Genomic DNA, 57,671 nt, shown 5'->3' with positions numbered 1-57,671 from the left:
TACGCGGTCCTGCAGGCACTTGATGTAGTGACGGTCGATCGATCCCCAGCGTTCGCGGGTCGTCGCGATCGGCGTCGCGAACGGGGCGGCGGGCACGTCGCACGTCAGCAGGTTGGCGGCCGCTTCGAAGTCCGCCTCGCTCACGTCGTCGTAGAGCGCGCGCTTCATGCTCGCCCGGTAGTCCGGATCGCCGCTGCGCGGATCCATCCGCAGCGCGCCCGCCGCGCGAGGGCTCGCCAGCATCAGCGGCGCGAGCATTTCACCCTTGTTTTCCGGCGCGCGGACGTACTCGAGCCCCGCGACGCCCGATCCCGGCATGAAGGCGGCGAGGTAGACGAGCTTCGCGACCTTCTCGGGCGCGCGCTCTGCCGCCGCCGTGATCGCGATGCCGCCCATGCTGTGCCCGACCAGCACGACCTTGTCGTGGCCCAGCGCGCGCATCTGGTCGATCGTGTGCAGCACGTGCTCCGCGTAGGCGTCGAGCGTGGTGTCCGCGACCGGCGACGGTTCGCTCGCGAAGGCGGCCGCGTCGAGCGGGCGCGTCAGGAACGACGCCGGAAAGCGCGCGTTGACGCCGTGCGCGGGCAGGTCGCGGGCGATCGACGCATGGCCTCGGGCGGCCAGGGCGGGCAGCACGCGCTCGTAGCACCACGCGCCGTGCCAGGCGCCGTGCACGAGCACGAAAGGCAGGGCGGGCGTCGCGGCGTCGCCGCGGCCGGCAGAGGAGGTCTCGCGCGGTTCGATGGGCAAATCGTGTCTCCGTGGGTCGGTGGATGGTCGGGATGAGCCTGCGCCATCTTAGAGAGGAAACGGCCCGGCCCCAAGCGCGGGGTGCGAGGCCCGGGTCGAGCGCCCCGCGATTACGACGGCGCGCCGCGCGGCGAACGGATATGCCGCGTTCACGGCAAGGTGCGGTCCGCGAGAGAAAATGGAACCGGATCCATCGAGGTGTATCGTGCAAGCGACAGCTCGAACGGGTCCGATTCTATTTATCGCTCGCTCAAGGTAACTTGTTGCTTTCGCCCTCGATCGCGCCCCATGAACCTCGACTATCTGTTCTATCTGCGCCCCGCGAAACCCGGCCCCTATACGCTCGACGATCTGGGCGAGGTGCCCGAGCCGATCGGCGCGAGCGATGCCGTTCGCGAGCGGATCGGCCGGCTCTTTTCGCGGATCGACTGGCACGAATCCGATAGCGTGCCGGGCGCGTGGTTCGGCTCCGGCGGCCCGAATCCGGTGTTCCAGTTCACGGTCGACGCGGACGGCCAGGTGTCGAGCTTCATGGGCTCCCGCCTGGAGCGGCGGCAGATGCTGCAACTGGCCCGCGCGATGTCCCTCATCGCGCTCGAACTGCAGGGCGACGTGGTGTTCGCCTGACGCGCCGCGGCCCGGCCCGGCGGGCGAATCCGGCGGCAACGGGTCATAAAGATTGCTATACTTTCGGCCAATTCCGGCTTCCCGCCGGTAATTTGTGCCTGTCTGCGGCTATCGTTCGCATATCTCGCACGCATTTACCATCCCCAGCCGGGCATGGCTTCTTCAATCGCCCGTGAGGGCGCCCTAACGGAGCTCGTCTTGGCCGTCTCACATCCCGTCGTGGACGATACTGAAACCGACGCCGCTGCCGTCACATCGGGCAGCTCTTTCTATCTCGCGATGCGCATCCTGCCGGCTGCGCAGCGCGACGCGATGTACCAGGTCTACGCGTTTTGCCGCGCGGTCGACGACATCGCCGACGAAGGCGGGCCGCGCGTCGAGCGCGCTGCCGGCCTCGAGCGCTGGCGCGCCGACATCGACGCCTGCTTCGACGGTTCGCCGCGCGCGTCGCTCGCGGCGCTGACGCGCGAGATCCGCACCTTCAATCTGCAGCGCGACGATTTCCACGCGATGATCGACGGCATGGCGATGGACGCCGCCGAAGACATCTGCGCGCCGGACGAAGCAACCCTCGATCTGTACTGCGACCGGGTCGCCAGTTCGGCGGGCCGTCTGTCGGTGAGGATATTCGGGATGCAGGAGGCGGCGGGCCGCGAACTCGCGCACCATCTCGGCCGCGCGCTGCAACTGACCAACATCCTGCGCGACATCGACGACGATGCGGCGATCCATCGCTGCTATCTGCCGCGCGAACTGCTCGAACGCGAAGGCATCGCGATCGCCGATCCGCTGACGATCGCGCGCGATCCGGCGCTGCCGCGCGTTTGCGCGACGCTCGCCGAGCGGGCGCTGCAGCACTTCGCGCAAGCCGACGCGGTGATGGACGGCGCCCCGCGCGCGCAGGTCCGTGCACCGCGCATCATGTCGGGCGCCTACCGATGCATCCTCGAAGCGGCGCTCGCGCGCGGCTTCGCCCCGCCGCGCGCGAAGCTGCGCAAGCCGCGTGCGAAGCTGCTGCTGATCGTCGCGCGCTACGCGCTGTTCTGATCCGATGCCGAAAACCGTTCACGTGATCGGCGCGGGGCTCGCGGGCCTCGCGTCCGCCGTCCATCTGCAGCGACGCGGGTTTCGCGTGGTGCTGCATGAAGCCGCCGCGCAGGCGGGGGGACGGTGCCGTTCGTATTTCGACCGGGCGCTCAATGCGACGGTCGACAGCGGCAATCACCTGGTCTGGTCGGGGCAGCGCGCGACGCTCCATTACCTCCGCACGATCGGCGCGGCCGATCAACTGGTCGGCCCGGCGCTGCCCGAATGCCATTTCGCCGATCTCGCATCGCAGGAGCGCTGGCTGCTGCGTCTCAGCTCCGGCCCGGTGCCCACCTGGATCTTCGATGCAGGGCAGCGCGTGCCGGGCACGGCGGCGTCCGATTACCTGTCGCTCGTGCCGCTGCTGTTCGCGCGCACGGGCCGCACGATGGCGCAGACGATGCGCTGCGACGGCGTGCTGTGGGAACGCTTCCTGCGGCTGTTCTTCCTCACCGCGCTGAATGTCGAGCCGCGCCACGCGAGCGCCGAGCTGGCCGCCGCCGTTGCGCGCGACACGCTGTTCGCGGGCGGTCAGGCTTGCCGGCCGCTCGTGGCGCGCAACGGGCTCGGCAGCGCATTCGTCGATCCGGCGCTGCGGCTGCTGCAGCATGACGGCGCGACGATCCGGCTCGGCGCCGAGGTGCGCGAGCTGGCGTTCGACGGCAGCGGCGCGCGCCTCGACGCGCTGGTGTTCGACGGCGAACGCGTCGCGCTGGAAGCGGGCGACGCGGTAGTGCTCGCCGTGCCGCCGCGCGCGGCGCGCGCGCTGCTGCCGGGGCTCGTCGCGCCCGATGCGTTCGGCGCGACGCTCACCGCGCAGTTCGCGGTCGAGCGCCCCGCAGGCCTTGCGCCCGTCACGGCGCTGGTCGGCGGCGTCGCCGACTGGCTGTTCGCGTTCGACGGGCGGCTGTCCGTCTCGGTGCGCGATGCCGGGCATCTGCTCGATACGCCGCACGACACGCTGGCCGAGACGCTGTGGCGGGACGCCGCGCGCGCCGCCGGGCTGCCGGCGCAACGGCTGCCCGCGTGGCAGCTGTCGGCCGAGCGGGAGGCGGGTTTCGCCGCGGTGCCCGAGCAGGAAATGAAACGATCCGGCACGCGGACGCGCTGGCCGAACCTTGTGCTCGCGGGCGACTGGATTGCCACCGGCCGGCCCGCGACCATCGAGGGCGCGATCCGCTCCGGCCAGCAGGCCGCCGATGCGCTCCACACACAATAAGAGAGGGACCGATGAACGATCTCAGCGATATGCAAACGCTCCATGCCGCCGATGCGGCACACGCTCCCGCCGCGCTCGAAGCCGCGGTGACCCGCGCGACCGACGCGCTGCTTGCCGCGCAGAACGCGGACGGCCACTGGGTCTACGAACTCGAGGCGGATTCGACGATTCCCGCCGAATACGTGCTGCTGGTCCATTACCTCGGCGAGACGCCGAATCTCGACCTGGAACAGAAGATCGCGCGCTATCTGCGCCGGATCCAGCAGGCGGACGGCGGCTGGCCGCTGTTCACCGACGGCGCGCCGAACATCAGCGCGAGCGTGAAGGCGTACTTCGCGCTGAAGGTGATCGGCGACGACGAGAACGCCGAGCACATGCAGCGCGCGCGCCGCGCGATCCACGCGATGGGCGGCGCGGAGATGTCGAACGTGTTCACGCGGATCCAGCTGGCGCTGTACGGCGTGGTGCCGTGGCACGCGGTGCCGATGATGCCGGTCGAAATCATGCTGCTGCCGCAGTGGTTCCCGTTCCATTTGTCGAAGGTGTCGTACTGGGCGCGCACCGTGATCGTGCCGCTGCTCGTGCTCAACGCGAAGCGGCCGGTCGCGAAGAATCCGCGCGGGGTGCGGATCGACGAGCTGTTCAGAAGCGCGCCGGTGAACACCGGTCTGCTGCCGAAGCAGCCGCACCAGCACGCGGGCTGGTTCGCATTCTTCCGCGCGGTCGACGGCGTGCTGCGCATGACCGACGGCCTGTTCCCGCATTACACGCGCGAGCGGGCGATCAACCGCGCGGTGGCGTTCGTCGACGAGCGCCTGAACGGCGAGGACGGCCTCGGCGCGATCTATCCGGCGATGGCGAACTCGGTGATGATGTACGCGGCGCTCGGCTATCCGGAAAGCCACCCGAACCGCGCGACCGCGCGCCGTTCGATCGAGAAGCTGCTGGTGGTCGGCGAGGACGAGGCGTATTGCCAGCCGTGCCTGTCGCCCGTCTGGGACACGTCGCTGGCCGCGCATGCGCTGCTCGAGACGGCCGATCCGCGCGCGGAGGAAGCGGCGATTCGCGGGCTGCGCTGGCTGCGTCCGCTGCAGATCCTCGACGTGCGCGGCGACTGGATCTCGCGCCGGCCGAACGTGCGTCCCGGCGGCTGGGCGTTCCAGTACGCGAACCCGCATTACCCGGACGTCGACGACACCGCCGTGGTCGCGATGGCGATGGACCGCGCGGCGAAGCTCACGCAATCGAACGACGACAGCGAGGCGATTGCCCGGGCGCGCGAATGGGTGGTCGGCATGCAGAGCAGCGACGGCGGCTGGGGCGCGTTCGAGCCCGAAAACACTCAGTACTACCTGAACAACATTCCGTTCTCCGATCACGGCGCGCTGCTCGATCCGCCGACGGCCGACGTATCGGGCCGCTGCCTGTCGATGCTCGCGCAACTGGGCGAGACGCCCGCGACGAGCGAGCCCGCCCGCCGCGCGCTCGACTACATGCTGAAGGAACAGGAGCCGGACGGCAGCTGGTACGGCCGCTGGGGGATGAACTACGTGTACGGCACCTGGACCGCGCTCTGCTCGCTCAACGCGGCGGGGCTGGGTCACGACGATCCGCGCGTGAAGCGCGGCGCGCAGTGGCTGCTGTCGATCCAGAACCAGGACGGCGGCTGGGGCGAGGACGGCGACAGCTACAAGCTCGACTATCGCGGCTACGAGCAGGCGCCGAGCACGGCGTCGCAGACCGCATGGGCGCTGCTCGGCCTGATGGCGGCGGGCGAGGTCGACCATCCCGCGGTCGCGCGCGGCGTCGAGTACCTGATCGCGCGGCAGAACGACGAAGGCCTGTGGGACGAGACCCGCTTCACCGCGACGGGTTTCCCGCGCGTGTTCTACCTGCGCTACCACGGCTATCGCAAGTTTTTCCCGCTGTGGGCGATCGCGCGCTACCGCAACCTGAAGCGGGCGAACACGAAACACGTGACGGTCGGGATCTGAGCGCGCCATGACCCAGGGTGCCGCAGCGCCGGTGATCGCCGTCACCGGCATGGCTTTCGAGGCGCGGATCGCGCGCGGCAAGGGCGTCGAAGCCGTTTTCGCGGCGCGGGCCGACCGGCTCGAACGCGCGTTGAGCGCCGCGCTCGCGCGCGGCTGCTCGGGCATCGTCAGCTTCGGCACGGCGGGCGGCCTCGCGCCGGATCTGGCGCCCGGCACGCTGGTGATCGCCGATGCGATCGACGGGCCGTTCGGCATCGTGGCGACCGACCCGGCGTGGAGCGGGCGGCTCGTCGCCTCGCTGGCCGATACGCCGGTGCTGGCCCGCACCCGCCGCGGCACGCTGGCGGCGGTCGGCGCCGCCGTGGTCGGCGCGCAGGAGAAGGCGTCGCTGCACCAGGCCAAGGCGGCGCTTGCGGTCGACATGGAGTCGCATATCGCGGGCGCCTTCGCGGCGGCGCGCGGCGTGCCGTTCGCGGTGTGCCGGGCGATCGTCGACCCGGCGTGGCGCACGCTGCCGCGCGCGGCGATGGCCGGCCTGCGCGACGACGGCAGCACGGCGATCCTGCCGATTCTGCGCGAATTGCTGAAGGAGCCGGGCCAGCTCGGCCCGCTGCTGCAGGTGGCCGCCGACGCGCGGGCGGCGCGCGCGACGCTCGTTCAGGCACGGCACGCGTTCGAACGGTCGGGCGCGCTGCGGGTGGTCTGAGCTTTCGCTGGCCGCCGGTGCGGCCGCCATCCGAGGGCCGCGTCAGACGGTTTTCGCGCGCGGCGTCCGCAGCGGCTGCTCGCCCGGCGTATCGAGCACGAGGCGGCCGAATTCCTGCACGGCCAGCGTCTTTTCTCCTTTTCCCCAGAGCAGCCTGAATTCCGCATCCGGCAGCGGCGGCAGGCCGTACCGCCCGTCGACGACCGTGATGCCGGGCTCCAGATCGTCGCTGGTCAGCGGCGTGATCGCGAGCCCCGTCATGACCGCCGCGCGAATGCCCGACTGGCTCGATGCCGTGTACGCGACGTGCCAGTCGATGGGCAGCCCGTCGAGCGCGCTGATCGCCACGCGCCGGTTGACGCAAGGCGCGGGAAAGAACGCGAGCGGCAGCGACGTGCCGTCGCGCAGCTCGAACGTGTCGGCGGCGGCCCAGACGAAGCGGGTCCGCCGCAGCACGACCCCGTCTCCCGGCGCGGTGCGCCGGGCATCCGGGCACGGGCACAGCACGACGGCCAGATCCAGCTCTTGCGCATCGACCATCGCCTGCGAATCGAGGCTCATCCCGACGCTCACGTCGAGCCGCACGTTCGGATACGCGCGCGCGAATTGCGTGAGCAGCACCGGCAGCCGCTCGCCCATGAAGATGTCCGGCGCGCCGAAGCGCACGCTGCCCTTGACGGGCGACGAACGAAAGCGCCGCGTGACCGCGTTCATCGCATCCAGGATCTGCTGCGCGTAGCGCAGGAACTCCTCGCCGTCCTCGGTCAGCGTCAGGCTGCGCGTGGTCCGGTAGAGCAGCGGCCGGCCGATGTCCTCCTCGAGCCGGCGGATCTGGTGGCTGATGGCCGACTGGGTCAGGTTCAGCCGCCGGGCCGCTTTCGTGAAGCCGCCGGCTTCCGTGACGGCGACGAAGGCGCGCAGCAGGGCAGGATCGAGGTTCATGGCTGAAATGATGATGGACGTTAATGGGTGACACAAAATTAAATCATTTCCGTCATGAAAGCGAGGCGCCGAAAATGATCCGCACGCCCTTCACCGGTCACTCGCGATGGACTCCTCGCCCCATGCTTCGCATCAATTCGCCGTCACGCTGCTGTTGAGCGCGGTGATCGCCGCTACCTACGGATTCGGCGTCTATCTGTTTCCCGTCCTGCTGCCGCAGATGCGGCACGATATCGGCTTCGACTACACGCAGGCCGGCTTCGTCACGGCCGCGCGGCAAGCGGCCAATGTCGCGGTGGCGCTGCTGTCGGGATTCGCGGCCGCGCGCTTCGGCGCGGCGCGCGTCGTGTTCATTGCGCTGATGCTGTCCGCCGCCGGACTCGGCGCGCTGGCGTTCGTGGAACGGACGTGGCTGATGGGCGGCGTGCTGATCGCGCTCAACGCATGCGCGGCCGCGACCTGGGTGCCGATGATGGTGCTGATCGCGCCGCTGATCGACGCGCGGCATCAGGCGAAGGCAATTGGCGTCATCGGGAGCGGCACCAATTACGGCGTGCTGGTGAACGGGCTGATGGTGCCCGCGTTGCTCGCCGCGTGGGGCTGGCGTTCGGTCTGGCTGGCGAGTGCGATGCTGACCGCGGCGCTGGGCGTCGTGCTCGCCGCGGCGTTCGCGCGCGTCGCCCGCTCGCGGGGCGGTGACGAGCCGCCGCGCCGCACGGCGCATGCGAGCCGACGCGTGACGCGGCGCCAGGTCGTCGCGCGACGTTATCTGCTGACGTACGCGATCGCGTTGCTGAGCGGGTTCGCCGGCGTGCCGTTCGTGACCTACCTGTCCGCCTATGCGCACGACGATCTACGGCTCGGCCTCGACGCGACCGCGCACGCCTGGGCACTGATGGGGGTGGCGGGCGCGGCGAGCGGTTTCGTGCTCGGCGTGATCGGCGATTTTCGCGGCGCGAGCGGCGGCCGCGGCGAGGGCGCCGCACCGCGCGACGGGATGCGTGCCGCGCTGGTGAGCGCGGGCGTGCTGTTGCTCGGGGCGTCCGTCATCGCGGCGGCGCATCCGGGCGCCGCCGCGTTGGGCATCGCCGCGTTCGCGTTCGGTTTTTCGTTCTTTCCGATCTACGGCCTGTTGCATGCGTATGTCGGCAAGCGCAGCGGCGCGGCGCTCGCCGCGGTCGTGTGCGGAATGTGCGAAGCGGCGTTCGGCGTGGGCGGCGTGGCCGGCAATCTGCTCGGCGGGTGGTGCAGAACCGTGGCCGGGACGTTTCAGCCGGTCTACTGGCTGGCCGCCGCGGTGTCGGTCGTGCTCGTCGGGCTGATGTGCGCGATGCCGAATGCGCACCGCGGCGAGGCGGCGGATTGCCGGGGGGGGGCGGCGGACTGCCGGTAATACGAGAGATTGGCGGCTGGCCGGAAGCGGCGGCGCGCAGCGCGCTCGCCTTCAGGACGGAGGCATGGCCGATAAGCGATGCCCGTTTGCTCTCGTTCGGGGCATGCGGGCAGACGCGATCGGCTCGCGCGGGCCGCCGCGTTGCCTGTGGCCGTTCGATCCGCGGGCGTAGATAAAACCGCCTGCTGCGCGATCCGCGCGCGCATGTCCGGCGCAGAGCGCCATCCATCCGCTGTCGCCTGGGTTCGCGCGCTACGCTTCCCGTCGCTCTCGCCGATCGCCATTCGATCGTCCCGCGCCCTCCGTCTCAGGGTTTGTCGCGACGCGATTTTCCGGTGCGGGCATTTTTGATGTCATAGTATCCGCCTGACAACACATGTTGCGTATAATTTAATTTATACATCGTGTGTTGATAATCGGCGGGATATTCGCCGACCTCCCCGGTTCCGCCGGGGAAATCGCCAACCACCGCGGAGAAGCAACCATGGGACGCCGTTCCTTCCTCAAGTCCATTGCCGTCGTCGCGCTGCTGGGCGCAAGTCTCGCGCATGCGCAGGACAAGACGCTCATCGTCGGCACCGACACCTCGTTCATGCCGTTCGAATTCAAGCAGGGCGACAAGTACGTCGGCTTCGATCTCGACCTGTGGGCGGAGATCGCCAAGAGCCAGGGCTGGAAATACCAGCTCCAGCCGATGGATTTCAGCGGCCTGATTCCGGCGCTGCAGACCCGCAACATCGACGTCGCGCTGTCGGGCATGACCATCCGGGAAGAACGCAGGAAGGCGATCGACTTCTCCGATCCGTACTACGACAGCGGTCTTGCCGCGATGGTCCAGGTCGGCAATACGAGCATCAAGTCGATCAACGATCTCAACGGCAAGGTGATCGCCGCGAAAACCGGCACGGCAACCGTCGACTGGATCAAGGCGCACCTGAAGCCGAAGGAGATCCGCCAGTTCCCGAACATCGACCAGGCCTATCTCGCGCTCGAAGCCGGGCGCGTCGACGCCGCGATGCACGACACGCCGAACGTGCTGTTCTTCGCGAACAACGAAGGCAAGGGCAAGGTCAAGGTCGCGGGCGATCCGGTGAGCGGCGACAAATACGGCATCGGCTTCCCGAAGGGCAGCCCGCTTCTGCCGAAGGTCAACCAGGAGCTGGCGAAGATGAAGGCCGACGGCCGCTACGCGAAGCTCTACCGGAAATGGTTCGGCGCGGAGCCGCCGAAGTCCTGACCCCCGACGCATGAGCCCGGCGACGCGGCGGTGCGTCGCGTCGCATCGACACTGATCGGCGGCGATCGGGAATCAATCAGGAGCAGGATGTGCAATTCGACTGGTCAGCAATCTGGACGGCCTTGCCGGACCTGATGGATGGCGTCAGGCTAACCATCTTCATCGCATTTTTCGGACTCGCGGGCGGCTTTCTCGTCGGCATGGTCGCGGGCATGTTTCGCGCTTACGGTCCGCCCTACATGAACGTGCTCGCGCAGGTCTACATCGAGCTGATTCGCGGTACGCCGATCGTCGTGCAGGTGATGTTTCTCTACTTCGCGCTGCCGCTGCTCGCCCACATCCGCATCGACGGCCTGACGGCCGCGATCATCGCGATCACGCTGAATTCCGGCGCGTATCTCGCGGAGGTGGTGCGCGGCGCGCTGCTGTCGATCCCGAAGGGGCTGACGGAGGCGGGGCTCGCGATGGGCTTGTCGATGCCGCGCGTGCTGCTGAAGATCGTCGGGCCGCTCGCGTTCCGGCGCCTGATCCCGCCGCTCGGCAATCAATGCATCGTGAGCCTGAAGGACACGTCGCTGTTCATCGTCATCGGCGTGGGCGAGCTGACGCGCAAGGGCCAGGAAATCATCGCCGGCAATTTCCAGGCGGTCGAGATCTGGAGCGCCGTGGCGGTGATCTACCTGGTGCTGACCGGCGCGATGACGCTCGCGCTGCGCTTCATCGAAAAAAGGATGCGGATTCTATGAGCATGATCGAATTCCGGAACGTGTCGAAGAGCTTCGGGGCGCTGCCGGTGCTGAAGGACATCAGCCTCGATATCGACGCGGGCGAGGTGGTGGTCGTGGTCGGTCCGTCGGGTTCGGGCAAGTCGACGATGCTCCGCTGCATCAACGCGCTCGAAAAGATCACGTCCGGCGAGCTGCGGGTCGACGGGCAGAGCGTGAAAGGCAACGCCGCGACCATTCGCGGCATCCGGCTCGAAGCGGGCATGGTGTTCCAGCAGTTCAATCTGTTCCCGCAAATGACCGCGCTTGAGAACGTGATGTTCGGGCCGCGCGAAGTGCGCGGCGCCTCGCGCCCCGACGCCCGCGAGCAGGCGCTCGCGCTGCTCGACAAGGTCGGGCTGGCGGCGCGCGCGAACCACTATCCGGCCGAGCTGTCGGGCGGCCAGCAGCAGCGGGTCGCGATTGCCCGCGCGCTCGCGATCCGGCCCAGGCTGATGCTGTTCGACGAACCGACGTCGGCGCTCGATCCCGAGCTGCGCCACGAGGTGCTGAAAGTGATGCAGGATCTGGCGGGTGAAGGGATGACGATGGTGGTCGTGACGCACGAGATCGGTTTCGCGAAGCGGGTGGGCACGCGGCTGCTGTTCATGGATCAGGGCGAGATCGCCGAGGATGGCGCGCCCGCCGAGCTGATCGATCGTCCGCCGACGCAGCGCCTGAAGGATTTTCTCCAACACGTTTCTTGAGCAGGACAAGCGATGAAGGATCCGACGCCCGTGGTGATCGCGGGCTCGCCGCGCGAGATCGGCCGGCGTCTGGGCGAACTCGCGCGGCCCGAGGTGGACGCGTATCTCGCGCAAAGCAATGCATGGCATGCCGTGAGCCGCTGGCGCGGCCACCCGTTCGTCGGCGCGCTGCGGGATGCCGCGCGGGCGGCGTTCCCGGCGCTGGCCGACGAGCTCGACGGACTCGCGGCCGGGCTGCAACGCGCGCCCGAGGACGTGTTCCTGTGGAATTGCCGGGGCGAGCTGATCCACAACGCGCCCGACGGCTGCACGACGCTCGCGGCGCACGGCCGCGCCGCGCGCTACATCGCGCACAACGAGGACGGCGATCCCTATCTGCGCGAGCGCTGCCGGCTGGTCGACGTGCGGCCGGACGGCCGGCCCGGCTTCATCAGCTTCTATTACCCCGGTTCGCTGCCGGGCCATACGTTCGCGGTGAACCGGGCCGGTCTCGTCCAGACGATCAACAACCTGCGGATCGCGCGGCCGGCGGTCGGCGTGCCGCGCATGGTGCTGGCGCGCGCGGTGCTCGACTGCGGCTCGCTCGACGACGCGCTCCGCGTGCTGCGCGCGCACCGGAACGCGAGCGGCTTTCACCATATGCTCGGCTGCGCGGGCGATACGCGTCTGCTGAGCGTCGAAGCCAGCGCCGCGCGCGTGTCGGCCGTGCCGGTCGAACGGCTCGCCGGACACGCGAATCACATGATCCACCCGGGCTGCGAAGGGGAAGCGCAGATCGTGACGGCCTCGTCGCGCGACCGGCAGGCGCGGCTCGATGTGCTGCTGCCCGGCATCGCGGAGATCGGCGAGGCGGCGCTCCGGGACGTTCTGGCCGATCGCGCGCCCGCGGGTTTGCCGATTTACCGCGACGATCCGCACGATCCCGATGAAGAAAACACGCTCGCGACCGCGTTGTGCGCGATCGCGAACGACGGCGTGGAATTCGAGGTGCGCCAGCGGGGACAGCGGCGTTTCCGGCAATTCATCGCATCCGACACCTGCCGCCCGGCGGCATCCTGAACAGCGAGACATACCAGATGACTACCGTATTTCATCGCGCGCCGCGCGTATCGTTGCCGGTCGCGGTGGCCGGCGACGGCATCGAGATCGTCGACTCGACCGGCAAGCGCTATATCGACGCGTGCGGCGGCGCGGCCGTCTCGTGCCTCGGGCACAGCCACCCGCGCGTGATCGACGCGATCGAGCGCCAGGTGCGGCAGCTGCCCTACGCGCATTCGTCGTTCTTCACGACGCAGGCGGCCGAGGCGCTGGCCGACCACCTGATCGACGCGGCGCCCGAGGGGCTGGGCCATGTGTATTTCGTGTCGGGCGGCTCCGAAGCGATCGAGGCCGCGCTGAAGCTGGCGCGCCAGTATTTCGTGGAAAAGGGGCAGCCGGCGCGCCGGCATTTCATCGCGCGTCGCCAGAGTTATCACGGCAATACGCTCGGCGCGCTGGCGATCGGCGGCAACGCGTGGCGGCGCGAGCCGTTCCTGCCGCTGCTGATCGAGGCGCACCACGTGAGCCCGTGCTATGCGTATCGCGAGCAGCGCGCGGACGAAACCGAGGAGGCGTTCGCGCAGCGTCTCGCCGACGAGCTGGAAGCCAGGATTCTCGCGCTCGGCCCGGATACGGTCGCCGCGTTCGTTGCCGAGACGGTCGTCGGCGCGACGGTGGGCGCCGCGCCCCCCGTGCGCGAGTATTTCCGCAAGATCCGCGCGGTCTGCGACAAATACGGCGTGCTGCTGATCCTCGATGAAATCATGTCCGGGATGGGCCGCACCGGTTACCTGTTCGCCTGCGACGAAGACGGCGTGGCGCCGGACATCCTGACGATCGCGAAGGGGCTGGGCGCCGGCTACCAGCCGATCGGCGCGACGCTCGTCAGCAACGAGATCTACGACACGATCGTCGCCGGGTCCGGGTTCTTCCAGCACGGACACACCTACATCGGGCACGCGACCGCGTGCGCGGCGGCGCTCGAAGTGCAGCGCGTGATCGCCGAGGACCGGCTGCTCGACAACGTGAAGGCGCGCGGCGAACAACTGCGCGCCGCGCTGCGCGGCCGGTTCGCCGGGCATGCGCATGTGGGCGACGTGCGCGGCCGGGGGCTGTTCGTCGGCGTCGAACTCGTGCGCGAGCGCGACACGAAGATACCGTTCGATCCGGCGCATCGGCTCCACGCCGTGATCAAGCGCGAGGCGATGCAGCGCGGGCTGATGGTCTATCCGATGGGCGGCACGGTCGACGGCCTGCATGGCGATCACGTGCTGCTCGCGCCGCCGTTCATCTGCACCGCGCAGCAGATCGATACGATCGCCGAGCGGCTGAGCGCCGCGATCGAGGCGGCGCTCGACGCGGTACGCGCTTGAGCTGCCGGCGCGGCCCCGCATCGTGGCCACGATACTTCCCGGGTCCGGTCCGGCGCCGCGCGCGCCGCGGCTGACCGCAATCCCGCCGATCCGGCCGGCGGCGTTCAGCCGCCGCGCGGATTCGCTTCAGCTTCGTTTGCGATGACACAAAGACTTCCCGACTTCCATTCCGAGACCGCGACCGCCGAGCAGCGCGCGGTGCTGGACGAGATCCTGAGCGGCCCGCGCGGCAACCTGAACGGCCCGTTCCTCGGCTGGATCTTCAGCCCCGAACTGGCGCAGCACGCACAGCGGCTCGGCGCGTTCTGCCGTTACCGGACCGGTCTGCCGCTGCGCCTGTCCGAGCTGGCGATCCTCGTCACGGCGGCGCGCTGGCGCTCGCAGGCGGAGTGGCACATCCACCATCCGATCGCGCTCGACGCGGGCCTGTCCGCCGCGACGGCGGAAGCGATCCGGGTGGGCGAAACGCCGGCGTTCGCCGATGCGGACGAGGCATTGATCCATCGCTTCGCGACCGAACTGTACGAAACGAAACGGGTGTCGGAGCCGGCCTACCGCGCAGCGGTCGAGCGCTTCGGGCATCCGGTCGTCGTGAATCTGGTGGGGCTGCTCGGCTACTACGCGCTCGTCGCGATGACGCTCAACGTATTCGGCATGCGGGCCGAAGGGCAAACGGCGCTGCCGTTCGCGGAGCAAGGGTGACGCAGGGCGGGTGACGGGCGCCGCCTGTCGCGGCGCCCTTGAGGAGCGGTGCGTCCGTTAGTCGGCGGCGGGTGCGCTGGCCGGCGTATCCGCGGGCGCCGAGGCGGGCGACCCGGCAGCGGGATTCGCCGGCGTGTCGCCCGGGTCCTGGTACTGCGGCAGGCCGCCCGGTTCGCCGCGCTTGCCGTCAGGCGCCGCGCCGTGCTCGGGGTCGCCCGGATCGCCGTAGTCGGGCAGCGCGTTCTGATCGCCCTGGCCGCTCTTGTACGTCATCGAGCGCCGCTGCTGCGTATACGCATCGCGCACGAACGAATACTTGTCGAGCGCCGCCTGCTGCAACAGGTCGGTCGCGCCGAGCAGGTCCGAGCGCGCGCTGATGAACTGCGCGATGTACATCGGGTTGCGCGCGGCGGGTTCGATGTAGTTCAGCAGGTTGAAGCGCACATCCACCGCGCGGCCGACGCCGTCGCGCAACGAGCTCGGCCCGAATACCGGCAGCACCAGGTACGGGCCGGCGGGCACGCCCCAGCGCGCCATCGTCAGGCCGAAATCCTGGTGATGCTTCGGCAGGCCCGCCGGCGTGGCGATGTCGATCAGGCCGGCGACGCCGAACACCGTATTCATCGCGACCCGCATCAGATCTTCCGTCGCGTCGGTGACGCGCAGCTGCAGCAGGTTGTTCGCGATATTGCCGAGGTCGCCGAGGTTCGAGAAGAAATTGCTGACCGCCGTGCGCACCGGCGACGGCGTCACTTTCTGGTAACCCTTCGCGATCGGCACGGCGATGGTCTGGTCGACCGCGTCGTTGAACTTGAAGATCGCGCGGTTCATCGGCTCGAGCGGGTCGCCCGGATGACGTTCGGGACCCGTTGCGCAGCCGCCCAGGAACGCGCTGGCGGCCAGCGCCGCCGTCATGATTCGCACCTTATTCATCGATTCCTTGCGGTTGATTCGTCGCGCGCGGCGCGCGCGGTTTGCCCATCAGCACGGGCTGGAACACCACGGCGCCGATCAGCGTGCAGGACAGCGCCAGCGCGAGCAGCTTGCCCATGCTCGCCGTCCCCGGATGATGCGACAGCCACAGGCTGCCGAATGCGGTGGCCGTCGTCGCGGCGCTGAACAGCACCGCGTGCGTCAGGCTCGACTGCAAGAGGCCGGTCTGGCCCGCGCGCCATGCCATCACGAAATACACCTTGAACGCGACCCCCACGCCGAGCATCAGCGGCAGCGCGATGATGTTCGCGAAGTTCAGCGAGATGCCGAGCAGCACGCACAGCTCGAGCGTCACGACGCCGGACACGAGCAGCGGCACGAGCGTGCGCAGCACGTCGCCGAAGCGGCGCAGCGTGATCCACAGCAGGATCGTGATCGACAGCACCGACAGCGCGCCGGCCTGCAGGAACGCCTTGATGATGGTGTCCGCTGAATGCAGGATCGAGATCGGCCCGCCGATCGCGCCCGGTTCGGCCGCCTTCACGGCCTGCGCGAAGCGACGCAGCACGGCGTCGTCGCCCGGGTCGGCGCCCGCGGGGATTTTCGGCGAGATCTGCACCAGCGCGCGGCCGTCCGGCGCGACCCAGTCGCGCACGAGCTGCGGCGGCAGCGTGTCGCGCGTGATCGTGGCCGGCTGCAGCAGCGCCGCGAGCTGACCGAGCGCGATCCGCAGCGACGTCGAAAATGCGGTTTCCGCGCGGTCGCGCGTCGCGCTGTCGGCGGCGGCGAGCTTCGCGAGCGATTCGGACAGGTGCTTCGCGGCGGCGGCGCCCGGCCCCGGATAATCCTCGGCCGCGTATCCGAGCAGGGTCGACGCGCGCTTGAGCGCGGCGACGCGCTGCGCGTCGGGTACCGGCGCGGCGGGCTGCTGGGTGAGCGCGGGCAGCAGCCCGGCCGCCACCGGCGCGATCAGCGCGAGCTTCTTCGGCTGGTCGGCGGGGATGAAGGTGGTGAGCGTCGTGGTGCGGCCGACTTCCGGCAGCGCGTCGAGGCGCTGCGCGGTCGCATCGGCGGCGGCGAGCGACGGGGCGAGCAGCGCGACGTCGTTGACCGAGGCCTCGGGCGAATCCTTCAGCGCGAGCAGCGTCGCCATCGATTCGCTCTTCGGATCCTTCAGGTGCAGCGGATTGAAATCGAAGTGCAGGAAGTACAGCAGCGGCAGCGCGCCGATCACGACGGCCAGCGTGCCGATCAGGATCGGCTTGCGGTGCCGGTCGAGATAGTCGTCGACCGGCGCGAGGCGCGGGAATCCGGGGGGCTTGCGTTCGCCCGGCGGCGCGAACAGCTTGAGCAGCGCGGGCAGCAGCGTGAGCGTCGTGAGGAACGCGACGAACATGCCGACGCCCGCGATCAGGCCCAGCTCCGACACGCCGCGATAGGCGGTGGGCAGAAACGAGAAGAAGCTGGCCGCGACGGCGGCCGCCGCGAGCGTGAGCGGCATCCCCATCGCATGGGCGGCGCCGATCAGCGCATGGTCGATGCGCGGCTCGCGGTAGCGTTCCTCGCGGTACTTCACGCCGTACTGGATCGCGAAATCGACGCCGAGGCCGACGAACAGCACCATGAAGGCGACCGAGATCATGTTGAACGAGCCGACCATCAGCAGGCCGAGCGCGGCCGTCGCGACGAGGCCGACCGCGAGCGTCACGAGCACCGAGCCGATCATCCGCTTCGAGCGCAGCGCGAGCCACAGGATCACGAGCACCACGACGAGCGTGCCGATGCCGTTGACGGCGGCGCCGTCCTCGACGGACGCGAATTCCTCGTCGGCGAGCGGCTGCTCGCCCGTCAGGCGCACGACCGCGCCGAAGCGCTGCTTGAGGTCGAGCGCGGTCGCGGTCGCGCGGATGGTTTGCGAGGCGGCCTCGCCGGCCTTCAGCGCGCCGTAGTTGACCACCGGCTGCACCGTCACGAACGCGCGGGCGGGCTGGCGGGCCGCGCTGGAATCGACCAGCGCGCGCCACGAGAACGCGGCGGGCTTGCCGGCCAGCACGTCGTCCACCGTCGCGGCGCTGCGCGACAGCAGCTTGGCCATGCCGGACAGCTTCACCTGGCCCGATTGCAGCGGCAGGCCGAGCGTCGTCGACAGGGTGGTGGCGAGGCCGGTGATGCTCGGGTCTTTCGCGAGCACGTTGATCAGCGGCCGGGCGCTCGCGAGCTGAGCGGTGGTGTCGGCCACCTCCTGGGTGGACAGGAACAGCAGCCCGTTGTGCTCGAACAGCGGGCCGCCCGCCGGCTCCGATACCTGGCCGATCCGGCCGGCGGCCGTCTCCTTCGCGAGGGCGGCCGTCAGCGCATTGGCCGCGGCGCTCGCGAACTCGGGCGCGGGCGCCTCGACGACCGCGAGAATGGTCTGGCCCCGTTGTGGGAACGCCTGATCCATCGCGTTGCTGAGCGCGGACCACTCGGCATCCGTTTCGACCAGTTTGCTGACGTCGGTGTTGATCTTGAAATGGTGCGCGACATACACGCTGCTCAGGGCGGCGATGACGAGCGACAGCACGATCACCCAGATCGGGCGGCGGACTGAAAGGGCGACGAGTCGGACGAGCAGGGAGGTCAGCATGAGACGGCTGGCGGGGGCAGCGTAATAGGCAAAGTGGCTAAGTATACCGGGGCGCGGCCTTCGGAGTCGGCAAGCTTGGAGCGGCTGCGCGCCGCGCCGGGCAGGCCGCGCGGAGGGAAAAGCGCCCGGGTGCGTCGGCCCGGATCGCGGGTCGGCACGGGGCGGCGTCGCGGCCGGCCGGCGTTGCCCGAATTTGGGGCGCGGTGGGATCGATACCGGGGCATGATCGCCGCGCCGGGGCTATCCGGCCCTTCTATTCGTTCCCAATGGTCCGTCAATCGTTGCTGCGGCGCGGGAATATACATTCCTGTCCGTTAATTCATGTATTTTGTCGGCCGCCTGTCTCATAAATGACTTAGACACGCGTTCTATTTTGTCGGCCTGATAGTTCGATATAGGGCGTCAACATGGGCGGATAGTTAAATTAAAACTCTCAAAGGAAATGTGATTTACCGAACATAGCGTCGGGAAACCATATGTTAAATTGTGTATGTGATTTACTACATTTAATGCGTGCAATTTACTGGATTTAGGTTGGCCGACGCCGAAACGACCGGCGGGGTTATCGAATAAATGCAGGGGAGCGCAGCGGGTATGTATTGGATGGGGCGGCGTCGGGCGGGTTGGGCGCCGGTGGCAAGCAAGGGCAATCTCATGATCCAAGTTGCGTTTCTATTTCCCGGCCAGGGCGCTTTCCATGCGGGCGCGACCCGGGCGTTGAGCTGGACCTATCCCGACGTGCAGCGCGCGATGCAGGCCATCGATGCGGTGGCCGAGCGGCGGCTGGGCCGTTCGTTGCTGCGCACGCTCTGGAACGAAGCCCATGGCATCGATCATTTCCTGAGGGAGGCGCCGGACCTGCTGCAGCTGGCGATCTACGCAGCGTCGGTGTCGCGCTTCGAGGCGCTGCGCGCGCGGGGTATCGTGCCGGACGTGCTGATGGGCCATAGCTTCGGCGAGATCGCCGCGCTCGTGTGCGGCGGCGCCTTTTCCATCGGCCAGGGCGCCGAAATCGTCTGCGACCGGATCGAATCGCTGCGCGCGGCTGCGCCGCCCGACGGCATGATGGCGGCGGTGGCCGCGGCCCCGGAAGCCGTGCACGGCCTGCTGGCGGCGTGCTTCCCCGGGTTGTCGGCCGCTCGGCCGGGCAGCGTGCGGATCGCGGTCGAAAACCACGCGTCGCAGACCGTCGTGTCAGGGTCCGCTGAAACCGTTCAGGAATTCATTTCCTATTGCGCCGGGAAAAATATATCCGCGCAACGCCTCAATTCCCCCTATGCGTTTCATCACGTCGATCTCGAAAAATCGCGAATCGAATTTGAAAGGCGTTTGCGGGTTTATAAAAAGCAGCCAATCAATTGCAAGATTTATTCGCCGATATTAAATCGGTTTTACGCCGACGCCGACGATCTGGCCGAATGCCTTGCCCGGCATTTCGTGATGCCGGTGCGTTTTCGCGATGGCGTGATGCGTCTGAAATCGGCGGGCGCGGACGTGTTTGTCGAATGCGGGGCGCTGAATGCGCTGAGCAGGATCGTGGTACGGGTGGCGGGGCCCGGCGTCGTCAAGACTTTCCCGGGCGCGGCGGATGCGCGCGAGGAGTTGAGCGGTGTTGAGCAGATTTTCAAACATTTGGAAGGGGGTAGGGTCATGAACGACGATATTCGCGCAAGCAACCTGAATCTGGATTTCGACGAGTTCTGGCGCAACAGCGGCCCGGGGATCGTGGACAAGATCAAGGACGAGCTGCAGCGCTTTTTCACCGCGCGCAGCCTGACGGCTTCGCCGGCGCCGCACGTGCCGGGCGCGGATTTCGCGTCGCAGCCGAAGGCGCCCGCCGCGCCCGCGCCCGCGCCGGTGGCCGCCGAGCCCGCTCGCGTGCCGCGCGACCGGCTGTTCGCGGAGCTGGTCGCGATCTACGCGGAGGCGATGGAGTATCCGGTCGAGGTGTTCACCGAATCGGTCGAACTGGAAGCCGAGCTGGGCATCGATTCCGTCAAGCAGACCGAGATCATCCAGCGGATCAGCGCGCGCTACGGCCTGCCGCCCCTCCCGGCGAACTTCCGCACCGGCGATTTCAAGGCAATGGGCCAGATCGTCGATTTCGTCTACGAGCATCAGGGCAAGGCGGTGCTGGTTGCGGGATAAGCGGCTGCCCGCGATACGCGCCGCATAACGAGAAAGATGAATCGCGCATTCAGCCTTTTTTGAATGGTTTGTAATCCTCATGGTCTGCGAGTTATGTCGAACTCCTATTTGAAGGGAAAGCTGGTTCTGGTGACGGGTGGCGCGAAGAATGTCGGCAAGGCGATTTGCCGGCGCTTCGCGGAAGAAGGCGCACACGTCATTGTCAATTTCTTTCACTCTCTGGATGCGTCCAAGCAGACCGTGGAGGAACTGCGCGCGCTGGGCGCGACCGTCGACGTGATGCGCGCGTCGGTTGCCCAGCCCGCGCAGGTCGATCGGATGTTTGACGAAATCGAAACAAAGTACGGACGACTCGACATTCTCGTCAACAATGCGGCGTCCGGCGCGCTGCTGGGTGTCGACGACATCGAATCGGCGCATTTCGATCGCGCGCTGGATACCAACCTGAAGGGCGCGTTCTGGTGCGCCCGGCGCGCGGCGAAGCTGATGGCGCGCTCGGGCGGCGGGGCGATCGTCAACGTGTCGTCGGTCGGCGCGACGCTCGTGCCGGCCAACTACCTGGTGGTCGGTACCGCGAAGGCCGCGCTCGAATCGCTGACCCGCTATCTCGCCGTCGAGTATGCGGACCAGGGCATTCGCGTGAACGGCGCGTCGTCGACGCTGATCGACGGCGACGTCGCCGCGCAATTCCCCGATCCCGCCAACACCAAGCGGTCGAGCATCGCGGCCACGCCGCTCAAGCGGCTCGCGACGGCCGACGATCTGGCGGAGGTGGTGCTGTTCCTCGCGTCGGATGCGGCACGCTGGATCACCGGCCAGGTGGTGGTGGCGGACGGCGGGCTGTCGTTGTGCAGCGAAGGACTTTCGCCGCGCCGGGAATGGGCCGCGACGCCCGACACGGGTGCGGCGGCGGGCGTTCCGGCCGCCGCCGTGGCCGCCGCCAACCCGAGCACACCGCCGGCCGCCGGCTTCGCGGAACCCGCCGCGCCGGCCGTCATGACCCGGGCGGCAGACACCCCGGCCGCGACCGCGGCTGCCCGTGCCGCCGCGCCGTCCGGCGCCGGCATCCCGTCGGCCGCCGGCGCCGCGACGTCACCGGCTACCGCCGGCGCCACCCCGGCCGCCCCTTCCGGCGACGACGAAGGCGACGAGATCGCGGTGGTCGGCATGGGGCTCGCGCTGCCCGGCGCGAACGACCCGCAAGCCTTCTGGCGCGCACTGCTCGACGGCCCCGAGCTGTTCGGCAACGTCCCGCCCGACCGCTGGGACTACCGGTCGTTCTATTCGCCGGACACGTCGGCGGAGGACAAGAGCTACCAGTCGCGCTCGGTGTTCATCGAGCGCTTCGCGCCGGAAGCCGGCTTGCAGGCGGAGATCGACGCGGATGCCGCGCCGCGCGAACTGACGACGCTGTGGCTGCGCCACTCGCTGCGCCAGGCGCTCGCGGGCGTGCGGGTCCGCCCCGGCGACCGCACGTCGTTCCTGGTCGGCTACACCGCCGACGGCAGCCAGCACCTCGAAGAGGGCATGGTGCTGGCGGCGGCGCGCGCCCGTCTGCACGCGGTGCTCGACGACGCCGGCGCGACCCCGGAACAGCGCGAGCGCACCGCCGCGCGGATCGAGTCGGTGCTGCAGGCCCGCTACGCGCGCGGCACGGGCGAACTGGCCGATTTCTTCCCGCACCGGGTCGGCTTCAACGCGATGAAGGGCGTGCTGCCCGACGACGCGGAATACATGATGGTCGACACCGCGTGTTCGTCGTCGCTCTATTCGGTCGACCTCGGCATCAAGGGCCTGCTGCTCGGCAAGCATGACGTGGTCGCGTGCGGCGGCGCGTTCGCGCTGGCGCCGCGCGGGTCGATCCTGTTCTCGAAGCTGCACGGCCTGTCGCGCAGCGGCGAGGTGCGGCCGCTCGACCGGGCCTGCGACGGCGTGCTGTTCGCCGACGGCGCGGGCGTCGTGATCCTCAAGCGGCTCAAGCGCGCGCTCGCCGACGGCGACCGCGTGCTGGGCGTGCTGAAGGCGTTCGGTTCGTCGTCGGACGGCAAGGGCAAGGCGATCTACGCGCCGAATTCCGCCGGGCAGAGCATCGCGATCCGCCGCGCGTATCAGCAGACCGACATGCCGCAGGAGGCGATCGACTGGGTGGTCGCGCACGCGACCGGCACGCCGGCGGGCGATCTCGCCGAGTTCCAGAGCCTGAAGAGCATGATCAAGCGCGACCGGCCGGTACAGGTCACGTCGAACAAATCGCTGGTCGGGCACACCGGCTGGGCGGCGGGCGTCGTGTCGCTGATCCAGGTGCTGCTCGCGCTCGAACACGATCGCATCCCGCCGCAGCATCGCTTTGCCGCGCCGCCGGACGAATTCGAATTGGCGACGAGCGGCTTCGCCATTCCGCAGCGGCCGGTCGACTGGCCGCCGCGACGCGACGGGCCGCGCGCCGCCGCCGTATCCGGCTTCGGGTTCGGCGGCACCAACGGTCACCTGGTCGTCAGCGAATACCGGGCGGACCTGCCCGCGGCCGCGCCGGCCGCGCGCTTCAGCCGCGAGCCGCTCGCGATCGTCAGCTGGTCGGCGAAATTCCCCGGCCTCGGCGACGCGGCGGCGGTCGCGGGCTGGCTGAGCGGACAAGGCGCGGCGCCGGAGGCGAGCTTCGGCCCGACTTATCCGCTGCCGAGCTTCGACCGGGTGCGGATGCCGCCCGCCGTGCTGCGCGCGCTCGACCGCTGCCAGCTGATGGCGCTCGACGCCGCGCACGACATGCGCGAACAGTTGCGGAGCTACTGGCGCGACCATGCCGACACGATCGGCATCGTGATGGGCCACATGGGGCCGACCCGCAACGCCGCGCTGTATGCGAGCCGCTGCTATCTGGACGACCTCTCGACCGCGCTGCGGGCCGCGCCCGACACGGCGTCGCTGCCGCAGCTGGACGACCTGCTGGCGCGCTTCGCCGCGAGGACGAAGTGCCTGGTGCCGCCGACCACCGAGAATGCGTTCCCCGGCATGATGCCGAACGTGATCCCGGCTCGCGTCGCGAACTACTATGACCTGCATGGGATGAACATGACGGTCGACGCCGGACACGCGTCGACGCTGGCCGCGTTCGAGGTGGCCGCGCGCTACCTGCGCAGCGGCGAGCTGGATATGGTGCTGGTCGGCGGGATCAACGGCAATTCGGCCGAAGAGGTGCAGCCGGCCTTCGGCCAGTCGCTCGCGGAAGGCGTGGTGCTGTTCGCCGTCACGACCCGGACCCAGGCCGAGGCGGCGGGCCTGCCGGTGCTGGCGTGGGTCGACAGCGGCCGCGAATTCGCGGCGCCGGCCGTGCGTCCGATGCTGCGCGATCGCGCGGGCCGCGACGTCACGTATGCGGGCGCGGATGCGGCGCTGTCGGTGCTGCAGGCGCTGGTCGGCGACGCGCCGGCCGCGTCGGTGTCGTTCGGCAACGATGGCGATCGCGCGCGCTTCGGTCTGCGGCTCGACCGGACGGCGCCGCCGGCGCGGGCCGGCAGCGCCTCGCCCGGCACGGCGGCCGTGGGTCGCCCGGACGCCGCGCCGGCGTCGCATGGCGCGCACCCGGTGGCCGCGCCCGCCCGATCGCCGCTGCCGACCACGCTCGCCGCGACCGACGTCGCCGCCGACGGCGAACCGCTGGGCGTGACCCGTTACCGGATCGATCTGCTGGAAACCGCCTGGGAGGCCGGGCGCGGATCGATCGCCTATCTGCCGCCCGCTTGCGTGATCGTCACGGACACGCCGGCACTGCTCGACGGGATCGACGCACCGCCCGATCTCGTCGTGTTGTCCACCCGGCCCGCCGCGCCCGGCGGCATCCGGGTACATGTCGTCGATACGCTCGACGAGGCGGCGCTGCAGGACAGGATTCCCGCCGGTACGCGCCATGTCCGCCTGCTGACGACGCTGCGCGCCAGCCTGCTGCCGGCGGGCCAACTGGCCGCGCCGTCGCCGGACCGGCTGAAGCTGCACGATCTGGCGTTCCTCGCCCTCAAGCGGTGCTACGACGACGTCGCGCAGCACGGCTCGTTCATCGCGCTGCTGCTGGACGCGACGGTTCGCGGCGTGCTGCATCCGGACGCCGGGATGTTCTCCGGGCTCGTCAAGGCGCTGGCGATCGAATTGCCGCACGCGCAATCGCTCGCGGTGTTCACCGATCGCACCGACCCGCGCGGCGCGATCGCGCAGGCCGAGCGCGAAAGCGGCGCGCGGCATCTGCTGCCGGTCGTGGCGCTCGACGGCGCACGGCGGCTGACGCCGCGCGTGACGGAGGAGGCGGGCACGTTGCCGTCCGACGGGCTCGCGCGGCTCGGGCCGGATTCGGTCGTCGTCGCTTTCGGCGGCGCGCGCGGGATCACGGCGGAGCTGATGAAGGCGGTCGCCGAGCATTTCCATCCGACCATCTACCTGGTCGGCAGCAGCGCGCTCGACGCGTACGGTCCCGAGGTGTTCGCGGGCAGCGACGAGGAATTCGCCCGCCGCCGCCCCGACTACATCCGCGAGCAGAAGGCGCTGCATCCGGCCATGCCGCTGCCCGTCATCATCAAGGCGTTCGAGCGCCAGGTGGAGGCGCGCGCGGCGCGGCGCAACATCGACGTGATGAAGTCGTACTGCGGCCCGAACAAGGTCCGCTATCTGCGCGCCGACGTGCTCGACGCGGAAAGCGTGCGCGCGGCCGTGCAGCGGATTCTCGCGGCCGGACAGCCGGTCGATCTCGTCGTCAACGCGGCGGGGCTCAACCGGTCTGCGTCGGTGCAGGTCAAGGCGTTCGACGATTTCGTCGCCGTGCGCGACATCAAGATCCGCGGCTACTGGAACCTGCGGCAGGCCTTCGGCGCGGCGCAGCCGCGCGCGTGGTGCAACTTCGGCTCGTTCATCGGCCTGACCGGACAGGCGGGCGAAACGGACTACGCGGCGGGCAACGATTTCCTGAACACGCACGCGACCTACAACAGCGCGCTGCTGAACCAGGACGAGTTCACGATCGGCTGGACGCTGTGGCGCTCGGTCGGGCTGGGCTCGAACCCGGTGACGCGCGCATTCCTCGAGAAGAGCGGGCTGTTCACCAGCATGCGGACCAAGGAAGGCATCCACCACTTCCTGCGCGAAATCAACCTGACGGCGCGCGCGCCCAGCTCCGTGCATCTCGGCGCGGCCGAGCGGCGGGCGATCGAGGCGCATCTGCCGGCGTTCTTCGATGCGCCGGCCGGGCCCGGCGCGCAACCCGGCCGGCACGATTTCTACCTCGGCCGCGAAGTGAGCCGCGGCGCCGACAGCGTGGTCTTCGAGCGGGTCTTCGATCTGGATACCGACGCGTACCTCCAGCACCACGTCGTCAACCGGTTCGCGACGCTGCCCGGCACCTTCGTGCCCGAACTGGCCGCCGAGGCCGCGCTGCAGCTGGTGCCGGGGCTGCGCGTGGTCGGCTTCCGCGACGCCGCGTTCCGGCATTTCCTGCGGGTCTACGATGCGCAGCGGCCGAGCACGAAGCGCATCCACGCGCAGCTCGCCGGCCGCGACGGCGATGCGACCGTCGTGCAGGTGCGGATCACGGGCGACGTGCTCGCGCCGAACGGCCAGGTGCTGGTGCGCGACAAGCTGCATTTCGAGATCAAGGCGCTGCTGGCGCCGAACTACGCGCAGGCGCCGTTGTGGCCGCAGCGGCCGGACGACGCGTATACGCCGATCGCCGATCCCTATCACTTCGACACCGCGCCGGTGCGATTGAGCGGGATGTTCGTGTCGACCACCGACACGGGCATGCGTCCCTCCGGCAAGACCGCGCGCTATCGGCTGAACGTCGCGTCCGACGATCCGGTGTTCTCGCGCTTCGCGGTGCCGAGCATCATGCTCGACGGACTCGCGCGCGTCGCGGTGCTGAACTACGTCGCGGACGACTACATTCCGCTCGCCGCGCCGGTGTCGATCGGCCGGATCGATCTCTACGAAAGCGGCAACGACTGCGAGCTGGCGCAGCGATACGACCGGATCGACCTGTCGGCGACGCCGGGCGAATTCGCGCTGGAGGGCGGCCACGGCGGCAACCGCTTCGTCGCGTCGCGGCCGGACGGCCGGATGCTGATGCAGATGCAGGACGTCACGGGCGTCGTGATCGGCTACGTGCATCGCGCGACAGGCGCCTTCGCGACCAAGGCCGAGGTCGACGCGCTGATCGCCGGCCGCGCAGCAGAGCGGGTCGTGGCATGAGTACGCACCGATTGGCACCCGGCCCGCGCGGCAGCCTGATGATGGGCAACCTCGCCGAATACAAGCGCAATCCGATCACGATGCTGCTGCGCCTGCAGCAGCAGTACGGCGACGTCGCGCGCAACCGGCTCGGGCCGTTCCTCACGCATGCGCTGGCGCATCCCGATCACGTCCAGTACGTGCTGCAGGAGAACCATCGCAACTACGTGCGCGGCCGCTTCTACGACAACTTCAAGATCTTCTTCGGCGACGGCCTGCTGACCACCGACGGCGAGTTCTGGCGCCGCCACCGCCGCGCCGTGCAGCCGCTGTTCCACCGCAAGCAGGTGGAGATGCACACGGCCGCGGTCGGCGATGCGGCGCTCGCGCTCGCGAATCGCTGGAGCGCGCTGCCGCCGGGCGAAGCGGTCGACGTCGTCGAGGACATGATGCATCTGAGCCTGCGCATGCTCGGCCTGATGGTGTTCAACACCGACATCTCGACGCACGCGGAGGAGGTCGGCCCGGCGGTGCGGTTCGGGATCCAGGCGATGATGCCGCAGGGCAACCTGAACGATTTCGTGCCGCGCTGGGCGCCGACGCCGTTCAATCGGCGGATCGCGAAGGCGCGCCGCAGCATCGATTCGATCATCGCGCGGATCATCGCGGATCACCGCGAGGAACGCTGCGAGCCGAGCGACGTGATCTCGATGCTGCTGAACGCGCGCGATCCCGACACCGATGCGCCGATGACGCAGCAGGAAGTGCACGACGAAGTGATGACGGTGTTCCTCGCCGGACACGAGACGACCGGCAGCGGGCTCGCATGGGCGCTGTATGCGCTCGCGCAGCATCCGGGCGTGCTGCGCCAGCTGCGCGAGGAACTCGACGCGCGGCTCGGCGGGCGCGCGCCGAGCCTGCAGGATTTCGAGCACCTGCCTTATCTGTCGCAGGTCGTCGACGAGGTGCTGCGCGTCTATCCGCCGATCTGGGGCTTTACGCGCGATCTGGTGGACGACGACGAGATCGGCGGCTTCCATATCCCCGCGCGTTCGTCGGTCTTCATGTCGCCGTACGTCACGCACCGTCACCCGGCGTTCTGGACCAACCCGGATGCGTTCGATCCGGAAAACTTCGCGAGCCACGCGCCCAGCCGCCACAAGTACGTGTACTTCCCGTTCGGCGGCGGGATGCGCAAATGCATCGGCTTCCAGACCGCGCTGCTGCAGATGCGGGTGCTGACCGCCGTGGTCGCGCAGCACTTCGACCTGAACGTGCTGCCCGGCCACCCGATCGAACTCGGCGCGCTGATCTCGCTGCGGCCGCTGAACGGCATCCGCCTGATCATCAAGCCGCGCGAGCGTCAGCACAGCAGTCTCGAACACGTGCGGGACCAGGCGCGCTCGCGTCCGCTGCGCCCGCTCGGCGATACGGCGCCCGACGGTGAGCCTTTGCGGGAGCCCGCTGCGAATGCGTCGCCGGCCGCCGCGCCGCATCGGCCGGCCGCCGCGAGCGAGCCGGCGCCGCGCCGCGCCGCGGTGCCCGCGTGGCGCTACGTCTGGCAGCCGGTGCCGATCGAACCGGTCCCCGACACGCCCTCGCCGCACTTGAGCGGCAAGCGGATCGCGATCGTCAACGGACGCGCCAGCACCGTGGAGCGGGTGGCGGCCGCACTGGCCCGAACCTGCGCGAAGGTGGTGGTGTTCGCGCCGGCCGCGAACGCCGATCCGGCGGCGGCCGCGAAGGCGCTACTCGGCGACGCCGGACCGATCGACGGGATCATCGATCTCGGGCTCGAGGCGCCGTTCTCGCTGCAGGCGGCCGACCGCTGGGAGGCGCCGATGCGGCGCACCGTCGGGCTGCTGCAGGCCTGCTACGGCGATTGGGCGGCGGAGGAAAGCACGGCGCGGCTGTTCTATCTGGCCGTGACGTGGATCGACGGGCTGATGGGCTACGGCGATGCCGACGCGCAGCCGCTCGGCGGTCTGTGGGCCGGCCTCGCGAAAACCTTGCCGCAGGAGCTGCCGAACTGCAACGTGCGCGTGCTCGACGTGTCGGCGGACGAGACGCGCCGCGTCGATCAGCTGATCGTCAACGAGCTGTACCGCTGGGGGCTGTTCGAAGTCGGCTATCTGCAGGGCCGGCGCTACACGCTGCAGGCGCAGCGCCGGGAGTTGCCGCCGCTCGCGGTCGACGCGTGGCTGGAGCTGTCGCCGGGCGACACGGTGCTGTTCTCCGGCGGCGCGCGCGGGATCGGCCTGCTGTGCGCCCGCGCGCTGGCCGAGCAGCACGGCTGCACGGTGATCGTCACGGGACGCGAGGCGCCGCCCGACGGCAGCGAGCCGTGGATGGCGCTCGACGATACCGGCTTCAAGCGCTATTGCCACGAGCAGCTGAAGCTCGCGACGCCGGAACGCTCGCCGAAGATGATTCGCGACATGCTGCAGGGCCTGAAGCGCCGCCGCGAGCTGAAGGCGGCGCTCGACGAAATCGCCGCGCTCGGCCTGCCGGTGCGATACCGGGTGTGCGACGTCACGGATCCGGTCGCCGTGCGGGTGCTGTGCGACGAGCTGGGCGATGCGCTGCGGATGGTGATCCATAACGCGGGCGTCGACCAGCCGGTCCGGCTCGTGCAGAAGAGCGCGGACAGTTTCGTCGGCACGGTGCGCACCAAGGTGCTCGGTTTCGCGAATCTGTGCGCGGCGGTCCGGCATCGCCCGCGGCTCGTGCAGTTCTGCAACGTCGGCTCGCTGACGGGCCGCTGGGGCGGCATGACCGGCGAAACCGACTACGCGGCCGCGAACGAGGCGCTCGCGCGGCTCGGGCTGTGGGCGCACCGGCATGTGCTGCCGCCGTCGTGCAGCGTGAAGACGCTGGTGTGGCCGACCTGGGAAGGCGTCGGGATGATCACCAATTTCGCGGTCACGCAACGCTACATCACGCCGATGGACGTCGATGAAGGCGTGCGCCACTGGCTGCGCGAACTCGCGGCGCCCGACAGCGGCGAGGTGATGTTCATGGGCGCGGTCGGCCGCGCGCCGACGCCGGTGCAGATCAAGGGATTCCGGCCGATTCGCGAGCTGCCGAACCTCGGCGATCTCGTCACGCGCCATCACCATGCCGGCGATCCGGTGCGGTTCCGTCCGTTCAAGCGTTTCGAAACCCGCTACACGCTCGATCCGTCCGTCACGCCGTATGCGCACGCGTTCCGCTTCGGCGGCCGCGCCGCCTTGCCCGCGTCGCTGCTGCTCGAACATGCGTGCGCGGTCGGCGACTGGGTGATGCCGCCGACCGGCGAAGCGCGTTTTCTGAGCGAACTGGTCAACGTGACGCTGCATCTCGACACGCTGCCGCTCGCGGCCGGACTGGGGCAGCCCGTGACGCTCAGCAGCGAGGCGGTGGGCTATCTGATCGGCGACGTGTGGCGCGTCGACGTGCGCTGCAGCGACGCCGATACGCAGGCGGAGCGGCTGAACCTGACGCTCGTCTACCGGCTGCAGCCGGAGCCGGTCGGCGCGGTGCTCGCGCGGCCGCTCGGCTCCGTGCCGCAGCCGCCGCGAACGGCGGGCGCGCCGTTCGCGGCGTGGAACGGGGAACTGCTGCCGGCCGGCGTGTGGCATGCGTCCGACGACGACGCGACGGGCATCGCGCGGATCGGCCGCGTGCCGGCCGCGGACCCGCATGCGCTGTGGGCCGTGCCGGTGCCGCCGGAATTGCGTCTGCCCGTCAACCACATCGAGAACGTGCTGCGCGTGCTGCTGGCGGGCTGGCAGGCACGGGCGGAAGCGCTGCCGGCGATCTGGCGGATCGGCAGCGTGAAGCTCGCGCAGTTGCCCGCCGCGTCGGCCGATACCGTGGTCGAGTATGCGACGGGCCGCTTCGCGGTTCTCGATGCGCGCGGCTACGTGGTGCTCAGGATGGACGACGTTCGCGTCGCGCCCGCCGAGGCGGAGACCGGGACAACGCAGGCGGACGGCGAGATCGCCGCGCCGCTGACCGCATGACCGCCTGAGAGAACGGGCCAGGGAGCGAAAAAACATGACAAACCGCGACTACAGCAAGCGTTACTGCATCATCGGCGGCGGCGCCGCCGGCATCACGACGGCGAAGAACCTGCGCGAGCAGGGCATCGAGTTCGATCTGATCGAGCGCGAGGACGACGTCGGCGGCAACTGGTATTACGGCAAGCCGAGCAGCGCGATCTACCGGTCGGTGCACATGATCAGCTCGCGCGAGTTTTCCGAATACACGGACTACCCGATGCCCGCCGATTACCCGACCTACGCGCGCGGCGATCAGGCGCTCGGCTATCTGCGCGACTACGCGCGCAAGTTCGGCGTCTACGAGCATGCGGAGTTCAACCGCACGGTGCTGGAGATCACGCCGGTGCAGGACGGACTGTGGCGGGTCGAACTCGACCGCCACGAGATCCGCGAGTACAAGGGCGTGTTCGTCTGCAACGGCCATCTGTGCCGGCCTCAGGTGCCGGACTATCCGGGCCGCTTCGACGGGCTGCAGCTGCATTCGGCCCAGTACAAGACGCCCGAGGTTTTCAAGGACAAGCGGGTGCTGGTGGTGGGCGCGGGCAATTCGGGTTGCGACATCGCCGTCGAAGCCGTTCATCACGCGAGCGCGGTGCTTCACAGCACGCGGCGCGGCTACTTCTACTGGCCGAAATTCCTGTTCGGGATTCCGGCGGACCGCTGGGCCGAGTGGCCGCTCAAGCTGCGCATGCCGCTGTGGGCGCGCCGCTTCTTCGGCGAACGGCTGCTGCGCCTCACGACGGCCGGACAGCCGGAGGAGTACGGTCTCAGGAAGCCCGATCACAAGCTGTTCGAGTCGCACTTCATCATCAACTCGACGCTGTTCTATCACCTCGGACACGGCGATCTCGCCGCCAAGCCGGACGTGCGCGAGCTGAAGGGCGACCGCGTGGCGTTCAGCGACGGCTCCGAGGAGCCGGTCGACGTGATCGTCTATGCGACCGGCTTCGAGCTGAGCTTCCCGTTCCTCGACCAGTCGTACCTGAAATGGGACAAGGCAAGCCCGCGCCTGTACCTGAACATCTTCGACGTACTGCATCCGAACCTGTTCTTCATCGGGCTGTTCCAGACCTCGACCGGCAACTGGCCGTTGATGGACTATCAGGCGCAGCTCGTCGCCCGCTATCTGGTGGCGCGCGACGCCGCGCCGAAGAAGGCGGGGCGTCTCGACAGACTGATCGCCCGCGACGATTCGAACTGGAAAGGCGCGATCCATTTCAGCGACACCCAGCGGCACGTGATCGAGCTTGAACACTTCGCGTACCGGCTGGCGCTGAAGCGCCTGATCCGCGCGCTGCCGGCGCGGCGCGCGAGCCGCGCCGCGCAGCCGGATCTGGGCGCGACGGCGGCGGCGCGGGTGCGCGCGGGAGGCGCGTGATGAACATCGTGTCCGTCGACAACGTCAGCAAGACCTATCTGCTCGACAGCGTGGAGGTGATCGGCCTCGCGGGCGTCTCGGTGCAGCTCGAGGCGAATCGCTTCACCGTGCTGAGCGGGCCGTCCGGCAGCGGCAAGACCACGCTGCTGAACATGATCGGCTGCATCGATTGCCCGGATACCGGCAGCGTGACGGTGGCCGGCCAGGATACGGCCGCGCTGTCGGATAACGCGCTGTCGGATTTCCGCGCGCAGCGCGTGGGCCACATCTTCCAGTCGTTCAACCTGCTGCCGGTGCTGTCCGCCTACGAGAACGTCGAATACCCGTTGCTGATGGCGCGGCGGCCGGCGCGCGAGCGCGCGCAGCGCGTCGCGTACCTGCTCGACGCGGTCGGACTCGGCGGCAAGGGCGCGCACCGGCCGAGCCAGCTGTCCGGCGGGCAGCGGCAGCGTGTCGCGATCGCGCGCGCGCTGGCCGCGGGGCCGTCGCTCGTGCTGGCCGACGAGCCGACCGCTAATCTCGACAGCGTGACCGGCCAGGCGATCATCGCGCTGATGCATCAGATGCAGCGCGAGAGCGGCGTGTCGTTCATCGTGTCGTCGCACGATCCCCAGGTGCTCGACGCCGCCGACGCGGTCGTGCAGATCCGCGACGGCCGGATCGTCGGCCAGCGCCGCATCACGCAAGAGGCGGAACACTGATGCATACCTTCCTGTTGGCGCTGCGCAACCTGCAGCGGAACCGCCGCCGCTCGATCACGACGCTGCTCGCGATGATCGTCGGGGTCTGCGCGATCCTGCTGTTCGGCGGATTCAGCAAGGACATCACGCTCGGGCTGCAGACCGACTTCGTGCAGCGCAGCGGCCATTTGCAGATCCAGCGGCACGGCTATTACCAGTACGGCAGCGGCAATTCCGTTGCATACGGGATCCTGGGCTACGACCGTCTGATCGCGCAGCTGCGCGACGATCCGGTGCTGCGGCCGATGATCGCGGTCCTCACGCCGACCTTGCAGTTCGGCGGCATCGCCGGGAATTTCGCGGCGGGCGTGTCGCGCACGGTGCTCGCGCAAGGCGCGATCGCGGACGACCAGAGCCGCATGCAGACCTGGAACGACTACGGCTTTCCGCTCGGGCCGCGCTCGTATGCGCTGGCCGGTACGGCGGCGGACGCGGCGGTGGTCGGGTACGGCGTCGCGCGCGTGCTGCAGATGTGCGGCCCGCTGCAGGTGCCGGGCTGCGGCGACGGCGGGCTCGCCGGCGCGTCGTCCCCGGCGCCCGCGAGCGCCGCCGACGCGCCCGCCGACTTGATGGCGCTGACCGCCTCGGAGGCGCCCGCGCCGTCGAATGCCGGCCCCGCGACCCGCATCGAGGTGCTGGCGGCGAATGCCTACGGCGCGCCGAACGTCGGCAGTTTCACGGTCGTGAAGGCGGAGCGGCAGGGCGTGAAGGAGTTCGACGACGTCTATCTGGCGCTGCATCTGAACCGCGCGCAGCGGCTCGTCTACGGCGGCGATGCGCCGCGCGTGACCGCGATCGAACTGCAGCTGCGGCATACCGCGCAACTCCCCGCGGCGCGCGCGCGGCTCGATCAGCTGCTGGGCGGCCGCTTCGAGGGCCAGCCGCTCGACGTGCTCGATTTCGCGGCGCTGAATCCGTTCTACGACCAGACGAACCGGATGTTCTCCGTGATCTTCGGCTTCGTCTACGTGCTGATTGGCGCGATCGTGCTGTTCGTGATCAGCAACACGATGAGCACCGCGATCATCGAGCGGACCGTCGAGATCGGCACGCTGCGCTCGATGGGCGTGCGGCGCGGCGGCATCCAGGCGCTGTTCGTCTGCGAGGGCGCGCTGCTGGGCGTCGTGGGCGCGTCGATCGGCGTGCTGGTGGCGTTCGGGCTCGCCTTCGCCGTCAATCACAGCGGGCTGGCGTGGACGCCGCCCGCGCGGATCGACTCGGTCGCGCTGACGGTGCGGGTGTGGGGCGAGTGGCGGCTGATCGCGCTGACCTTCTTCGGTCTCGCGTGCGTGGCCGGTCTGTCCGCATGGCTGCCCGCGCGCCACGCGGCGCGCCTGTCGATCGTCGATGCGTTGCGGTACGTATGAAGGCGGATTTCCGATGAGATCAACAGGGAGGTGGAGCGTGCGGCGTGTGTTTCTGATGGGGTGGATCGGCTTGAGTCTCGTGATGGCGTGCGCGCAGGCGCAGGCGCCGACGCCGCCCGATCCCCAAAAACTGCTGGCGGCGAGCGACGCGATCCGGACCCCGCTCAAGTCGTTCGTGCTGACCGCGACGCTGATCGAGTACCGGTCCGGCAAGCAGGTGGACGGCAACACGCTGTCGATCTATTCGAAGCCGGACCAGCCGGGCGGCGCGTTCCGCACGCTGGTGCGCTTCGTCGCGCCGGCGCGCGATGCGGGCAAGCTGATGCTGAAGAACGGCAACGACCTGTGGTTCTACGATCCGGCGAACCAGGCGAGCATCCGCATATCGCCGGACCAGCGCCTGCTCGGGCAGGCGGCGAACGGCGACGTGGTGACCGTCAATCTCGCGCACGACTACCAGGCCGAGATGAAGGGCGAGGAGGACGTGACGGACGGCGACCGGCAGCCGCGGCACACGTACAAGCTGTCGCTGACCGGCAAGGCGGGCGGCCTCACCTATCACCGGATCGAGATGTGGCTCGACGCGGCCAGCAGCCGTCCGGTGAAGGCGAAGTTCTATTCGGAAAGCGATCGGCTGCTGAAGACCGCGTTCTATCGCCGCTATACGATGGAGCTGGGCGTCGAGCGTCCGACCGAGACGGTCATCATGGATGGCCTCGACCCGAGCTGGGTGACGGTGATGCGCTTCTCCGGGTACCAGTGGCAGGAGATTCCGGACGCGTGGCTGCAGCGCGACTACCTGCCCCGCTTCCAGGCCCAATGACGTTGAACCGGTTAGGTATACTGATTTTGACGATGGCGGCGGCACTCACGAACCCCGGCAGCGCGCGGGCGGACGATCCGGGCGATGCCGCGAACGCGGCGCTCGATCTGGCCGACGCGACGCCGGTCGCCGCGCCGGAGGCCGCGCGGCCGTGGAAGTTCAGCGTGCAGGATGCGGTGCGCTGGAGCGACTATCGCGCGGCCGACGCGTCGTGGCGCAACCAGCTGTCGCTGGAATTTCAGTTCGATCGCGCGTTGACGCCGTCGCTGAACGTCAATTTCGCGATGCGTTTCGACCGCTTCGATCCGCTGTCGCCCGACGCGGCCGCACATCGCGACGTCACACTGGTGAAGGAGGCTTATGTCAGCTGGAAGGTTTCGCCGTATCAGGTGATCGACGCGGGCCGCATCAACGAGCGGATCGGCGCGGCGGTGGGCTACAACCCGACCGATTTCTTCAAGGCGGGCGCGGTCAGCCTGGACGTGCCGCCCGATCCCGACAGCCGGCATACCAATCGGCTCGGCAGCGTCGGCGTGCGGGCGCAGCAGGTCTGGGATTCGGGCTCGGTCGCCCTGATGCTGTCGCCGCGTCTCGCGAGCCGCAGCCTGCCGGGCGACGCGTCCGCCGGCTCGGACCTGCAGCGCACCAACGGCGTCGACCGCTGGATGCTGGTCGGCAGCCAGCGCCTGAGCGCCGCGGTGCAGCCGCAGTGGGTGGTATATGGCGAAAGCGGGCAGTCGCCGCAGTTCGGCCAGAATTTGAGCGTGCTGCTCGGCAATGCGGTGGTAGCGTATGCGGAATGGGCGGGCGGCTATCGTCCATCGCTGATCGGACGGGCGACCGGCAGCAATGCCGACCGCGCGTTCCGCAGCAGTTCGGCATTGGGCGCGACGTGGACGCTGCCGGTGGATTTGTCGCTGACGGCGGAGTTCCAGAGCAACAGCGGCGGCGCCTCGGCGGAGCAGTGGCGCACGCTGCAGGCGGGCAACCCGCTCGCGTGGGGCGCCGCCGTGCAGTCGGCGATCGCCGCGCAGGAACTGCCGACGCGCCACGGCGTATTCGTGATGGCCGCGTGGCGCAATGTCGGCGTGCGCCGGCTCGATCTGACGGGCTTCATGCAGGCGGATCTCGGCGCGGGACGGCAGTATTGGCTGGAGCTGCGGCGCCGTTTCGACCGGTTCGACATCGCGCTGCAGTACCTGCGGCAGACCGGGCCGTCGTGGAGCCGCTTCGGCGCGATGCCCGAGGCGAGCAGCGTGCAGGTGCTGGGAATCTTTTACCAATAACGAAACGAGGGCTACATCCGATGAGCAAACGCGCGCTGCAAATCGCCACCGCGATTCTCGCGGCCGTTCCGACCATCACCGGCGTGCTCGGCATGATGGGGATCGGCGATCCGCTGTATGCGTCGCTCGGCGTCAGCATGCCGGCCGACGCGACCCTCGACAGCAACCTGCGCTTCTATGCGGGGGTGTGGCTCGGACTCGGGCTCGCCGCGTTCTCCGTGATTCCTTCGATCGAGCGGCAAGGCGTGCTGTTCCGCGCCTTGTGGGTGATGATCTTCATCGGCGGCATCGGCCGGCTGATCTCGTTCGCCGCGCTCGGCATGCCGTTCCCGCCGTTCGTGGGGTTCACCGTGCTCGAGATCGTCGGCGCGCCGTTGTTCATCTGGTGGCAGCGCAAGGTCGCGGCAACGGCGGTCTGACGTCATCGGCGGCAACCGTTCCATCGGGACGGATCGTCGGCATATCGATTAGTTTTGCTGAGTAAGTAATCAACATGCCGCTCGATGAAACGAAACGAACAGGAATCAATGGTCGAATTGAGATTCACCGAGGCGCGGCCGTCGGACGCGTTGATGCATCGAGCGATGCAGGGCGAGGTTCAGGTGTGGCGCGCGCATCTCGACGAAGCGGGTTCGTATCTGAAGCGCGACTGCCTGTCGCTCAGCGAGCACGAGCGGGCCGCGCGGATGCGGTGGAGCGCGCATCGCGAGCTGTTCGTGTTCGCGCGCAGCATGCTGAGGGTCGTGCTCGGCGCCTATCTGGATGTCGATCCGGTCAGGCTGGTGTTCGACGTGGAGGCGGGCGGCAAGCCCGTGCTGTTCGGTCGCGATCTGCAGTTCAGCCTCAGTCATGCGAACGGCGGCGTTCTGCTTGCGATCACCGGCAACCGCCGGGTGGGTTGCGATCTGGAATCCGTCGAGCGGCGGGTCGACCTCGATGTGCTGGCGAGCGCGTCGCTGACGCAGGCGGAGCGCGACGATTTCGGACGCACGACGCTGTCGGCGCGCAAGGCATGGTTGCTGCAGATGTGGACCCGCAAGGAGGCGGTGCTGAAGGCGCAGGGCGTCGGCATCGGCCGCGATCCGCGCGAGCTGGCGGTGCGCTGGCCCGTCGTGGCGCCGGCCTATGGCGAGTGCGTCGATGGCGCGCAGCGCTGGGCGGTCCTGGATGTCGCGCTGGGGCCGCAGTGGCTGGCGTCGGTCGCAATGGAGCGGGAGGCCGCCGACGTGCGGTGTTTTTGTCTGGGGTGGTGAGATCCGCGCGCCGGAATCGGTGCGCGGGTGTCGTATCGCGAATCTGAACGAAAAAAAAGAGGAAACCTGTTACTCATGTCGATCTTCAACGATGCAGTGTCCCGGGCGCGCCGGATCGCGCACCGGGTTCGCGCGCGTGCGTTCGCCGCGCTGGTGGTCGCGGGTTGCGCGCTGCTCGCGCCCGGCCAGGCCGCGCACGCCGGTACCGTTACCGACGCTTACGCGGCCACCCGCTACCCGATCATCCTGGTCCACGGCCTGACCGGCACCGACGATTACTTCGGCGTGCTGCCGTACTGGTACGGGATGCAGTCGGATCTGCAGCAGCACGGCGCGACGGTGTACGTCGCCAACCTGTCCGGCTTCCAGAGCGATCTCGGCCCGAACGGGCGCGGCGAGCAGTTGCTCGCGTACGTGAAGCAGGTGCTCGCGGTCACGGGCGCGCGGAAGGTCAACCTGATCGGCCACAGCCAGGGCGGACTGACCGCGCGCTACGTGGCGGCCGTCGCGCCGAATCTGGTCGCGTCGGTCACGTCGATCGCGACGCCGCATCGCGGTTCGCAATTCGCCGACTTCGTGCTGGCGGCGCTGAAGCTCGATCCGACCGGCCTGTCGACGCCGATCTTCGGTTCGCTGCTGAACGTGTTCGGCATTCTGACGAGCAGCACGCACAACACCAACCAGGATTCGATCGCCGCGCTGAACGCGCTCAGCACGTCCTATACCGCGCAGTTCAACCAGCTGTTCCCGAGCCCGGGCCTCGGCCGCGCCGGGTCGTGCACGACCGGCGCGGCGAGCGAGACCGTCGCCGGCAATACGCATCTGCTGTATTCCTGGACCGGCAGCGCATACCAGCCGATCTCGCTGTTCGGCATCGTCACGGGCGCGCTCGATACCAGCGTGATCCCGCTCATCGATCCCGCCAACGTGCTCGATCCGTCGACGCTCGTGTTCCTGACGGCGGGCAACGTCATGGCGCTGCAGGGCGCGGGCCAGAACGACGGCTTCACGTCCGTCTGCAGTTCGCTGTACGGCACGGTGATCTCGACCGGCTACAAGTGGAATCACTTCGATGCGATCAACCAGCTGTTCGGCATTCGCGGCGCGTATGCGGCCGATCCCGTCGCGGTGATGCGTACCCAGGCCAACCGCCTGAAGGGCGCGGGCATCTGACGCGCGCGCCGGAATCGGAGGGTCGCGGCGGCCCTGCGGCGGGACGGCTCGGGATGCAGCCCATCAATCTGGACGATTAACGTGACTTCGAGCAACGGCGATCAGGCGGACAACGCGAACGGACGGCACGGCCAGGCCGTCCATCTGCAGCCCGCGCGGGACATCTGGCCGATCCTCCTGATGGTCACGGTCCTGGTGTGCCTGGTGATCGTGAGCCTTGCCGTGGTGTCGTTCCTGCGGGTCTACATCGGGGGCGAGAGCACCTGGTCGAAGTCGCAGAAGGACGCCGTCATCTATCTGAGCCGCTACGCGGAAACGGGCGACGCGGGGGCTTACCTCCGCTACGAGGAGGCGATCGGCAAGCCCGTCATGTTCGCGCTGGCGCGCAACGCGCTGCAGCGCAAGCCGCCCGATCGCGTCGCCGCGCGCCACGCGATGATCGAAAGCGGCATCGATCCCGCCGATGCGACGGCGGCGGTCTGGCTGTTCCCGGCGCTCAGCTGGATCACGAAGGTCAACTACGCGCTGCAGTGCTGGACCCAGGCGGACATGGAGCTGACGGAGTTCCGCGCGATCGCGCGCGAACTGCGCGTGCTGATCGAGCGCGGCGATCTCGGCGACCCGAGGATCAAGGCGCTCGAACACCGGATCTGGAACATCAACGAACGCGTGTCGCAGCTGCCCGACCTGTTCTCGAAATCGCTGAGCGCCGAGTTCCGTTCGAGCGTCGTCCTGCTGCTGGTGTGCTATTTCGCGGCGTCGCTGTTCCTGATGTATCTGGCGATCGTGTGGGCGCGCCGGCTCGCGCTGCAGCGCCTGTCGATCCAGAACGCGCTCGACAGGAGCGAGGCGCGCGCGGAGGCGGCGCTCAGTTCGGTGGCGGAAGCCGTGATGACCGTGAGCCTGTCGAAGCAGATCGATTCGATCAACAAGGCGGCCGAGCAGCTGCTCGGGTACGCGCACGCCGACTGCGTCGGCGCGTCGATGCCGAACGTGCTCGTCCTGATCGACAAGGAGACGGGGCAGGGCGTCGATATCGTCGACGAGTACTGCGCGCAGGACGAGCGCGCGCCGCTGAAGCGCGAGGTGCATCTGCTGCGCCGGGACAATTCGAAGATCGTCGTGCAGACGCTGATCTCGGAGATGGGCGACAGCGTGCACGGCCATGTCGGCTACGTGCTGATCCTGCGCAACATGACGCGCGAGCAGCAGTTCCTCGAGAGCCTCGCATGGCAGGCGACGCACGACGTGCTGACCGGGCTCGTGAATCGCGTGGAGTTCGAGCGGCGCCTCGAACTGGCGCTGCTCGACGCGGAGCGCGGCGGGGAGACGTCGGAATCGATGCTGCTGATGCTCGATCTCGACCGCTTCAAGGAGATCAACGACACCTGCGGCCACGCGGCGGGCGACGCGATGCTCCGCGAGGTCACGCAGCGCTTCCAGAGCTGCCTCGACGACGAGGACGTGCTCGCGCGGCTCGGCGGCGACGAGTTCGGCGTGCTGCTGCCGAGCGGCGCGGGATCGTGGCCGTCGAAGAACAAGGCGGAGCGGCTGCGACGCAGCCTCGAGGATTTCGTGTTCCCGTGGGAAGGCGAGCGCTTCACGGTCAGCGTCAGCATCGGCGTGCTGGAGCTGGGCAAGGCGCCGCAGAACCTGGAGAAGGCGATCAAGCTCGCCGACATCGCGTGCTACATCGCGAAGGAGCGCGGCCGCAACCGCATCCAGCTGGCGGATCCGAGCGATCTGCAGCAGGCGCGCCACGTCGGCGACGTGCAGTGGAGCCGGCGCATCAAGACCGCGCTCGAGACCGACGGTTTCCGCCTGTACGTGCAGCCGATCGTGCACACCTGTCCGCCGGACGCCGCGCCCGAGCGCGCGGAACTGCTGCTGCGAATGAGCGGCGACGCGGGCCAGGACATCTCGCCCGCCGCGTTCCTGCCGGCCGCCGAGCGCTACGGGCTGATGGGCATGATCGACCGCTGGGTGATCCGTACCGTGTTCCGCAAGCTGAGCGCGCTGGCCGCGCGCGAGTACCGCGAATACAACGTGAACCTGTCGGGCGCGTCGGTTTCCGACGAGCGCTTCCTCGAATTCGTCGTCACCGAGCTGCTGAGTTCGGGGCTCGATCCGTCGGTGATCTGCTTCGAGATCACCGAGACGATCGCGGTGAAGAACCTCGAACTCGCGTCGCGCTTCATGAGCGAGCTGCGCGCGGTCGGCTGCCGGTTCGCACTCGACGATTTCGGCGCGGGCATGTCGTCGTTCCGCTATCTGCGCAACCTGCCGATCGACTACCTGAAGATCGACGGCGAGTTCGTGTCGAACATGCTGGCGGACCCGGTCAGCCACGGCGTGGTAAGCGCGATCAACGAGGTCGCGCATTCGATGCGCTGCGGCACGGTTGCCGAGCACGTCGAGTCGGACGGCGAGCTGGACGCGCTACGCGCACTGGGCATCGATTTCTATCAGGGTTATTTCTTTGCGAGACCTTCGCCGTGGCGCGAGGGAGGGTACTGAGGTGGGCGGGTAAATTAATCCAAGGAGAGAAAATTGCACATTCCATTCGAACGAGAGGGCGATTTGATGGATATCGGCAGCTATCCGCACTGGCTGCAGGATATGGTCGGCGCGGTGCGGGAAGCGCGCGACCGGGTCCGTTTTCACGAGGTCTTCACGCTGATGCGCGACGGGCGGCTCGCGCCGCATCAGGTGCGGGCGTTCTTCGTGAACGGCTGGCCGGTCGTCGAACAGTTCCCGAAGTACATGTCGCTGAACCTGCTGAAGGCGAACGGCGAGCACTCGCTCGGCGACGAGAAGGCGCGCCGCTACCTGATCCGCAATATCCGGGTCGAGCTGAATCACGTCGAGTACTGGGCCGACTGGGCGGATGCGTGCGGCGTCGAGCGCCGCCAGCTGTCCGACGGTGATTGCCCGCCCGCCGCGCTGGCGCTGAGCCACTGGTGCTGGAAGAGCAGCAGCGCGGATTCGCTCGCGGCCAGCATCGCCGCGACCAACTATGCGATCGAAGGCGTGACCGGCGAGTGGAGCGCCGACCTGTGCCGCTCGGCGCTCTACGAACAGCTGTTCAGCAGCGACGAGCGCGGCCGCGCGATGCGCTGGCTCAAGCTGCATTCGAGCTACGACGACAAGCATCCGTGGGAAGCGCTCGACATCGTCGCATCGCTGCTCGGCCATTCGCCGAGCGCGGAGCAGGTGCGCGACGTATCGGCGGGCGTGGAGCGCAGCTTCCGCTACTTCGAGATGAGTCTCGGCTGCTGTCTCGACGCGTGAGCGATGACGGGAGCGCCGGTGCGCGTCCCCGAAAGTGTGAAAATTTCCGAGAAAGGTAACAGACCGTCACGGGTCCGCGCGGGCGCGTCAAGCTGGGTATACTGTCCCCGCCCGGAGCCATGGAGCGCTTCGGCCCTTTTCATTCTGAGCCCGAATACGCATGAAACGTCACCTGTTTGCTTTCCTCGCCGCAGCGGCGGTATCCGTGTCGGCCCACGCGCAGACCGCGCCGGTCGATGTGGTCAAGAGTGCCGTCGAAGGCACCGTCAGCGCGATGAAGACGGACCCGGCCGCCCGTACCGGCGACATGGCGAAGATCACGCAGGTGGTCGAGGCGCGCTTCCTGCCGGCGACGAACTTCGAACGCACGACGCGGATCGCGGTCGGCGATGCGTGGAAGCAGGCGACGCCGCAACAGCAGCAGGAGCTGTACAAGCAATTCAGGATCCTGATGACGCGTACCTACGCGGCCTCCCTCGCGCAGCTCGGCAGCCAGGACGCGAAGTTCTCGTTCAAGGCGGGCGGCACGAGCGGCGCCGACGCGCTGGTGCAGTCGACGGTGACGACGCCCGGCGACAGCCAGTCGGTCGGCTACCGGCTCGGCAAGGTCGGCAACGACTGGAAGATCTACGACATCGACATGTCGGGCGCGTGGCTGATCCAGGTGTACCAGGGGCAGTTCCGGGGCCAGCTGTCGCAGGGCGGCATCGACGGCCTGATCGCGTTCCTGACGAAGCACAATGCGCGCGTGAACTGAACGCGCCGCGAGCAGAAAAAAGGGCACCGCGAGGTGCCCTTTTTGCATGGGGCCGCCGGCGACGCGGCGCCTCCGCCTTCATCGCCGCCGGTGCTCCACCGCGAACTTGATCAGCTCGGCCTGGCCCTCGATGCCGAGCTTGCGCTTCAGGTTCAGCCGGTGCGTCTCCACCGTGCGCACCGACAGGCCGTTGCGCAGCGCGATCTGCTTGCTCGACAGGCCCTGCGCGAGCGCATCGAGAATGTCGCGCTCGCGCGGCGTGAGCCGGTCGAGCGGAGACGCCGCCGCGTTCGCATGGATCATCCGCGCGGCCAGCCCTTCGCTGAAGAACGTCTGGCCGGCCAGCACCGCGCCGATCGCCCGCACGATCTCGCTCGCGGGCGAGTCCTTCAGCAGATAGCCGCTCGCGCCCGCGCGCACCGCCTGCGTCACGTATTCGAGGTTGTCGTGCATCGAGAGCATCAGCACCCGGATCGCCGGGAAGCGCTCGTGAAAGATGCCCGCGAGCGTGATGCCGTTCATCCCGTTCATGCCGACGTCCATCAGCGTCAGGTCCGGCTCGAGCGCTTCGGCGAGCGCGAGCGCTTCGTCCGCGTTGCCGGCCTCGCCGATCACGCTGAGTCCGGGCGCGGCCTCGAGCCGCATTTTCAGGCCGTCGCGCACGAGCGGGTGGTCGTCGACCAGCAGCAGCCGGGCGTGGCGCGTCTCGGAGAGGGGAGCGTTCATGAGTCGATTCCGGGTGAGGCCGTCGCGGCGGACAACGGGACGCGCGCGGCGACCACGGTATGTCCGACCTGCGACGCGATCCTGAGGGTGCCGCCGAGCGCGTCGAGGCGCTCGCGCATGTTGCGCAGGCCGACGCCGCCGCGCGCGTCGGCCTGTGCGCGCTCGGCGTCGAAGCCGCGGCCGTTGTCGGCGATCGTCAGCGTGACCGCCTGCGCGGATACGTCGAGCGTGACGGCGGCGCGCGACGCGTGCGCGTGCGTGACGAGGTTGGTGAGCGCTTCTTGCGCGATCCGGAACAGCGCGGTGTTGACGGCGGCGGGCAGCGGCGCCGCGCCGGTGTGCGCGACCTGCGTGAAGCCGAGTTCGACGCCGGTCTCGCTGCCCAGTTCGCGCACCAGCTGATCGAGCGCGGCCGCGAGACCCAGATCGTCGAGCATCGAGGGCCGCAACGCATGCGAGATCCGCCGCACTTCGCGCAGCGTGTCGCCGAGCCGCGCGACGCCCTTCGACAGCGCGGCCTCCGCCTCGGGTTGCCGCGCGGGGCCGCGTTCGAAGCGCGCGAGCGCCGATTCGAGCATCAGCTTCGCCGACACCATCATCTGGCTGATCCCGTCGTGCAGCTCGCGCGACAGGCGCGCGCGCTCGTGTTCCTGCGATTCCACGACCTGCTGCGCGAGGCGCTTGAGCTTCGCATCGGCGCTGCGCGATTCGCTGACGTTCAGCACCAGCGCGCACAGCGCGATCGCGGCGGCGCCCGCGAGCGCGATCGCGCTGATCCACGTCATCGTCCGGTCGATGTTCGCCGACGCGCGCTGGTCGATGCGCGTGAGCGCGGTGTCGACGTCGTCGAGATAGATGCCGGTACCGAGCATCCAGCCCCAGCGCTCCAGCGCAACCACGTAGCCCAGCTTCGGCGCGAGCCGCCCGGTGGACGGACGCTGCCACACGTAGCGGACGTAGCCGCCGCCGCGCGAGGCCGCGGCGATCAGTTGCTGGATCGTCAGCGCGCCCCGCGGGTCGCGCAGCGACCAGAAATTGTGGCCGACCCGCTCCGGCTCGCGCGGATGCATCAGCGAATTGCCGCGCAGATCGTAGACGAAGAAGTAGCCGTCGGGGCCGAAGTCCATCTTCTGCAGCATCGCGAGCGCCTGGCTGCGCAGCATCGCGTCGTCGCGCGCGTTGTCGCGGCCGGCGTCGTAGAGCGGCTTGATCGCGCTGGTCGCGAGTTCGACGTAATGCCGGAGTTCCCCTTCCTTGCTCGACAGATACGCGGCCTGGATGGTCGCGTGCTGCGCGCGTGCGAGCGCGGTCGCCTGCTGCCGCACGCCGAAGCCGATGCCCGCGATCGCGATCAGGAACGGCACGATCGCAAGCAGCAGGATCTTCGCCTTCAGCCGCATCATGCGTGCTGCCCGAGGCTCGCCGCGTGCGCGAGGAAGCGCGCCGCGCGCGGATCGCGGACGTGCGCGACGTTGAGGCGCAGCCAGGGCGTCGCTTCGCCGCCGGGCCGGTAGTCGCTGCCGGGCGCGAGCCGCAGGCCGAACGCGGCCGCGGCGGCGGCAAGCCGCGCGGAGTCGTCGACGCCGGGCACCCGGGCCCATACGAACAGGCCGCCGCCCACCGTGTCGTAGCGTACCCAGCCCGCGTCGCGAAGCTGCGCGGCCGCGCCCGCCTGCGCGTCGTCGACGCGCCGTCGCAGCCGTTCCAGATGCTTGCGATGCGTGCCCCGTTCGAGCAGCGTGGCGACGATGCTTTCGGCGAGCCGCGTGCCGCCCATGCTGGTGAGCGCCTTCACGTCGACCAGATGCTTGACGAGATCCGCGCGCGCGCAGAGATAGCCGAGCCGCAGCGACGACGACAGCGTCTTCGAGAATCCGCCGATGTAGATCACGCGATCGAGCGGGTCGAGCGCCGCGAGCCGCTGGGTGGGCGCGGCCTGGAAATCGGCGTACACGTCGTCCTCGACCAGGGAGAAATCGTGTTGCTGCGCGAGCTGCAGGAGCCTGAACGCGATCGGCGGCGCGATGCTGGTCGCGGTCGGATTGTGCAGCGCCGGGTTGACGAAGAAGAGCTTCGGACGATGCCGCTCGAGCAGCGCTTCCAGCGCGTCGAGATCCGGGCCGTTCGCGCGGCGCGGCACGCCGACGACGCGAATGCCCTGCAGCTTCAGCAGGCCGAACAGGTTGAAATAGCCGGGATCCTCGACGAACGCGGTGTCGCCGGGCTTCAGCATCAGCCGGACGACGAGGTCGAGCGCCTGGGTCGCGCTCTGCGTGACGAGCACCTGCTGCGCGGTGGTGTCGATGCCGAGGGGGGCGAGGCGCTGCGCGATCAGCTCGCGCAGCCGGGCGTCGCCTTGCGGCGGCGCGTAGTCGATCAGGCAGGCGGGATCGCTACGGATGACCTGGCGCACCGTCTGCGCGATACCTTCGACATCGCGCCACGCGGCCGGCACGCCGCCGTTCGACAGACCGAGCAGATCGCTGCCCGCCGGGTCGAACTGCCTGAGGATGTGGCTCGACTCCTCTTCGGCGACGCGCGGATCGGCGCCGCCCGCCGCGCGGTCGCGGTTGTCGACGTGGCTCGTCACGTAGAAGCCCGAGCCGTGCTTCGGCTGGATCAGCCCGCGCGACGCGAGCCGGTCGTAGGCCTCGATGACCGGGAAGCGGCTGATCCGCTGCTCGGCCGCCAACTGCCGGATCGACGGCAGCTTCACGCCGACCCGCAGATGGCGCGAGCGGATCAGATCCTCGATCTGGCTCGTCAGCTGTTCGGTCAGCGGCGCGCCGCTGCCGGGGTCGAGCGCGAGTTTCATCCCGCCTCCCTCGTCGAAGTGTTTGCCGAAAATCGCCGAACAGTTTGTACCGATTGTTCGGTAGTGTTCATTTCATCGCGCGCATTCTAGCGGAATAATGGTTTCGTGCAGTTGCCGCTGCGTCTCGTTGCCGATGAGGTTTCGTTCGTATCCGGCGGCAGGCCGTGACGAACCGCCGGCCTTGCGATGCGCGTCTCGCGCACGGCGCGATCGGTATGCCGCGACCGCGACCGCCGGACGGGATGGGGCGGGCGGGAGATCCGGCGACGCGCGTCGAGCCGTGGCCGGGCGAGCCGCGCCGGCTGCCGGCGGGGCTCGCGATCGGCGCGGGCCGGCACCGATCACGCGGCGCGCCGCTCACCCCTGCGAAAAAGAAGGATCAAGACGATGTCACTGTCCGGTTTCGGCGCGGCGTTTGCCGTCTATCTGATCGGCACCGCGAGCCCCGGCCCGGCCAATCTGGCCATCGCGCATGCGTCGCTGAACCACGGGCGCGCGCCGGGCCTGTCGCTCGCGGCCGGCGTGATCTGCGGGTCGATGTGCTGGGGGGCGATGGCGGCGGCGGGCGTGTCGGCGCTGCTGATGTCGGCGCCGGCGTGGCTGGCGTGGCTGAAGCTGGCGGGCGCCGCCTACCTGCTTTGGCTCGCGTATCGGACGGTGCGCGCCGCCTGGTCGGCGCGCGATCCGTTGCGCGCGCCGGGCGGTTCGCGCAGCGGTAGCCGCGCGCGGTTCTATCTGCAAGGGCTCGGGATTCACCTGACCAATCCGAAGGCGGTGCTGAGCTGGCTGACCGTCACGACGCTCGGGCTGGGCGCCGCGACGCCGCCGTGGGTCGCGTTCGCGCTGGTCGCGGGATGCTGCGCGCTCGGTTTTTGCGTGTTCGTGGCTTATGCGCTGGTGTTTTCGTCGCAAGCGGCGGGGCCGGTGTTCGCGCGAATCCGCAAGCCGTTCGGCGTGGCGTGCGGCGCGTTCTACTGCGCGCTCGCGGCGGGGTTCGTGCTGTCGCTGACCTGAGCGCCGGCGCGGGCGGCGGGTTCGGACTAAGATGCGAGCTTCCCTCTCGCCGAACCCGAAGGTGCATCGATGAGCTACATCCCCCAACTTGCGGCCGTCGCCGGCGTCATGCTGCTGGCCTGCGCCAGCCCCGGTCCCGACCTGATCGCCGTCACCTCGCACGCGCTGGCCGGGCGCCGCCCGGGCCTTTACGCGGCGCTCGGCATCGCGACGTCGCACGCGGTATGGGCGATGCTGGCGGTGTTCGGCCTCGGGCTGATCCTGGCCGAGTTGGCGTGGCTGTACGGCGTGATCAAGATCGCGGGCGCGGGCTACCTGATCTACCTCGGGGTGAAGACGCTCGCGGGGCTGCGCAAGCCGGCGGACCGGATCGACACCGGCGCCGCGCCGGTGCGGGGGCCGCTGCAGGCCTATCGGCGCGGCATCTTCGTCGGGTTGACCAACCCGAAGGCCGTCGCCTTCTTCGGCAGCCTGTTCGTGACCGTGCTGCCCGCGCATGCGCCCGGCTGGGTGCATGGCGCGACGGTCGCCGTGGTGGCCGCGATCTCCGTGACCTGGTTCAGCGCGATGGCCGTCATTTTTTCCACCGAGCGGGTGCAGCGCGGCTACCACCGGCTGCGCAAGCCGATCGACGCGGTGATGGGGTCGTTGCTGATCGGCCTGGGCGCGAAGCTCGCGATGGACCGGTAGAGCGGTCCAGGGCATCGACCGGGGTATCGCGGCCGCGCGTCACACGCGGTCCAGCCGCTCCAGCAAGAGCGCCGCGCCGGCTTCGCCGGTGGCCGCGCCGGCCCATAACCGCCGGGCCAGATTCCGGTGCATCGCGACGGCGTCGGGCGATGTGGTGATCGTCGCGATGCCGGTGCGCAGATTCGGCAACTGGCCCAGCCTGAACGGCGACGCGGCCACGTAAGTGTCGCCCGAGCCCTCGCACATCTGAAAAGTCTCGCCGGGCAGGCTGTCGGCGACGACGCCGATTCGCCATTCCGCCGGCGCCGCGCGCATCAGTTCGACGAGCCGCGCGACTTCGCGCCGCGCGGCGAGCTTGCGCTCCAACTGGACGCCGGGCGGCAGCCCGAGGCGTCCCACCATCCCGTGATGCAGGAACTGGTCGATCTGCGGCAGTCCGACGAGCGTCGTCAGCTGCGGCCGCGTGCGCGCGAACGCGGCCTTGCGTTCCGCAAGGATCGCCAGCACGTGCTCGACGAGGCGCTGCCATGCGGCATCGGCGCGCGACGGCGGCGTGCTTTCGATCAGCATCGCGCGCAGCGTTGCATCGTAGCCGTCGGACGTCAGCAGGAACGAGAACGGATCGAAGTGCGCGACGATGCGCGTCGAGCGCAGTTCCAGCTGACGCATCCGTTCGAAATAGGCGATGGCGGAATCGTGATACTCGACCTCGACGCCGAGCAGGTTCGCGAGCGAGACCCCGAACAGGACGGCAAGGCGTTCGAGCGTCTCGATCTTGACGATCTCGCCGCGTTCGAGCTTGTAGACGGCGGCCCGCGACAGGCCGAGCCGCTGTGCGACGTCGTCGCTGCGCAAGCCGGCCGCCAGACGGTACGCATGCAGCCGTTCGCCGATGTCGACGTAATTGAAGCGCGGGCCGGGCGGCGGCGCGGCGGCGTCGGTCATGACGCCGTTCCGTGCGGCCGCGACGAGGGCCGGCGCACGGCGTCTTCCACCTGGGCGGCGATGAAGCGATAAACGTCGTCGAGATCGGCCGTCACGCGCGTGCCGGCCGGCGCTTCCGCGAAAGCGGAGTGAGGACCGACACACATCAACGGTTTGGCGAAGCGGGTGGCGAGCCGGATCTCGTCGAGCGTGCCGCGGCTGCCCGGCAGCGCGATCACGATGTCGCTGGTCAGCACATTCACGTAGTTGCGGTTCAGCGCGGCATCGGGGGCGTCCGTTTCCTTGCGGGGCAGCGGCGTGAGGATCGGGAGATCGATGTACGGATTCGGATAGCCGGCGCACGGCACGAAGCCGGACGCGGGGTCGGCTTCGGTCGGCACGATGCCGATCGAGCGCCCGGCGCGCGACGGCGTGGCGGCAAACGCCCGCGCGCAACTCAGCATCACGCCGCGCCCGGCGCCCGTCAGCAGGTCATGGCCGTGCTTCGCGATCCAGGTGCCGAGGGGGACGGCAAGCTCCGGCCACTCGGCGGTACCGGAGCCCATTACGCCGATGATGGTCATCAGGGTGCCTCGTGGCCGGTGTCCGGCGCGGGAAATGGATGTTTTTTATTATACCGGTTGACTCTGAGATCCATGAAATCGAAGTTTTATGCGCATAAACTTCTTTTTGTCGCCTATTTTGTCTAAAAAAATAGATGGTGTGCGCTAGCCGATCGGCGGAGAGGCGAACTGATCGACAGAGAACAGGCGTGTGCGGGCTTCGGGCCGTCGGAGGCGCGGGCCGGACGGCATCCGGCTCGCGTGCGGCGCGATGAAAGTGAGTGACCGCTTACTGTGAGGGCGGCGCCGTATGCGCGGGCTGGGGCGGCGCATCCGTGCCGTCCGTCCGGGCTCGGCCGGATCGCGACGGCGTCAGTGCATGCGCGAGCCGCACCGCCGGCGCTTCGCAGAACCGGTAGCTCAGCCACGACAGGACCAGCGCCGGAATCAGCGCCGCGACCATGTACAGCGCGAGCGGCCCGCCGGTGAACGGGTAGCGCTGGCAGGCCCAGAACAACAGGTACGCCGGAATGGCGTGCAGCAGATAGATCGAATAGCTGATTTCGCCGAGCCACGCGAGGAAGCGCGCGCGCAGCTTCAGCACCGTGCTGAGGGTGATGAACAGCGCGAGACCCACCACATAGCCCAGCGAAGCCGAGACGTGGAGCGCGTCGTGGTGGCGCCAATTGATCGCGGCCATCAGCAGGGCGAGCGCGGAGATCAGCGCGGCCAATGCCACGACCGCGGCGCGGTACGAGATCTGCCGGTTTCTGCCGGCGACCCGCATCGACAGCGTTTCATGCGGCGCATCGTAGGCCTGCCGGAAACACGCGCCCCAGAACATGATCGCGAGGTGGAACAGCATGCCCTTGTACTGGCCGAGCGCATCCGCCGGAATCAGGTGCAACGCGCTCGTGACGACGAACAGCACGCACAGCCCGGCGCAGGCCGCGCACAGCGCGCGCATCTTCTGCAGCGCGCCGAACCAGTACAGCACGAGGCACAGCGCGTAGAAATACAGTTCGGTCTCGAGCGTCCAGTAATGGCCCATGACGGGATCGAAGCCGAACGCGGTCGGAATCATCGTCACGTTGGCGACGAGGCCGGCCGCTTCCATCCGGTTGCCGAACAGCACCCAGTACACCAGGTAGCCGAGCGGCAGCGACAGCCAGAATGCCGGATAGAGCCGCAGGAAGCGGCGGATCAGGAAGCGGCGGGTGCCGTCGCGCGGCGCGCCGCGCAAGCTGGTCGGAATCAGCATCCCGCTGATGCAGAAGAACAGCACGACGCCGACTCGCCCGAAGTCCACCGAACGGGGCAGCGCGTCGAGGATCAGTTGGGATCCGGCGATGCGGCTCAGCACCTCTGCGTAATGCGTCCAGATGACGAGCAGCACGGCGATCGCGCGCATCGCATCGATGTGGCCCAGGCGATGGGGGGACGAGGAATTCGGCATGGCGGGTGGTGCGCGGCAGGCGGGAGCGGTCCGCGAGCGATGCCGTCGCGGGGCGACGAACGTCACGACACATATCGGAAAGCCGCACGTTAACGTGCCGTCGGCGGCGGTTCCGTGCGTTAACGTACTTATGGCGGGGCGCGGAGATTGTTTTGGGGTTCGACCACGGACAGCTGTTTGCGCCGGGCGACGTGCGCGGTCGGGTTCGTCGAGCGGAGGCGGCATCGAGGCGCCGCGACATGAATGATGCGGATCACGCGAGCGCCGGTATGGGGGCAGATGCCGTGTCATCGCGGCCTGTTTTTCGTCGTCGCAGTGGGACCGCCGGCGCGCGCCGGACGGTGTCGGCGGCAAGTTGCGCCGGTTCGTTTCGCATCGGCGCACGACGCACATGCTCCGCACGCCGAATCATTCGCGCCGGTCGATGGACGATGCGATGCCGAGCGCGGCGGTGTATTGGAAGCCGGCCGGAAAAGCGGGGGATTTCGCGGTATTTTCCATGCATCGCGGTGGCCGCGTTCGCGCGAAAACGCCGCGTGAATACCGGCGAATCGCGTGATCGGGCAACGGGGCGCGCGCATCGCGTTCGAGCCATCGCGGCGTGCCGGCGGCGTGCGCGAACCGACACCGCGTGCCGCGCGCACGGGCGGCGAAAATCGGCCCGCCGATCACCGAAAACCCGCCGCGCGATTCGCCCGAGAAGCGGTGCGCGACGAGACGCGGCGACGCACGGCCGCGCGGCGCTCGTCCATCGAAAATGACGAGGAATGCAGATCAATCGGCGCCGCGCGTCATGGCGGATTTCACGGGCCGCCGCACATGCTTTACAATCTGCGCGCGCAAATCCCGATCAATTAGAAATTAAAGCGGGAAAGCCGCGCACCGGTAAAGCACATTGCAACGCACAAATCCGGTGCGGGATTTTCTTATTCCGATAATTGCATTACTTAATACTTACAATAAATTTACTTCAAGTAATGCCAATTCATTCAAATACCTTACGGTCCGTTTTGAGTAAACCCTCCAAATTTTGTGTGTGTGTATCAAATAAAGTTTGACGCCAAAATTTTTTCCTTGATATCTTCTGCCTCCAAGAAGCGCCGCGTAACGACGGAGACAACGGAAACGCGACGAGTTTCGTCTGACTAAAACCGGTGAATCGGTATTGGCTGACAAAATGCTTTCTACGTACGCAGCCCGAACAGCAATAACGCTGTCGGGCTTGCCCGAAAAGAATCAGGTTTGTCGTATTCATCGCTTTTGCGTCGACTGTCATCACAACTGATTTCGATTGAATATCGAATTAGAAGTAAATATCCGGGTTTTCCCGGAAATGAAAGTCGACATGGCTGAGCCGGATGTCGTGGCCGCGAATCTGGGCGATTCACGCTTGGGGGATTGAAGGTGGGTATGAAAGTCGAGGAAGGTTTGGCCGCTTCGAATGGCGGGCTTGCGAGACTGGGTCGTCCGCGCGAGTTCGGCAAGAAGCAACAGAATCCGGTCCGCCGCTTCGGCGGCATCGCGATTGTTCTGGTTCTGCACATCATACTGATCTACGCGCTGCTCAACGGCCTGGCCACCAAGGTCGTGCAAGTCATCCAGCATCCGATCGAAACCCGCATCATCGAGCCGGTGAAACCGCCGCCTCCGCCGCCGATGCCGGTCGTCAAGCTGCCGCCGCCGAAATTCGCTCCGCCGCCCCCGCCGTTCGTGCCGCCGCCGGAAGTCCCGGTGCAGGCGCCGCCGCAGGCGACCATCACGCACCAGTCCGCCCCCGTGCAATCCGCGCCCGCCGTCGCGCCGCCTGTCGCCGCGCCCGTTGCCAAGCCGGTGAGCCATGAAGTCGGCGTGGTCTGCCCGAATTCGGATTCGATCCGCGCATCGATGCAGTATCCGAAGGAAGCGCAGGAAAACAACATCACCGGCGATGTGACGATCGAATTCGTCGTCGATGCGGCAGGCAACATCACCAATGAGCGTGTCGCACAGTCGGCCGATCCGATTCTGGATCGCACCGCGTTCAACACGGTCAAGCGATTCAAATGTGTGGCGCAAGGGCAATCCGTGCGTGTACAGGTTCCGTTCTCCTTCAACTTGAACTGACCCGCATGGCGGGGACGGCTGAAGGGTGATCGAGTCATTTTCGTAAGTTCAACGAAAGAACTGGAGTGGGTATGAAGAAGCGTTCTCTAGCCGCACTGACGGCAAGCATGTTGATCTCCGTAAGCGTGGCTAGCGCGCTTGTCGCGCCGCAGTTGGCCTACGCCCAGGCAAGCGACGCGACGGCCGCCGCCTCGACGGCCGCCGCTCCGCAAGCGGCGCCTGCCGCGGCGCCCGCCGCGAACGAGCCGGCTCCGCCGCCGGAGCCCGCGACGACGGAAGCCGTCTCCAATCCGTACGGCCTGGGCGCGCTCTGGAAAAACGGCGACTTCGTCGCCCGCTTCGTGCTGATCCTGCTTGTCATCATGTCGATGGGCAGCTGGTACATCATGATCACCAAGTTCCTCGAGCAGTTCCGCGCGAACCGCCGCGCGAAGCTCGCGGACGAACAGCTCTGGACCGCGCCGTCGCTGTCCGAAGGCGCGAAGCTGCTCGACGAGGCGTCGCCGTTCCGCTTCATCGCCGAAACCGCGATCGAGGCCGGCGAGCATCACGACGAAGCGCTGCTCGAAGCCGTCGACCGCAACACCTGGATCGACGTCTCGGTCGAGCGCGCGATCACCAACGTGTCGAACCGCCTGCAGGACGGCCTCGCGTTCCTCGGCACGGTCGGCTCGACGGCGCCGTTCGTCGGCCTGTTCGGTACGGTGTGGGGGATCTATCACGCGCTGACCGCCATCGGTATCGCCGGCCAGGCATCGATCGACAAGGTCGCGGGCCCGGTGGGCGAAGCGCTGATCATGACGGCCATCGGTCTGGCGGTCGCCGTGCCGGCCGTGCTCGGCTACAACTTCCTGGTTCGCCGCAACAAGTCGGTGATGGAACGCGTGCGCAACTTCGGCGCGCAACTGCATACGGTCCTGCTCGCAGGCGGCAAGCGTTCCGCGCGCGCCTCCGGCCAGCCCGCCGCGTCGCTGGTCCAGTAAGCGAGGTGCGTCATGGCTATGAACGTTGGGCAAGAGGATGGCGAAGACGAGGTCATCTCCAGTATCAACACCACGCCGCTCGTCGATGTGATGCTGGTGCTGCTGATCATCTTCCTGATCACGATCCCGGTCGTCACGCACACGATCCCGCTCCAGTTGCCCAAGGAGGCGATCCAGCCTCTGCAGACGACGCCCAAGAGCGTGGAAGTCGCGGTCAACCGCGACGGCGACTTCTTCTGGAATGCCGCCCTCGTGGACGGTCCGACGCTGCTGGCCAAGCTGAAGGCGGTGTCGGTCATGACGCCGCAGCCGGACGTCCATGTCCGCGGCGACCAGAACACGCGCTACGAATTCATCGGCCGCGTGATCACCGCGTGCGAACGCGCGGGGATCGCCAAGGTTTCATTTATCACTGAGCCGCCGGCGCGCGGCGGCTAGGAGTCGACGATGGGGATGAACGTATCTTCGGGTGGCGGGGGTGGCGAACCGGACGTGATGGTCGACATCAACACCACGCCGCTCATCGACGTGATGCTGGTGCTGCTGATCATGCTGATCATCACGATTCCGATCCAGATGCACTCGATCAAGATGAATCTGCCGGTCGGCAATCCGCCGCCGCCGCTCACGCCGCCGGAAATCGTGCAGATCGACATCGACTTCGACGGCACGACCACCTGGAACGGCGTGCTGGTGCCGAACGATGCGGCACTCGCATCGAAGTTCGCGCAGGTCGCCGCCGAGCCGGTGCAGGCGGAGATTCATCTGCGGCCCAACAAGCTCGTGCCGTACAAGGACGTGGCATCCGTGCTGGCGTCGGCGCAGCGCGAGGGCGCGACCAAGATCGGCCTGATCGGCAACGAGCAGTACATGCAATAAGGAAGCGACCTTCCCATGATTCAGCAACGATTGAAGCGCGCGGTGATCGCGGCCGCGTTCGGAGGTTTGTGCGCGTTCACGATGCTGCCGTCCGCCGCGTCGGCGGCCGACTCGCTGCGTCCCGACGTGGCCAAACCGCTGAACGCCGCGCAGGATCTGTACCGCGCGCACAAGTACCGCGATGCGCTGGGCAAGATCGCGATGGCCGCGGCGGTGCCGAACAAGACGCCGTACGAGAACTACATGATCGAGGAAATGCGCGGCGCGGCGGCAGTCGCGGCGGGCGATTCCGGCACGGCGATCCAGGCCTACGAGACCTTGCTGGGGTCGGGGCGGCTGAGCGGGGAAGAAGAGCAGCGCACCACCGCCGCGCTGGCGGGCATCTATTTTCAGCAAAAGAACTACCCGCAGGCGATCAAGGTCGCGCAGCGCTACCTGAAGGCGGGCGGCGGCGATCCGGACATGCGCACGCTGCTCACGCAGTCGTACTACCTGTCGAACGATTGCGGGCAGGTCGTGAACCAGCTGAAGGCGAGCGTCGACGCGCAGACCCGCGCGGGCCGCGTGCCTGACGAGGCGCAGCTGCAGATGCTCGGCACCTGCGCGCAACGCGTGAAGGACGGCGCGGCGTATCGCGATTCGCTGGAGAAGCTGGTCGCCTATCACCCGAATCCGGCGTACTGGGCGCAGCTGTTCCAGGCGATTCGCGCGAAGCCGGGGTATCTGTCGTCGCTCGACGTCGACATGTATCGGCTGCGCCGCGCGACCGGCACGTTGGCCACGGCCGACGACTACATGGAAATGACCCAGCTTTCGATCGTCGCGGGCACGCCGGCGGAAGGCAAGCAGGTGATCGATCAGGGCTTTGCGTCGGGCGTGCTCGGCCGCGACGCCGGCGCCGACCGCGAGAAGCGCCTTCAGGCGCTGGCGGCCAAGCGGGCGCAGGCGCCCGTCGACAGCTCGAACCCCGTCGCGCCGCTCGATGCCGGCATGAACCAGGTGTTCGCCGGTCAGGCGAAACCGGGCCTGGCCGCCATGGAGGCGGCGATCGCGAAGGGCGGCCTCGATCACCCGGATGCCGCGCAACTGCGGCTCGGCGAGGCGTACTACGTGGCGGGCCAGAAGGCGCGCGCGGTGCAGATTTTCAAGGGCGTCAAGGGCACCGACGGCTCGGCCGATCTCGCGCGTCTGTGGGTGATGGTCGCATCGAAGTAACGGGATGAGCGGGGCCGGGTCGACGTGCGATCGGCCCGGGTCCGGAGCCGGACAAGATCAAGCAGCAGGGGGGGCGCACAGGGGGAGGCGGTCACGAAGCGGCGGCGCGGCGCGTCAGCCGGCTTCGACCGCCTCACGTGCGGACGGTGAATGAATAACGCGGTGCTTTCGTGTACGAGGGGTCGCCTCAGGCAAGACGCGAGCAGGGATTTGTCTTGTTGATAAGTTGTGCGAACGGGCTGGCTTTGGGCCGGGACCGGGCGGCCGCGGGCCGCATCGGCCGGCCGGACGCCGCGTCCGTCCGGCAGCGGATACGAACGACGAAGCGTGGTGCGATGCAAATCTGTCGTTCGCATCAAACACGATTCACTTATATCAAACAGATTTTGACCGCGGGATTCTGTCTTGCTATGGTTTTGCAATCCGACGAATCGGTAATGGTCGCAGTCTCGATAGGAAACAAAATACGAGCGCTGCGGCAAAGGCTCAGGCTTACGCTCGACGAGGCGGCGGCGGCGGCGGGGATTTCGAAACCGTTTCTGTCGCAGGTCGAGCGCGGCCGCGCCACGCCCTCCATCACGTCGCTGGTGGGTATCGCGAAGGCGCTCGGCGTCACGATGCAGTATTTCGTCGATACGCCGACCGAAGCGAAATCGGTCTGCCGGGGCAATACGCTTCAGTACTTCAGTTTCGCCAATTCGACCAGCTCGTTCGCGCGGCTGACGAACCTGGCGGACGGCCGGAAACTCGACGCGATCCTCGTCAGGATGCCGGTGGGAAAGCCGCCGTCCGAGGTGACGACGCATGCGGGCGAAGAATTTTTATATGTGATGGCGGGCGAGGTGGCGCTGACACTGGAAGGCCGCACCTTCAACCTGAAAGCGGGCGATACGGCCCATTACGAATCCACGGTGCCGCACGCATGGGGAAACACCGCCGACGAAGAGGCGGTGATCGTGTGGGTGGGCACCCCCAGATTGTTTTAAATCAATTCGAATGACTCCGGGTATGTACTCATATACCTATCAGGAATCCTATTGAATTGAGCGATGAGCGAGCGGCCGATGCGAATACAGAGCCGTGGGAAAACGGCGCGGAGCCGTTCCCGGAAGAGACGATGACAACGCGTTGATGCTCTCTGTTGGATCGATGTACTGCTGGACAACATAAAAAAGAAAGATGGTCGGCGATGTCATGGGAACGTCGCCGCCGTCGGCTTGATTTCAAGCAGTGGAAGGGCAAGTCGGCAATAAAAAGCACGGCACACAAGTGCCCAGAGTCGCGCAAAAGGAGCAAAAAATCTCCGTGTGCGTTAACGGGTGGGGTCTTACTGACGAGTGAGAGGGGAAAGATGAAGCAGAGAGCATTGGCGCTAGCCATCAGACGGATAATCTGGACAGAACTGGCACTGACCGCGACGCTGGCCGTACCGGCATTCGCGCAAAGCCAGCCGCCGGCAGGGGCAGCCGCGATCGCGCAGACGGTCGCTCAGAACGCCCCCGCCGATACCGCGCCGGCCGCCACGGCACCGGCCGCCGCCGCGTCGGGCGCCGCCGCGACCACGAAGGCCGCCGGACAGGGCAACGTCGCGCAGATCAAGCGCTTCGAGGTGACCGGTTCGCTGATCCGCAGCGCCGACAAGGTCGGCTTCAACCAGGTCCAGACCGTCACGAGCAAGGACATCTCGAACAGCGGCGCGAGCAGCGTCGCCGACTACCTGCGCACCACCTCGGCGAACTCGGC

General features: G+C 68.3%; 47 protein-coding genes (2 of these 47 cut by a window edge). 37 read left to right on the top strand and 10 right to left on the bottom strand.

Annotated elements, in window-relative coordinates; genetic code table 11:
- On the bottom strand, window positions 1-750 hold the 5' portion of the coding sequence (locus RZR99_RS07795; RefSeq protein ID WP_323119170.1) for an alpha/beta fold hydrolase. The gene continues 162 nt to the left of window position 1, outside the view; only the first 750 of its 912 coding nucleotides appear in the window; the start codon lies at window positions 748-750; its stop codon lies off the left edge, out of view.
- Between the two features lie 288 nt (window positions 751-1,038).
- Between RZR99_RS07795 and RZR99_RS07790 the strand changes: the two genes are divergently transcribed.
- The 5 genes from RZR99_RS07790 to RZR99_RS07770 all read left to right on the top strand — a co-directional run bounded on the left by RZR99_RS07790 (window position 1,039) and on the right by RZR99_RS07770 (window position 6,382).
- Window positions 1,039-1,377, top strand: a complete 339-nt coding sequence (locus RZR99_RS07790) for a hypothetical protein (protein ID WP_323119169.1) — start codon at window positions 1,039-1,041, stop codon at window positions 1,375-1,377.
- Window positions 1,378-1,575: 198 nt separating this feature from the next.
- Entirely contained in the window at window positions 1,576-2,424 is an 849-nt protein-coding gene (gene hpnD, locus RZR99_RS07785; protein WP_323119168.1) for a presqualene diphosphate synthase HpnD, read from the top strand.
- A 4-nt stretch (window positions 2,425-2,428) separates the two neighbouring features.
- On the top strand, window positions 2,429-3,682 hold the full coding sequence (gene hpnE, locus RZR99_RS07780; protein ID WP_323119167.1) for a hydroxysqualene dehydroxylase HpnE: 1,254 nt from the start codon (window positions 2,429-2,431) through the stop codon (window positions 3,680-3,682).
- Window positions 3,683-3,693: 11 nt separating this feature from the next.
- Window positions 3,694-5,676, top strand: coding sequence for a squalene--hopene cyclase (gene shc, locus RZR99_RS07775; RefSeq protein ID WP_323119166.1), 1,983 nt, complete (start codon window positions 3,694-3,696; stop codon window positions 5,674-5,676).
- A 7-nt stretch (window positions 5,677-5,683) separates the two neighbouring features.
- The gene (locus RZR99_RS07770) at window positions 5,684-6,382 is read left to right on the top strand and encodes a phosphorylase (RefSeq protein ID WP_323119165.1); all 699 of its coding nucleotides are present in this window, start codon (window positions 5,684-5,686) and stop codon (window positions 6,380-6,382) included.
- Between the two features lie 42 nt (window positions 6,383-6,424).
- Here RZR99_RS07770 and RZR99_RS07765 read toward each other — a convergent pair whose 3' ends face one another.
- Window positions 6,425-7,324, bottom strand: a complete 900-nt coding sequence (locus RZR99_RS07765) for a LysR family transcriptional regulator (RefSeq protein WP_323119164.1) — start codon at window positions 7,322-7,324, stop codon at window positions 6,425-6,427.
- A gap of 106 nt (window positions 7,325-7,430) precedes the next feature.
- Here RZR99_RS07765 and RZR99_RS07760 point away from each other — a divergent pair, with 106 nt between their 5' ends.
- From RZR99_RS07760 to RZR99_RS07730, 7 genes are all read left to right on the top strand, one after another.
- Complete coding sequence (locus tag RZR99_RS07760; protein WP_323119163.1) at window positions 7,431-8,717, top strand: MFS transporter; 1,287 nt, start codon at window positions 7,431-7,433, stop codon at window positions 8,715-8,717.
- A gap of 484 nt (window positions 8,718-9,201) precedes the next feature.
- The gene (glnH, locus tag RZR99_RS07755) at window positions 9,202-9,954 is read left to right on the top strand and encodes a glutamine ABC transporter substrate-binding protein GlnH (RefSeq protein WP_323119162.1); all 753 of its coding nucleotides are present in this window, start codon (window positions 9,202-9,204) and stop codon (window positions 9,952-9,954) included.
- Window positions 9,955-10,043: 89 nt separating this feature from the next.
- Window positions 10,044-10,700: a glutamine ABC transporter permease GlnP gene (gene glnP, locus RZR99_RS07750; protein WP_323119161.1), complete on the top strand. Its 657-nt coding sequence runs from the start codon at window positions 10,044-10,046 to the stop codon at window positions 10,698-10,700.
- Window positions 10,697-11,425 carry a glutamine ABC transporter ATP-binding protein GlnQ gene (gene glnQ / locus RZR99_RS07745; protein WP_323119160.1) on the top strand — a complete coding sequence of 243 codons (729 nt, stop codon included), beginning with the start codon at window positions 10,697-10,699 and terminating at the stop codon, window positions 11,423-11,425. Before glnP ends, glnQ begins: the two co-directional genes overlap by 4 nt.
- 12 nt (window positions 11,426-11,437) lie before the next feature.
- Window positions 11,438-12,484: a C45 family peptidase gene (locus tag RZR99_RS07740; protein WP_323119159.1), complete on the top strand. Its 1,047-nt coding sequence runs from the start codon at window positions 11,438-11,440 to the stop codon at window positions 12,482-12,484.
- A gap of 17 nt (window positions 12,485-12,501) precedes the next feature.
- The gene (locus tag RZR99_RS07735; protein WP_323119158.1) at window positions 12,502-13,836 is read left to right on the top strand and encodes an aspartate aminotransferase family protein; all 1,335 of its coding nucleotides are present in this window, start codon (window positions 12,502-12,504) and stop codon (window positions 13,834-13,836) included.
- Between the two features lie 141 nt (window positions 13,837-13,977).
- A complete protein-coding gene (locus tag RZR99_RS07730) occupies window positions 13,978-14,538 on the top strand; it encodes a carboxymuconolactone decarboxylase family protein (protein WP_323119157.1) in 561 nt (186 codons plus the stop codon).
- A gap of 57 nt (window positions 14,539-14,595) precedes the next feature.
- On the opposite strand, the gene RZR99_RS07725 is transcribed toward RZR99_RS07730, so the two are convergent.
- Both RZR99_RS07725 and hpnN read right to left on the bottom strand, forming a co-directional pair.
- Window positions 14,596-15,471 carry an MlaA family lipoprotein gene (locus tag RZR99_RS07725; protein ID WP_323119156.1) on the bottom strand — a complete coding sequence of 292 codons (876 nt, stop codon included), beginning with the start codon at window positions 15,469-15,471 and terminating at the stop codon, window positions 14,596-14,598.
- Window positions 15,464-18,097 carry a hopanoid transporter HpnN gene (hpnN, locus tag RZR99_RS07720; RefSeq protein WP_323119155.1) on the bottom strand — a complete coding sequence of 878 codons (2,634 nt, stop codon included), beginning with the start codon at window positions 18,095-18,097 and terminating at the stop codon, window positions 15,464-15,466. The genes RZR99_RS07725 and hpnN overlap by 8 nt, the downstream gene beginning before the upstream one ends.
- Before the next feature lie 654 nt (window positions 18,098-18,751).
- On the opposite strand from hpnN, the gene RZR99_RS07715 reads away from it, so the two are divergent.
- The 14 genes from RZR99_RS07715 (at window position 18,752) to RZR99_RS07650 (ending at window position 42,560) form a co-directional block, all read left to right on the top strand.
- Window positions 18,752-20,245, top strand: a complete 1,494-nt coding sequence (locus tag RZR99_RS07715) for an acyltransferase domain-containing protein (protein ID WP_323119154.1) — start codon at window positions 18,752-18,754, stop codon at window positions 20,243-20,245.
- 93 nt (window positions 20,246-20,338) lie between these two features.
- A complete protein-coding gene (locus RZR99_RS07710) occupies window positions 20,339-26,470 on the top strand; it encodes an SDR family oxidoreductase (protein ID WP_323119153.1) in 6,132 nt (2,043 codons plus the stop codon).
- A complete protein-coding gene (locus RZR99_RS07705) occupies window positions 26,467-30,453 on the top strand; it encodes a cytochrome P450 (RefSeq protein ID WP_323119152.1) in 3,987 nt (1,328 codons plus the stop codon). The genes RZR99_RS07710 and RZR99_RS07705 overlap by 4 nt, the downstream gene beginning before the upstream one ends.
- A 34-nt stretch (window positions 30,454-30,487) precedes the next feature.
- Window positions 30,488-31,870, top strand: coding sequence for a flavin-containing monooxygenase (locus RZR99_RS07700; RefSeq protein WP_323119151.1), 1,383 nt, complete (start codon window positions 30,488-30,490; stop codon window positions 31,868-31,870).
- The gene (locus tag RZR99_RS07695; RefSeq protein ID WP_323119150.1) at window positions 31,870-32,571 is read left to right on the top strand and encodes an ABC transporter ATP-binding protein; all 702 of its coding nucleotides are present in this window, start codon (window positions 31,870-31,872) and stop codon (window positions 32,569-32,571) included. The genes RZR99_RS07700 and RZR99_RS07695 overlap by 1 nt, the downstream gene beginning before the upstream one ends.
- The gene (locus tag RZR99_RS07690; RefSeq protein WP_323119149.1) at window positions 32,571-33,977 is read left to right on the top strand and encodes an ABC transporter permease; all 1,407 of its coding nucleotides are present in this window, start codon (window positions 32,571-32,573) and stop codon (window positions 33,975-33,977) included. Before RZR99_RS07695 ends, RZR99_RS07690 begins: the two co-directional genes overlap by 1 nt.
- Before the next feature lie 55 nt (window positions 33,978-34,032).
- A complete protein-coding gene (locus tag RZR99_RS07685) occupies window positions 34,033-34,800 on the top strand; it encodes an outer membrane lipoprotein-sorting protein (RefSeq protein ID WP_407655417.1) in 768 nt (255 codons plus the stop codon).
- Window positions 34,797-36,086 (top strand): hypothetical protein, encoded by a 1,290-nt coding sequence (locus tag RZR99_RS07680; RefSeq protein ID WP_407655416.1) that lies wholly within the window; start codon window positions 34,797-34,799, stop codon window positions 36,084-36,086. The genes RZR99_RS07685 and RZR99_RS07680 overlap by 4 nt, the downstream gene beginning before the upstream one ends.
- A 20-nt stretch (window positions 36,087-36,106) precedes the next feature.
- The gene (locus RZR99_RS07675) at window positions 36,107-36,505 is read left to right on the top strand and encodes a DUF4345 domain-containing protein (RefSeq protein WP_323119146.1); all 399 of its coding nucleotides are present in this window, start codon (window positions 36,107-36,109) and stop codon (window positions 36,503-36,505) included.
- A gap of 108 nt (window positions 36,506-36,613) precedes the next feature.
- Window positions 36,614-37,339 carry a 4'-phosphopantetheinyl transferase family protein gene (locus tag RZR99_RS07670; RefSeq protein WP_323119145.1) on the top strand — a complete coding sequence of 242 codons (726 nt, stop codon included), beginning with the start codon at window positions 36,614-36,616 and terminating at the stop codon, window positions 37,337-37,339.
- A 75-nt stretch (window positions 37,340-37,414) separates the two neighbouring features.
- Window positions 37,415-38,512 (top strand): esterase/lipase family protein, encoded by a 1,098-nt coding sequence (locus tag RZR99_RS07665; protein ID WP_323119144.1) that lies wholly within the window; start codon window positions 37,415-37,417, stop codon window positions 38,510-38,512.
- A gap of 180 nt (window positions 38,513-38,692) precedes the next feature.
- The gene (locus RZR99_RS07660; RefSeq protein WP_323119207.1) at window positions 38,693-41,029 is read left to right on the top strand and encodes a putative bifunctional diguanylate cyclase/phosphodiesterase; all 2,337 of its coding nucleotides are present in this window, start codon (window positions 38,693-38,695) and stop codon (window positions 41,027-41,029) included.
- Between the two features lie 33 nt (window positions 41,030-41,062).
- Window positions 41,063-41,803: a TenA family transcriptional regulator gene (locus tag RZR99_RS07655; RefSeq protein ID WP_323119143.1), complete on the top strand. Its 741-nt coding sequence runs from the start codon at window positions 41,063-41,065 to the stop codon at window positions 41,801-41,803.
- A gap of 160 nt (window positions 41,804-41,963) precedes the next feature.
- A complete protein-coding gene (locus RZR99_RS07650; RefSeq protein ID WP_323119142.1) occupies window positions 41,964-42,560 on the top strand; it encodes an MlaC/ttg2D family ABC transporter substrate-binding protein in 597 nt (198 codons plus the stop codon).
- Between the two features lie 78 nt (window positions 42,561-42,638).
- Here the strand turns inward: RZR99_RS07650 and RZR99_RS07645 are convergent, their stop codons facing one another.
- The 3 genes from RZR99_RS07645 to RZR99_RS07635 are packed head-to-tail and all read right to left on the bottom strand — an operon-like array spanning window position 42,639 to window position 46,101.
- The gene (locus tag RZR99_RS07645) at window positions 42,639-43,286 is read right to left on the bottom strand and encodes a response regulator transcription factor (protein WP_323119141.1); all 648 of its coding nucleotides are present in this window, start codon (window positions 43,284-43,286) and stop codon (window positions 42,639-42,641) included.
- A complete protein-coding gene (locus RZR99_RS07640; protein WP_323119206.1) occupies window positions 43,283-44,686 on the bottom strand; it encodes a cache domain-containing protein in 1,404 nt (467 codons plus the stop codon). Before RZR99_RS07640 ends, RZR99_RS07645 begins: the two co-directional genes overlap by 4 nt.
- On the bottom strand, window positions 44,686-46,101 hold the full coding sequence (locus RZR99_RS07635) for an aminotransferase-like domain-containing protein (RefSeq protein WP_323119140.1): 1,416 nt from the start codon (window positions 46,099-46,101) through the stop codon (window positions 44,686-44,688). The genes RZR99_RS07640 and RZR99_RS07635 overlap by 1 nt, the downstream gene beginning before the upstream one ends.
- Window positions 46,102-46,488: 387 nt before the next feature.
- Between RZR99_RS07635 and RZR99_RS07630 the strand changes: the two genes are divergently transcribed.
- Both RZR99_RS07630 and RZR99_RS07625 read left to right on the top strand, forming a co-directional pair.
- A complete protein-coding gene (locus tag RZR99_RS07630) occupies window positions 46,489-47,115 on the top strand; it encodes a LysE family translocator (RefSeq protein WP_323119139.1) in 627 nt (208 codons plus the stop codon).
- A gap of 69 nt (window positions 47,116-47,184) precedes the next feature.
- On the top strand, window positions 47,185-47,805 hold the full coding sequence (locus RZR99_RS07625) for a LysE family translocator (RefSeq protein WP_323119138.1): 621 nt from the start codon (window positions 47,185-47,187) through the stop codon (window positions 47,803-47,805).
- A gap of 39 nt (window positions 47,806-47,844) precedes the next feature.
- Here RZR99_RS07625 and RZR99_RS07620 read toward each other — a convergent pair whose 3' ends face one another.
- The 3 genes from RZR99_RS07620 to RZR99_RS07610 all read right to left on the bottom strand — a co-directional run bounded on the left by RZR99_RS07620 (window position 47,845) and on the right by RZR99_RS07610 (window position 50,748).
- Window positions 47,845-48,750 (bottom strand): helix-turn-helix transcriptional regulator, encoded by a 906-nt coding sequence (locus tag RZR99_RS07620; RefSeq protein ID WP_323119137.1) that lies wholly within the window; start codon window positions 48,748-48,750, stop codon window positions 47,845-47,847.
- Window positions 48,747-49,313 carry an SLOG cluster 4 domain-containing protein gene (locus RZR99_RS07615; protein WP_323119136.1) on the bottom strand — a complete coding sequence of 189 codons (567 nt, stop codon included), beginning with the start codon at window positions 49,311-49,313 and terminating at the stop codon, window positions 48,747-48,749. The genes RZR99_RS07620 and RZR99_RS07615 overlap by 4 nt, the downstream gene beginning before the upstream one ends.
- Before the next feature lie 268 nt (window positions 49,314-49,581).
- On the bottom strand, window positions 49,582-50,748 hold the full coding sequence (locus RZR99_RS07610) for an acyltransferase family protein (RefSeq protein ID WP_323119135.1): 1,167 nt from the start codon (window positions 50,746-50,748) through the stop codon (window positions 49,582-49,584).
- A 424-nt stretch (window positions 50,749-51,172) separates the two neighbouring features.
- Between RZR99_RS07610 and RZR99_RS07605 the strand changes: the two genes are divergently transcribed.
- From RZR99_RS07605 to RZR99_RS07565, 9 genes are all read left to right on the top strand, one after another.
- Window positions 51,173-51,307 carry a hypothetical protein gene (locus RZR99_RS07605; protein WP_323119134.1) on the top strand — a complete coding sequence of 45 codons (135 nt, stop codon included), beginning with the start codon at window positions 51,173-51,175 and terminating at the stop codon, window positions 51,305-51,307.
- The gene (locus tag RZR99_RS07600) at window positions 51,304-51,606 is read left to right on the top strand and encodes a hypothetical protein (protein WP_323119133.1); all 303 of its coding nucleotides are present in this window, start codon (window positions 51,304-51,306) and stop codon (window positions 51,604-51,606) included. The genes RZR99_RS07605 and RZR99_RS07600 overlap by 4 nt, the downstream gene beginning before the upstream one ends.
- Window positions 51,607-52,158: 552 nt before the next feature.
- Window positions 52,159-52,851, top strand: a complete 693-nt coding sequence (locus RZR99_RS07595) for an energy transducer TonB (RefSeq protein WP_323119132.1) — start codon at window positions 52,159-52,161, stop codon at window positions 52,849-52,851.
- A 71-nt stretch (window positions 52,852-52,922) separates the two neighbouring features.
- Entirely contained in the window at window positions 52,923-53,834 is a 912-nt protein-coding gene (locus RZR99_RS07590; RefSeq protein WP_323119131.1) for a MotA/TolQ/ExbB proton channel family protein, read from the top strand.
- A gap of 12 nt (window positions 53,835-53,846) precedes the next feature.
- Window positions 53,847-54,272, top strand: a complete 426-nt coding sequence (locus RZR99_RS07585) for an ExbD/TolR family protein (protein ID WP_323119130.1) — start codon at window positions 53,847-53,849, stop codon at window positions 54,270-54,272.
- A 9-nt stretch (window positions 54,273-54,281) separates the two neighbouring features.
- Complete coding sequence (locus tag RZR99_RS07580) at window positions 54,282-54,713, top strand: ExbD/TolR family protein (protein WP_323119129.1); 432 nt, start codon at window positions 54,282-54,284, stop codon at window positions 54,711-54,713.
- A 15-nt stretch (window positions 54,714-54,728) separates the two neighbouring features.
- A complete protein-coding gene (locus RZR99_RS07575) occupies window positions 54,729-55,928 on the top strand; it encodes a tetratricopeptide repeat protein (protein WP_323119128.1) in 1,200 nt (399 codons plus the stop codon).
- Between the two features lie 410 nt (window positions 55,929-56,338).
- Complete coding sequence (locus RZR99_RS07570) at window positions 56,339-56,914, top strand: helix-turn-helix domain-containing protein (RefSeq protein ID WP_323119205.1); 576 nt, start codon at window positions 56,339-56,341, stop codon at window positions 56,912-56,914.
- Between the two features lie 365 nt (window positions 56,915-57,279).
- Window positions 57,280-57,671, top strand: partial view of a TonB-dependent receptor gene (locus tag RZR99_RS07565; RefSeq protein WP_323119127.1) — the 5' end (the start) only. 2,401 nt of this gene lie beyond the right edge of the window; 392 of the gene's 2,793 nt are visible here — the first part of the coding sequence; its start codon is at window positions 57,280-57,282; its stop codon lies beyond the right edge, outside the window.

This window comes from Burkholderia alba (genome assembly GCF_034721475.1).
GTDB classification, from domain to species: Bacteria; Pseudomonadota; Gammaproteobacteria; order Burkholderiales; family Burkholderiaceae; genus Burkholderia; species Burkholderia alba.
Note: the sequence above shows the minus strand (reverse complement) of the source record. Positions and strands in the feature narration are given on the sequence as shown.

Coding starts and splice junctions, on each gene's coding strand:
- shc (WP_323119166.1), top strand. CDS start 3,694: ATGAACGATCTCAGCGATATGCAAACGCTCCATGCCGCCGATGCGGCA.
- RZR99_RS07630 (WP_323119139.1), top strand. CDS start 46,489: ATGTCACTGTCCGGTTTCGGCGCGGCGTTTGCCGTCTATCTGATCGGC.
- RZR99_RS07610 (WP_323119135.1), bottom strand. CDS start 50,748: ATGCCGAATTCCTCGTCCCCCCATCGCCTGGGCCACATCGATGCGATG.
- RZR99_RS07740 (WP_323119159.1), top strand. CDS start 11,438: ATGAAGGATCCGACGCCCGTGGTGATCGCGGGCTCGCCGCGCGAGATC.
- glnQ (WP_323119160.1), top strand. CDS start 10,697: ATGAGCATGATCGAATTCCGGAACGTGTCGAAGAGCTTCGGGGCGCTG.
- RZR99_RS07725 (WP_323119156.1), bottom strand. CDS start 15,471: ATGAATAAGGTGCGAATCATGACGGCGGCGCTGGCCGCCAGCGCGTTC.
- RZR99_RS07715 (WP_323119154.1), top strand. CDS start 18,752: ATGATCCAAGTTGCGTTTCTATTTCCCGGCCAGGGCGCTTTCCATGCG.
- RZR99_RS07695 (WP_323119150.1), top strand. CDS start 31,870: ATGAACATCGTGTCCGTCGACAACGTCAGCAAGACCTATCTGCTCGAC.
- RZR99_RS07735 (WP_323119158.1), top strand. CDS start 12,502: ATGACTACCGTATTTCATCGCGCGCCGCGCGTATCGTTGCCGGTCGCG.
- RZR99_RS07650 (WP_323119142.1), top strand. CDS start 41,964: ATGAAACGTCACCTGTTTGCTTTCCTCGCCGCAGCGGCGGTATCCGTG.
- RZR99_RS07730 (WP_323119157.1), top strand. CDS start 13,978: ATGACACAAAGACTTCCCGACTTCCATTCCGAGACCGCGACCGCCGAG.
- RZR99_RS07615 (WP_323119136.1), bottom strand. CDS start 49,313: ATGACCATCATCGGCGTAATGGGCTCCGGTACCGCCGAGTGGCCGGAG.
- RZR99_RS07790 (WP_323119169.1), top strand. CDS start 1,039: ATGAACCTCGACTATCTGTTCTATCTGCGCCCCGCGAAACCCGGCCCC.
- RZR99_RS07685 (WP_407655417.1), top strand. CDS start 34,033: ATGGGGTGGATCGGCTTGAGTCTCGTGATGGCGTGCGCGCAGGCGCAG.
- RZR99_RS07765 (WP_323119164.1), bottom strand. CDS start 7,324: ATGAACCTCGATCCTGCCCTGCTGCGCGCCTTCGTCGCCGTCACGGAA.
- RZR99_RS07575 (WP_323119128.1), top strand. CDS start 54,729: ATGATTCAGCAACGATTGAAGCGCGCGGTGATCGCGGCCGCGTTCGGA.
- RZR99_RS07640 (WP_323119206.1), bottom strand. CDS start 44,686: ATGCGGCTGAAGGCGAAGATCCTGCTGCTTGCGATCGTGCCGTTCCTG.
- RZR99_RS07620 (WP_323119137.1), bottom strand. CDS start 48,750: ATGACCGACGCCGCCGCGCCGCCGCCCGGCCCGCGCTTCAATTACGTC.
- RZR99_RS07680 (WP_407655416.1), top strand. CDS start 34,797: ATGACGTTGAACCGGTTAGGTATACTGATTTTGACGATGGCGGCGGCA.
- RZR99_RS07580 (WP_323119129.1), top strand. CDS start 54,282: ATGGGGATGAACGTATCTTCGGGTGGCGGGGGTGGCGAACCGGACGTG.
- glnH (WP_323119162.1), top strand. CDS start 9,202: ATGGGACGCCGTTCCTTCCTCAAGTCCATTGCCGTCGTCGCGCTGCTG.
- RZR99_RS07660 (WP_323119207.1), top strand. CDS start 38,693: ATGGTCACGGTCCTGGTGTGCCTGGTGATCGTGAGCCTTGCCGTGGTG.
- RZR99_RS07710 (WP_323119153.1), top strand. CDS start 20,339: ATGTCGAACTCCTATTTGAAGGGAAAGCTGGTTCTGGTGACGGGTGGC.
- RZR99_RS07770 (WP_323119165.1), top strand. CDS start 5,684: ATGACCCAGGGTGCCGCAGCGCCGGTGATCGCCGTCACCGGCATGGCT.
- RZR99_RS07605 (WP_323119134.1), top strand. CDS start 51,173: ATGGACGATGCGATGCCGAGCGCGGCGGTGTATTGGAAGCCGGCCGGA.
- RZR99_RS07625 (WP_323119138.1), top strand. CDS start 47,185: ATGAGCTACATCCCCCAACTTGCGGCCGTCGCCGGCGTCATGCTGCTG.
- RZR99_RS07595 (WP_323119132.1), top strand. CDS start 52,159: ATGAAAGTCGAGGAAGGTTTGGCCGCTTCGAATGGCGGGCTTGCGAGA.
- RZR99_RS07700 (WP_323119151.1), top strand. CDS start 30,488: ATGACAAACCGCGACTACAGCAAGCGTTACTGCATCATCGGCGGCGGC.
- RZR99_RS07585 (WP_323119130.1), top strand. CDS start 53,847: ATGGCTATGAACGTTGGGCAAGAGGATGGCGAAGACGAGGTCATCTCC.
- RZR99_RS07670 (WP_323119145.1), top strand. CDS start 36,614: ATGGTCGAATTGAGATTCACCGAGGCGCGGCCGTCGGACGCGTTGATG.
- RZR99_RS07675 (WP_323119146.1), top strand. CDS start 36,107: ATGAGCAAACGCGCGCTGCAAATCGCCACCGCGATTCTCGCGGCCGTT.
- RZR99_RS07570 (WP_323119205.1), top strand. CDS start 56,339: ATGGTTTTGCAATCCGACGAATCGGTAATGGTCGCAGTCTCGATAGGA.
- hpnE (WP_323119167.1), top strand. CDS start 2,429: ATGCCGAAAACCGTTCACGTGATCGGCGCGGGGCTCGCGGGCCTCGCG.
- RZR99_RS07760 (WP_323119163.1), top strand. CDS start 7,431: ATGGACTCCTCGCCCCATGCTTCGCATCAATTCGCCGTCACGCTGCTG.
- RZR99_RS07690 (WP_323119149.1), top strand. CDS start 32,571: ATGCATACCTTCCTGTTGGCGCTGCGCAACCTGCAGCGGAACCGCCGC.
- RZR99_RS07665 (WP_323119144.1), top strand. CDS start 37,415: ATGTCGATCTTCAACGATGCAGTGTCCCGGGCGCGCCGGATCGCGCAC.
- RZR99_RS07705 (WP_323119152.1), top strand. CDS start 26,467: ATGAGTACGCACCGATTGGCACCCGGCCCGCGCGGCAGCCTGATGATG.
- RZR99_RS07635 (WP_323119140.1), bottom strand. CDS start 46,101: ATGAAACTCGCGCTCGACCCCGGCAGCGGCGCGCCGCTGACCGAACAG.
- hpnN (WP_323119155.1), bottom strand. CDS start 18,097: ATGCTGACCTCCCTGCTCGTCCGACTCGTCGCCCTTTCAGTCCGCCGC.
- RZR99_RS07590 (WP_323119131.1), top strand. CDS start 52,923: ATGAAGAAGCGTTCTCTAGCCGCACTGACGGCAAGCATGTTGATCTCC.
- RZR99_RS07645 (WP_323119141.1), bottom strand. CDS start 43,286: ATGAACGCTCCCCTCTCCGAGACGCGCCACGCCCGGCTGCTGCTGGTC.